The sequence below is a fragment of the Actinokineospora fastidiosa genome (assembly GCF_014648415.1).
Classification (GTDB): domain Bacteria; phylum Actinomycetota; class Actinomycetes; order Mycobacteriales; family Pseudonocardiaceae; genus Actinokineospora; species Actinokineospora fastidiosa.
On record NZ_BMRB01000001.1, the window covers coordinates 1,359,660 to 1,414,671 of the forward strand.

The 55,012-nt window shown below is 73.5% G+C and carries 59 protein-coding genes (2 of these 59 only partly in view); 33 read left to right on the forward strand and 26 right to left on the reverse strand.

Going from position 1 to position 55,012, the window contains the following annotated elements; all coding sequences use genetic code 11:
- Positions 1-1,363: the 5' portion of a hypothetical protein gene (locus tag IEY98_RS06460; RefSeq protein ID WP_189209312.1), read on the reverse strand. Its footprint begins 248 nt before the window's first position; 1,363 of the gene's 1,611 nt are visible here — the first part of the coding sequence; the start codon lies at positions 1,361-1,363; its stop codon lies beyond the left edge, outside the window.
- Positions 1,364-1,562: 199 nt separating this feature from the next.
- Here IEY98_RS06460 and IEY98_RS06465 point away from each other — a divergent pair, with 199 nt between their 5' ends.
- Positions 1,563-2,654 carry a right-handed parallel beta-helix repeat-containing protein gene (locus tag IEY98_RS06465; RefSeq protein ID WP_189209313.1) on the forward strand — a complete coding sequence of 364 codons (1,092 nt, stop codon included), beginning with the start codon at positions 1,563-1,565 and terminating at the stop codon, positions 2,652-2,654.
- Between the two features lie 54 nt (positions 2,655-2,708).
- Here IEY98_RS06465 and IEY98_RS06470 read toward each other — a convergent pair whose 3' ends face one another.
- The 3 genes from IEY98_RS06470 to IEY98_RS06480 form a co-directional block, all read right to left on the reverse strand.
- On the reverse strand, positions 2,709-3,119 hold the full coding sequence (locus tag IEY98_RS06470) for a hypothetical protein (RefSeq protein WP_189209314.1): 411 nt from the start codon (positions 3,117-3,119) through the stop codon (positions 2,709-2,711).
- Between the two features lie 76 nt (positions 3,120-3,195).
- Positions 3,196-4,164: a TolB family protein gene (locus tag IEY98_RS06475; protein WP_189209315.1), complete on the reverse strand. Its 969-nt coding sequence runs from the start codon at positions 4,162-4,164 to the stop codon at positions 3,196-3,198.
- On the reverse strand, positions 4,165-5,388 hold the full coding sequence (locus IEY98_RS06480; protein WP_373292333.1) for an MFS transporter: 1,224 nt from the start codon (positions 5,386-5,388) through the stop codon (positions 4,165-4,167).
- A 127-nt stretch (positions 5,389-5,515) separates the two neighbouring features.
- Here IEY98_RS06480 and IEY98_RS06485 point away from each other — a divergent pair, with 127 nt between their 5' ends.
- Both IEY98_RS06485 and IEY98_RS06490 read left to right on the forward strand, forming a co-directional pair.
- Entirely contained in the window at positions 5,516-6,877 is a 1,362-nt protein-coding gene (locus IEY98_RS06485; protein ID WP_189209317.1) for a glycosyltransferase family 4 protein, read from the forward strand.
- Between the two features lie 2 nt (positions 6,878-6,879).
- On the forward strand, positions 6,880-8,196 hold the full coding sequence (locus tag IEY98_RS06490; protein WP_189209318.1) for a UDP-glucose dehydrogenase family protein: 1,317 nt from the start codon (positions 6,880-6,882) through the stop codon (positions 8,194-8,196).
- Here the strand turns inward: IEY98_RS06490 and IEY98_RS06495 are convergent.
- Positions 8,193-8,885 (reverse strand): SDR family NAD(P)-dependent oxidoreductase, encoded by a 693-nt coding sequence (locus IEY98_RS06495; RefSeq protein ID WP_189209319.1) that lies wholly within the window; start codon positions 8,883-8,885, stop codon positions 8,193-8,195. The genes IEY98_RS06490 and IEY98_RS06495 overlap by 4 nt on opposite strands.
- 85 nt (positions 8,886-8,970) lie before the next feature.
- Between IEY98_RS06495 and IEY98_RS06500 the strand changes: the two genes are divergently transcribed.
- Positions 8,971-9,552, forward strand: a complete 582-nt coding sequence (locus IEY98_RS06500; protein ID WP_189209320.1) for a TetR/AcrR family transcriptional regulator — start codon at positions 8,971-8,973, stop codon at positions 9,550-9,552.
- On the opposite strand, the gene IEY98_RS06505 is transcribed toward IEY98_RS06500, so the two are convergent.
- Positions 9,519-10,265 carry a hypothetical protein gene (locus tag IEY98_RS06505; protein ID WP_189209321.1) on the reverse strand — a complete coding sequence of 249 codons (747 nt, stop codon included), beginning with the start codon at positions 10,263-10,265 and terminating at the stop codon, positions 9,519-9,521. The genes IEY98_RS06500 and IEY98_RS06505 overlap by 34 nt on opposite strands.
- A 67-nt stretch (positions 10,266-10,332) precedes the next feature.
- Between IEY98_RS06505 and IEY98_RS06510 the strand changes: the two genes are divergently transcribed.
- Both IEY98_RS06510 and IEY98_RS06515 read left to right on the forward strand, forming a co-directional pair.
- Positions 10,333-10,542: a helix-turn-helix domain-containing protein gene (locus IEY98_RS06510; RefSeq protein WP_189209322.1), complete on the forward strand. Its 210-nt coding sequence runs from the start codon at positions 10,333-10,335 to the stop codon at positions 10,540-10,542.
- Positions 10,542-11,066 (forward strand): Clp protease N-terminal domain-containing protein, encoded by a 525-nt coding sequence (locus IEY98_RS06515; RefSeq protein ID WP_229786637.1) that lies wholly within the window; start codon positions 10,542-10,544, stop codon positions 11,064-11,066. The genes IEY98_RS06510 and IEY98_RS06515 overlap by 1 nt, the downstream gene beginning before the upstream one ends.
- Here the strand turns inward: IEY98_RS06515 and IEY98_RS06520 are convergent.
- Positions 11,032-12,105, reverse strand: a complete 1,074-nt coding sequence (locus tag IEY98_RS06520; RefSeq protein ID WP_373292353.1) for a calcium:cation antiporter — start codon at positions 12,103-12,105, stop codon at positions 11,032-11,034. The genes IEY98_RS06515 and IEY98_RS06520 overlap by 35 nt on opposite strands.
- Positions 12,106-12,124: 19 nt before the next feature.
- Positions 12,125-12,766 (reverse strand): membrane protein YczE, encoded by a 642-nt coding sequence (yczE, locus tag IEY98_RS06525; protein WP_189209325.1) that lies wholly within the window; start codon positions 12,764-12,766, stop codon positions 12,125-12,127.
- A 79-nt stretch (positions 12,767-12,845) separates the two neighbouring features.
- On the opposite strand from yczE, the gene yczR reads away from it, so the two are divergent.
- On the forward strand, positions 12,846-14,252 hold the full coding sequence (gene yczR, locus IEY98_RS06530) for a MocR-like transcription factor YczR (protein WP_444541824.1): 1,407 nt from the start codon (positions 12,846-12,848) through the stop codon (positions 14,250-14,252).
- A gap of 422 nt (positions 14,253-14,674) precedes the next feature.
- Here the strand turns inward: yczR and IEY98_RS06535 are convergent, their stop codons facing one another.
- Both IEY98_RS06535 and IEY98_RS06540 read right to left on the reverse strand, forming a co-directional pair.
- The gene (locus IEY98_RS06535) at positions 14,675-15,466 is read right to left on the reverse strand and encodes a hypothetical protein (RefSeq protein WP_189209326.1); all 792 of its coding nucleotides are present in this window, start codon (positions 15,464-15,466) and stop codon (positions 14,675-14,677) included.
- A gap of 185 nt (positions 15,467-15,651) precedes the next feature.
- On the reverse strand, positions 15,652-16,818 hold the full coding sequence (locus tag IEY98_RS06540) for a pyridoxal phosphate-dependent aminotransferase (RefSeq protein WP_189209327.1): 1,167 nt from the start codon (positions 16,816-16,818) through the stop codon (positions 15,652-15,654).
- 96 nt (positions 16,819-16,914) lie between these two features.
- Here IEY98_RS06540 and IEY98_RS06545 point away from each other — a divergent pair, with 96 nt between their 5' ends.
- On the forward strand, positions 16,915-18,123 hold the full coding sequence (locus IEY98_RS06545) for a DUF445 domain-containing protein (RefSeq protein WP_229786763.1): 1,209 nt from the start codon (positions 16,915-16,917) through the stop codon (positions 18,121-18,123).
- 6 nt (positions 18,124-18,129) lie between these two features.
- On the opposite strand, the gene IEY98_RS06550 is transcribed toward IEY98_RS06545, so the two are convergent.
- The gene (locus IEY98_RS06550) at positions 18,130-18,597 is read right to left on the reverse strand and encodes a CGNR zinc finger domain-containing protein (protein WP_229786639.1); all 468 of its coding nucleotides are present in this window, start codon (positions 18,595-18,597) and stop codon (positions 18,130-18,132) included.
- Positions 18,598-18,681: 84 nt separating this feature from the next.
- On the opposite strand from IEY98_RS06550, the gene IEY98_RS06555 reads away from it, so the two are divergent.
- The 4 genes from IEY98_RS06555 (at position 18,682) to IEY98_RS06570 (ending at position 22,603) form a co-directional block, all read left to right on the forward strand.
- Positions 18,682-19,050 (forward strand): VOC family protein, encoded by a 369-nt coding sequence (locus IEY98_RS06555; protein ID WP_189209329.1) that lies wholly within the window; start codon positions 18,682-18,684, stop codon positions 19,048-19,050.
- A 63-nt stretch (positions 19,051-19,113) separates the two neighbouring features.
- On the forward strand, positions 19,114-19,638 hold the full coding sequence (locus IEY98_RS06560) for a PadR family transcriptional regulator (protein WP_189209330.1): 525 nt from the start codon (positions 19,114-19,116) through the stop codon (positions 19,636-19,638).
- The gene (locus tag IEY98_RS06565) at positions 19,635-20,312 is read left to right on the forward strand and encodes an ABC transporter ATP-binding protein (RefSeq protein ID WP_189209331.1); all 678 of its coding nucleotides are present in this window, start codon (positions 19,635-19,637) and stop codon (positions 20,310-20,312) included. The genes IEY98_RS06560 and IEY98_RS06565 overlap by 4 nt, the downstream gene beginning before the upstream one ends.
- The gene (locus IEY98_RS06570) at positions 20,309-22,603 is read left to right on the forward strand and encodes an ABC transporter permease (protein ID WP_189209332.1); all 2,295 of its coding nucleotides are present in this window, start codon (positions 20,309-20,311) and stop codon (positions 22,601-22,603) included. The genes IEY98_RS06565 and IEY98_RS06570 overlap by 4 nt, the downstream gene beginning before the upstream one ends.
- Before the next feature lies 1 nt (position 22,604).
- On the opposite strand, the gene IEY98_RS06575 is transcribed toward IEY98_RS06570, so the two are convergent.
- Positions 22,605-23,525 (reverse strand): extracellular catalytic domain type 1 short-chain-length polyhydroxyalkanoate depolymerase, encoded by a 921-nt coding sequence (locus IEY98_RS06575; protein ID WP_189209333.1) that lies wholly within the window; start codon positions 23,523-23,525, stop codon positions 22,605-22,607.
- Between the two features lie 145 nt (positions 23,526-23,670).
- Between IEY98_RS06575 and IEY98_RS06580 the strand changes: the two genes are divergently transcribed.
- Positions 23,671-24,981, forward strand: coding sequence for an alpha/beta hydrolase family protein (locus tag IEY98_RS06580; protein WP_189209334.1), 1,311 nt, complete (start codon positions 23,671-23,673; stop codon positions 24,979-24,981).
- Here the strand turns inward: IEY98_RS06580 and IEY98_RS06585 are convergent.
- The 3 genes from IEY98_RS06585 to IEY98_RS06595 are packed head-to-tail and all read right to left on the reverse strand — an operon-like array spanning position 24,971 to position 29,018.
- Complete coding sequence (locus tag IEY98_RS06585) at positions 24,971-26,839, reverse strand: helix-turn-helix domain-containing protein (protein WP_189209335.1); 1,869 nt, start codon at positions 26,837-26,839, stop codon at positions 24,971-24,973. The two genes, IEY98_RS06580 and IEY98_RS06585, sit on opposite strands and share 11 nt — an antisense overlap.
- Before the next feature lie 53 nt (positions 26,840-26,892).
- On the reverse strand, positions 26,893-28,230 hold the full coding sequence (locus IEY98_RS06590; RefSeq protein WP_189209336.1) for an MFS transporter: 1,338 nt from the start codon (positions 28,228-28,230) through the stop codon (positions 26,893-26,895).
- Between the two features lie 26 nt (positions 28,231-28,256).
- Positions 28,257-29,018 (reverse strand): 3-hydroxybutyrate dehydrogenase, encoded by a 762-nt coding sequence (locus tag IEY98_RS06595; protein ID WP_189209337.1) that lies wholly within the window; start codon positions 29,016-29,018, stop codon positions 28,257-28,259.
- 192 nt (positions 29,019-29,210) lie between these two features.
- Here IEY98_RS06595 and IEY98_RS06600 point away from each other — a divergent pair, with 192 nt between their 5' ends.
- Both IEY98_RS06600 and IEY98_RS06605 read left to right on the forward strand, forming a co-directional pair.
- Positions 29,211-29,576, forward strand: coding sequence for a TFIIB-type zinc ribbon-containing protein (locus IEY98_RS06600; RefSeq protein WP_258905166.1), 366 nt, complete (start codon positions 29,211-29,213; stop codon positions 29,574-29,576).
- 8 nt (positions 29,577-29,584) lie between these two features.
- Positions 29,585-30,214 carry a P-loop nucleotide/nucleoside kinase family protein gene (locus IEY98_RS06605; protein ID WP_189209338.1) on the forward strand — a complete coding sequence of 210 codons (630 nt, stop codon included), beginning with the start codon at positions 29,585-29,587 and terminating at the stop codon, positions 30,212-30,214.
- Here IEY98_RS06605 and IEY98_RS06610 read toward each other — a convergent pair.
- Both IEY98_RS06610 and IEY98_RS06615 read right to left on the reverse strand, forming a co-directional pair.
- Positions 30,193-30,522, reverse strand: a complete 330-nt coding sequence (locus IEY98_RS06610) for a fluoride efflux transporter FluC (RefSeq protein ID WP_189209339.1) — start codon at positions 30,520-30,522, stop codon at positions 30,193-30,195. The two genes, IEY98_RS06605 and IEY98_RS06610, sit on opposite strands and share 22 nt — an antisense overlap.
- A complete protein-coding gene (locus IEY98_RS06615; RefSeq protein ID WP_189210098.1) occupies positions 30,519-30,860 on the reverse strand; it encodes a fluoride efflux transporter FluC in 342 nt (113 codons plus the stop codon). Before IEY98_RS06615 ends, IEY98_RS06610 begins: the two co-directional genes overlap by 4 nt.
- 99 nt (positions 30,861-30,959) lie before the next feature.
- On the opposite strand from IEY98_RS06615, the gene IEY98_RS06620 reads away from it, so the two are divergent.
- The 3 genes from IEY98_RS06620 (at position 30,960) to IEY98_RS06630 (ending at position 32,385) form a co-directional block, all read left to right on the forward strand.
- Positions 30,960-31,388: a helix-turn-helix domain-containing protein gene (locus IEY98_RS06620; protein ID WP_189209340.1), complete on the forward strand. Its 429-nt coding sequence runs from the start codon at positions 30,960-30,962 to the stop codon at positions 31,386-31,388.
- Positions 31,375-32,016 carry a hypothetical protein gene (locus IEY98_RS06625; protein ID WP_189209341.1) on the forward strand — a complete coding sequence of 214 codons (642 nt, stop codon included), beginning with the start codon at positions 31,375-31,377 and terminating at the stop codon, positions 32,014-32,016. Before IEY98_RS06620 ends, IEY98_RS06625 begins: the two co-directional genes overlap by 14 nt.
- Before the next feature lie 81 nt (positions 32,017-32,097).
- A complete protein-coding gene (locus IEY98_RS06630) occupies positions 32,098-32,385 on the forward strand; it encodes a DUF2516 family protein (protein ID WP_373292354.1) in 288 nt (95 codons plus the stop codon).
- Here IEY98_RS06630 and IEY98_RS06635 read toward each other — a convergent pair.
- Positions 32,373-32,639, reverse strand: coding sequence for a hypothetical protein (locus IEY98_RS06635; RefSeq protein ID WP_189209343.1), 267 nt, complete (start codon positions 32,637-32,639; stop codon positions 32,373-32,375). The genes IEY98_RS06630 and IEY98_RS06635 overlap by 13 nt on opposite strands.
- Before the next feature lie 14 nt (positions 32,640-32,653).
- The gene (locus IEY98_RS06640; RefSeq protein ID WP_189209344.1) at positions 32,654-32,860 is read right to left on the reverse strand and encodes a PspC domain-containing protein; all 207 of its coding nucleotides are present in this window, start codon (positions 32,858-32,860) and stop codon (positions 32,654-32,656) included.
- Positions 32,861-32,956: 96 nt separating this feature from the next.
- Here IEY98_RS06640 and IEY98_RS06645 point away from each other — a divergent pair, with 96 nt between their 5' ends.
- The 9 genes from IEY98_RS06645 (at position 32,957) to IEY98_RS06685 (ending at position 44,844) form a co-directional block, all read left to right on the forward strand.
- The gene (locus IEY98_RS06645; protein ID WP_189210099.1) at positions 32,957-33,832 is read left to right on the forward strand and encodes an AAA family ATPase; all 876 of its coding nucleotides are present in this window, start codon (positions 32,957-32,959) and stop codon (positions 33,830-33,832) included.
- 115 nt (positions 33,833-33,947) lie between these two features.
- On the forward strand, positions 33,948-35,018 hold the full coding sequence (locus IEY98_RS06650) for a vWA domain-containing protein (protein ID WP_189209345.1): 1,071 nt from the start codon (positions 33,948-33,950) through the stop codon (positions 35,016-35,018).
- Positions 35,011-36,120 carry an XdhC family protein gene (locus IEY98_RS06655; protein WP_189209346.1) on the forward strand — a complete coding sequence of 370 codons (1,110 nt, stop codon included), beginning with the start codon at positions 35,011-35,013 and terminating at the stop codon, positions 36,118-36,120. Before IEY98_RS06650 ends, IEY98_RS06655 begins: the two co-directional genes overlap by 8 nt.
- Positions 36,121-36,242: 122 nt before the next feature.
- Positions 36,243-36,767 (forward strand): (2Fe-2S)-binding protein, encoded by a 525-nt coding sequence (locus tag IEY98_RS06660; RefSeq protein WP_189209347.1) that lies wholly within the window; start codon positions 36,243-36,245, stop codon positions 36,765-36,767.
- Positions 36,767-39,199 (forward strand): xanthine dehydrogenase family protein molybdopterin-binding subunit, encoded by a 2,433-nt coding sequence (locus IEY98_RS06665; protein ID WP_189209348.1) that lies wholly within the window; start codon positions 36,767-36,769, stop codon positions 39,197-39,199. Before IEY98_RS06660 ends, IEY98_RS06665 begins: the two co-directional genes overlap by 1 nt.
- Complete coding sequence (locus IEY98_RS06670; protein ID WP_189209349.1) at positions 39,196-40,050, forward strand: FAD binding domain-containing protein; 855 nt, start codon at positions 39,196-39,198, stop codon at positions 40,048-40,050. Before IEY98_RS06665 ends, IEY98_RS06670 begins: the two co-directional genes overlap by 4 nt.
- A gap of 1 nt (position 40,051) precedes the next feature.
- Positions 40,052-41,278 (forward strand): SRPBCC domain-containing protein, encoded by a 1,227-nt coding sequence (locus IEY98_RS33355; protein WP_189209350.1) that lies wholly within the window; start codon positions 40,052-40,054, stop codon positions 41,276-41,278.
- A 186-nt stretch (positions 41,279-41,464) separates the two neighbouring features.
- On the forward strand, positions 41,465-42,526 hold the full coding sequence (locus IEY98_RS06680) for a CapA family protein (RefSeq protein WP_229786641.1): 1,062 nt from the start codon (positions 41,465-41,467) through the stop codon (positions 42,524-42,526).
- Positions 42,527-42,573: 47 nt separating this feature from the next.
- Positions 42,574-44,844: a HelD family protein gene (locus tag IEY98_RS06685; RefSeq protein WP_189209351.1), complete on the forward strand. Its 2,271-nt coding sequence runs from the start codon at positions 42,574-42,576 to the stop codon at positions 44,842-44,844.
- Here IEY98_RS06685 and IEY98_RS06690 read toward each other — a convergent pair.
- A complete protein-coding gene (locus tag IEY98_RS06690; RefSeq protein ID WP_189210101.1) occupies positions 44,822-45,283 on the reverse strand; it encodes a carboxypeptidase regulatory-like domain-containing protein in 462 nt (153 codons plus the stop codon). The genes IEY98_RS06685 and IEY98_RS06690 overlap by 23 nt on opposite strands.
- Positions 45,284-45,291: 8 nt before the next feature.
- Positions 45,292-45,897, reverse strand: a complete 606-nt coding sequence (locus tag IEY98_RS06695) for an RNA polymerase sigma factor (protein ID WP_189209352.1) — start codon at positions 45,895-45,897, stop codon at positions 45,292-45,294.
- A gap of 329 nt (positions 45,898-46,226) precedes the next feature.
- Here IEY98_RS06695 and IEY98_RS06700 point away from each other — a divergent pair, with 329 nt between their 5' ends.
- The 4 genes from IEY98_RS06700 to IEY98_RS06715 all read left to right on the forward strand — a co-directional run bounded on the left by IEY98_RS06700 (position 46,227) and on the right by IEY98_RS06715 (position 50,010).
- Positions 46,227-46,793, forward strand: a complete 567-nt coding sequence (locus tag IEY98_RS06700) for a YbaK/EbsC family protein (protein WP_189209353.1) — start codon at positions 46,227-46,229, stop codon at positions 46,791-46,793.
- Between the two features lie 11 nt (positions 46,794-46,804).
- The gene (locus IEY98_RS06705; protein ID WP_229786643.1) at positions 46,805-47,533 is read left to right on the forward strand and encodes a maleylpyruvate isomerase family mycothiol-dependent enzyme; all 729 of its coding nucleotides are present in this window, start codon (positions 46,805-46,807) and stop codon (positions 47,531-47,533) included.
- Between the two features lie 25 nt (positions 47,534-47,558).
- Positions 47,559-48,431 (forward strand): formyltetrahydrofolate deformylase, encoded by an 873-nt coding sequence (purU, locus tag IEY98_RS06710; protein WP_189209354.1) that lies wholly within the window; start codon positions 47,559-47,561, stop codon positions 48,429-48,431.
- Positions 48,432-48,843: 412 nt separating this feature from the next.
- Entirely contained in the window at positions 48,844-50,010 is a 1,167-nt protein-coding gene (locus IEY98_RS06715) for an acyl-CoA dehydrogenase family protein (protein ID WP_189209355.1), read from the forward strand.
- Here IEY98_RS06715 and IEY98_RS06720 read toward each other — a convergent pair.
- Positions 49,959-50,402 (reverse strand): SRPBCC family protein, encoded by a 444-nt coding sequence (locus IEY98_RS06720; RefSeq protein ID WP_189209356.1) that lies wholly within the window; start codon positions 50,400-50,402, stop codon positions 49,959-49,961. The genes IEY98_RS06715 and IEY98_RS06720 overlap by 52 nt on opposite strands.
- A 40-nt stretch (positions 50,403-50,442) precedes the next feature.
- On the opposite strand from IEY98_RS06720, the gene IEY98_RS06725 reads away from it, so the two are divergent.
- Positions 50,443-51,561: an LOG family protein gene (locus tag IEY98_RS06725; RefSeq protein ID WP_229786644.1), complete on the forward strand. Its 1,119-nt coding sequence runs from the start codon at positions 50,443-50,445 to the stop codon at positions 51,559-51,561.
- On the opposite strand, the gene IEY98_RS06730 is transcribed toward IEY98_RS06725, so the two are convergent.
- Genes IEY98_RS06730 through IEY98_RS06740 form a run of 3 tightly spaced genes read right to left on the reverse strand, consistent with a single transcriptional unit; the run spans position 51,550 to position 53,598 of the window.
- Positions 51,550-52,254 (reverse strand): response regulator, encoded by a 705-nt coding sequence (locus IEY98_RS06730; RefSeq protein ID WP_229786645.1) that lies wholly within the window; start codon positions 52,252-52,254, stop codon positions 51,550-51,552. The genes IEY98_RS06725 and IEY98_RS06730 overlap by 12 nt on opposite strands.
- Positions 52,255-52,309: 55 nt before the next feature.
- Complete coding sequence (locus IEY98_RS06735; protein WP_189209357.1) at positions 52,310-53,110, reverse strand: class I SAM-dependent methyltransferase; 801 nt, start codon at positions 53,108-53,110, stop codon at positions 52,310-52,312.
- Positions 53,111-53,112: 2 nt separating this feature from the next.
- Positions 53,113-53,598 carry a DUF2505 domain-containing protein gene (locus IEY98_RS06740; RefSeq protein WP_189209358.1) on the reverse strand — a complete coding sequence of 162 codons (486 nt, stop codon included), beginning with the start codon at positions 53,596-53,598 and terminating at the stop codon, positions 53,113-53,115.
- A gap of 25 nt (positions 53,599-53,623) precedes the next feature.
- On the opposite strand from IEY98_RS06740, the gene IEY98_RS06745 reads away from it, so the two are divergent.
- Complete coding sequence (locus tag IEY98_RS06745) at positions 53,624-54,715, forward strand: UDP-N-acetylmuramate dehydrogenase (RefSeq protein WP_229786646.1); 1,092 nt, start codon at positions 53,624-53,626, stop codon at positions 54,713-54,715.
- Here IEY98_RS06745 and IEY98_RS06750 read toward each other — a convergent pair.
- On the reverse strand, positions 54,712-55,012 hold the 3' end of the coding sequence (locus IEY98_RS06750; protein ID WP_189209360.1) for an SDR family NAD(P)-dependent oxidoreductase. Its footprint extends 431 nt past the window's final position; only the last 301 of its 732 coding nucleotides appear in the window; the start codon falls outside the window, past its right edge; its stop codon occupies positions 54,712-54,714. The two genes, IEY98_RS06745 and IEY98_RS06750, sit on opposite strands and share 4 nt — an antisense overlap.

The window sequence follows — 55,012 nt, forward strand, 5'->3', positions numbered from 1 at the left end:
CGTCGAGGTATTCAGCGGAGTTGACCAGGCCCTCCAGGTGCACCAGCGGCCGGTGCAGGTGGTAGCCGACGCTGCCCGCCCTGTCGCCCATCGCGATGGGCGCGCCCAGCGGGAGCAGCGCGTCGATCTGCCGGGCCGCGGCCGGGCCCGCCTCGATGAAGGCCGACCGCTCCACGCCGCCGCTTGCCGCGCGGGCCGCGGTGATCCCCGCCGCCGCGACCGTCAGCACCGCGAGGACCCCGGTGGCCAGGCCGCGCAGGGGCAGCCGCTCGGTGCGGCCTGCGGCGACGGCGGGCCCGGCCAGGGCGACGGCGAGCGGGGCGGCCGAGAAGTACCAGGGCCACAGCTGCCACGACGAGGTCAGCGCGTAGTAGGCGACGGTGAGGACGCCGCCCCCGAGCACGACCGCGCCGAACTGCGCGGACCTGCCGAGGAGACCGGGCTGCCCGCGGAGCACGGCGGCGATGACGACGACGAGCGCCGCGACACCGAGCAGCGTCGGGACGCCGAAGACGACCGGGGAGACCAGGAACTGGCCGACCACGCCCGGGTTCAACCCGCCGCCGAGCGCCTTCGCCTGGCCGGACACCGGCAGCGGCGTGTCGAACACGGCGAGGTTGACCGCCAGGTACGTCGCCAGCGTGAGCGCCGGGACGGCGGCGACGGCCACGCCGAGGCGCGTCCAGGGCAAACCCTTGCGGCGCCAGGTGACCAGGGCGAGCACGCCCAGCAGCGCCATCGGGAAGACGGCGTCGAGTCGGGCCAGGACGGTCAGCGCCATCAGCGTGCCGGTGGCCACCGCGGCGCCGACGCCGAACCAGGGGGCGGTGAACCCGTCGGAGGCCAGCCACGTCGCGGCCAGCCAGAGCAGGCCCAGCAGGAGCAGGCCGGTCTCCATGCCGGAGAAGAAGAACGACGGGCCCGCCGTGCCGGTCACCAGCAGCGGCGTCGCCCATGCCAACGTGAGCACGGGACGGGCAGTGAGCGCGCCGATCCGATCGATCTGCCGGGCCGCGCCGATGAGCACCGCGAATGAGAGCAGGCTCACAGCGACGAGCGCGGTGTGACTGTCCGCTATCGAGAACACGGGGACGAGGGCGAGCAGCCACAGCGGGTGATAGCCGTTGGTCGGGTCGATGCCGTTGAACGTGGACCCGTCGCCCTCGGCGATGTGCCGGGCGACGCCGAAGTAGTAGAAGGCGTCGTCGTCGAACAGCCCGACCGCCTGCGGATACGGCGCGGCGGCCACCACCGCGACCCGGATGGCGCCGAGCACGCAGGCCAGCGCCGTCGCCGTCCGCCACCACGGGACGGTCGCGCGCGGCGCGGGACCGCGCAGTTCGGCGCGGGTGGCAGCGAGCATCGGCGGCGTCCTGTTCTCGGATGGGGCTCCCGGGTGAGGCATCGCTTCCCCGGTTGAATCGTTACCCAGCGTCGACTGGTGCCGGTGGGTCACTGTCGGTGACACCGAGGGTGGGTCCGTCGTGACCTCGTTGTGATCTGGCGGCGTCTGTGCATACAGTGCCGACGGCGTCGGGGGATTGCCGAATGGGAAGGACGTCATGGCCGCGGACTTATCCGCCCGCCTGCTCGCCGCGGTGGCGGCCGTGGTGCTGGTCGCCGCGTGCAAGCCGCTGGCCGGGAAACCCGCGCCCGACCTGCCCGTCCCGCCGCCGGACCCGGTGGTGATCCAGCCGGCGCCGACCACCGCGCCGCCGACGACGAGCCTGCTGCCGCCGACGTCGGTGACCTCCGCGCCGACGTCGGCCACGGCGACGATCAAGCCGACGACGTCCAAGACCGCCACGCCGCCGGGCGCTCTGGCCCCGGGCGCGGTCCCGGCTCCCGGCCAGGTCGGCTTCCGCGGGGACCGCCAGCGCCTCAAGGTCGTCGACGGCCCCGCGTCGGCCCCGCCGGGCACGGAGTGGAACGAGGGCGCCCTGCGCTTCGGGGGCGGCAACGTGACGCTGGAGGGCGTCTGGGTCAAGGGCGGCGTCGAGTACAGCGGCCACGGCACCCTGACGATCCGCGGCTCGGTGATCGAGGGCAACCACCGCAGCTGGTCCCCGCTGATGGCGATCAGCGGCCACGTCGACGTGCGCGACTCCACGATCACGTACAAGGACGACCAGATCCCGGGCCCGCAGTGGGGCAACGGCGTCATCCACGGCGACGCCCGGATGACCCTGATCCGCAACGACATCTCCGGCGCGCCGGACGGCATCCAGAACGGCCGCGGGGACAGCCTCATCGAGCAGAACCACATCCACGGAATGCGCGTCTTCGGCTCACCCCCGAACAACACCCACAACGACGGCATCCAGGCCTACGGCGGCCCGAACCTCAAGATCCGCAACAACCGCATCGACATCAGCGTCAACGGCCTCGCCTACGACGGCGCCCACCAGAACGGCGCGATCTTCATCATGCCGAGCGCGGAGAACCCGGCGAAGAACCTCGAAGTCACCGGCAACTACCTCTCCGGCGGCGGCTACATCCTCCGCCTGGGCACCCCGCTGAGCGGCGCGATCATCAAGAACAACCGCTTCGGCCCCACCAAGGGCGGCTGGGGCGAAGTCCTCCTAGACGGCGGCGGCATCGTCGAGTGGTCGGGAAACATCGACGCCACGGGGAAGGCGGTCCGACAGCCCTGAGCAGCAGGCGAGGACCGCACGAACCCCGTTGGCCGCACGGCCCTCGCCCTGTGGCTAGTTGCTCTTCTCGATGTGGTCGGTCAGCAGGGTTGTGATGTGCTCGATTCCGGCGGTGACCACGGCGAATTTGCGATCGACGTGAGCGAAGTTCTCGTTGACCTGATCGAAGTTCCGGTCGATCTGCTCGAACCTGAGATCGATTCGTTCGAAGCCACGGTCGACCTTCTCTTCGAGCCGTGTGAGGCGTTGGCCGTGCTCGATCTGTGTGTCCCGGAGCGCCTGGATCAGGGAGCGGTCAGCCTTCTGCTGCTCGCGGATCACCGCGAGGTCGCGATCGGTGCCCGCGGCCAGCGTGCGCGCAGCCTTGGCGTCGACGCGCGCATCCTCGGCGACCTCCCGGATGCTGGCCACCTCACGCTCCAACTCCGTGATCCGCTCCTCGACAGGGCGGGGGTTCTCGTTCACGTCTCCAGGGTAGCGCCGGAAAACTGGGCAAAACCCGATTGTCACCTACGGTAAACCGATATCCCCCGAACGGAGATCAGTCGCGTGGGGACGGGGAGGATGCGCCTGGGATGAGTTCGGTCGCGGTGCCTGAGCCGTCTGCTGGGGAGGTGTAGATGGTGGGTTTTCCGCCCCTGGGAACCTTGGCGTACGCGACCGTGTTCTGGTCCAGCCAGGCCGCCTGGTCGTCCACGCCGTCCGAGCCCGGTAGTTCGGTTTCCGTGCCGGACGCCAAATCCAACACGAACAACCGCCAGCCGCCCAGGCGGCCTGCGCGTTTCTTGTACGCGATCCGGGTCTCGTCCGGTGAAAGGGACGGGCACTCCGCGTCCTTGCGGACCGAGGTCACCGTGCGGTTGGTGAGGTTTCCCTTCACCAGCCACGTCTGGTCGCTGGAGCCCAATGTCGCATAGAACGTGTTGTCGTCGCCGGTGAAGGTCACGCCCCAGTAGTTCTCGTTGGCGCGCTTGTCGGGCTTTCCCTCGATCAGCACCGTCGGGAACTCCTCCAGCGACTCCACCAGCACCCCGGTGCTCAGGTTCAGGATTCCGGTCCTCGTCGAGAAGCCGCCGGGGGCCAGGTAGGAGTCTCCGGTGACGAAGACGGTCCAGGACACGATCTGGCCCGACGCCGACACCCGGGCGCGGCTCGGGGTTCCGGGCAGCGGGACCGTGCGGACCAGCGCCTCCCCGACGTACACCGCCGCCTCATACGCCCCCGGCAGCCCCATGCGCAGGCACACCGTCGTCCCATTCGCCGTATACACGCGCAGGCAGGACATCTCCGTCGACGTCCGCACTCCCGACGGGTCCACATCGGAGACCAGGTTGCGGCCGCCCCCGTTGTCCACGAACCGCAGGCCGGACGACACCGCCGCGCCCGGGGTCGACCCCGTCGCCCGCTCCGAGCGGACCGTGCTCACCACGTACACCAACGCCGCGATCACGACGATGACCATCGACGCCACACCGACGGCGACGCGGTGCCGCCCCAGCCACTCGACCACTCAGGACACCTCCGGGCGGATCACCAGCACGACAGCCACCAACACCGCGACCAGCGCCCCCGTGGCGACCAGCACCGCCGCGGTGAACGGCAGGGTGGTCAGCAGCACCCCGAACCCCACCGACGACGCGAAGCGCGCCAGCGCCTGCCCCGTCTGGACGATCGACAGCCCGCTGGCCCGCAGCCGCTCCGGCACCAGCGTCGCCCCGTGCGCCATCAGCACGCCGTCCGTGGCCGCGTAGAACACGCCGTGCAGCGCCACCGTCACGATCACGAGCGCCAGCCCGTCGAACGGTCCCAGCAGCAACAGGTACACGGCCAGCAGCACCACGTGCCCGGCGAAGAACACCCGCCAGCGCCCGACGCGGTCCGACAGCCTGCCCAGCGGCGTCGCCAGGACCAGGAACGTCAGCGCCGTCCCCACCGGCATCAACGCCAGCAGCGTCGGCGACACCCCGGACGCGCGCTGCAGGACGACGAACACGAACGCGTCGGAGATCGTCGCCAGCCCGAGCAGCCCGGCCGCCACCGTGGTGCGCCGCAACCCGCGGTGACGCAGCAACCCCAGCGCGTCGCGGAAGACGACCGCGGTGCGCGGTCCGGTGAAGCGGTGCTCGCGGACGAAGAACACCAGGACGATCACGCCCAGCAGCGCGAAGCAGAAGCTGATCATGAAGATCGGGCCGGGGCTGGTGGTCAGCCAGGTCAGCACCGCGAATGTCGCCAGCGGGCCGATCAGCGCGCCGACGGTGTCCATCATCCGGTGCACGCCGAACGCGGCGCCGAGCTGGTCGGCCGGGGTGGACAGCGAGATCAGCGCGTCCCTCGGCGCCGTGCGCAGGCCCTTGCCCGCGCGGTCGAGGGCGAGCACGCCGCCCAGCCCGCCCGCGGACGCCCCGACCAGCGGGAAGCCCAGCCTGGTCGCCGCGGACAGGCCGTACCCGGCGACGGCGACGGCCTTCGGTCGGCGGATCCGATCGGACACGTGCCCGCCAACCAGCCGCAGCACGGCGGTCGCGCCGGTGTAAATCCCGTCCAGTAGACCGAGCTGCAGATACGACATCTGCAGGTTGAAGATCACGTAGACGGGCAGGAAGGCGGTCACCATCTCCGAGGAGACGTCTGTGAGCAGACTCACCGTGCCCAGCAGGACGACGGTGGTCGGCACGCGGCTACCGGCGGATGGCGGCACAGAACCCCTGCCTCTGGTCGAGGCCACGTACACCCGAACACCTCCACCACCGGCGAGCCCTCGTCCTGCACATCGCCCGACGGCCACGGTGTGTAACAACAGCCCCGGCGCGGCCGAACTTGAGGTGTCGGCCCTGTCGCGAGGAATGAGGTCGGGCTGGATGGCCCCGCATGTGCTGATCATCGTGCAGAACCTGCCCGTCCCGCTGGACCGCAGGGTGTGGCTGGAGTGCCGCGCCCTGCGTGCCGCCGGGTACGAGGTCTCCGTCATCTGCCCCAAGGGCCCGGGCGACCCCGGCTACGCCGTGCTGGACGGCGTGCACCTCTACAAGTACGCCCCGCCGCGTCAGGCCGACGGCCTGCTCGGCTACGCGTGGGAGTTCCTCTACTGCTGGCTGCGCACGGCCGCGCTGACCCTCAAGGTCCGCCGCCGCGCCCGCTTCCACGTCATGCAGGCCTGCAACCCGCCGGACACGTACTGGGCGCTCGCGCTGCCCTGGAAGGCCGCCGGGGTCAAGTTCGTCTTCGACCACCACGACCTCAACCCCGAGGTCTTCCGCTCCCGCTTCGGCGAGCCGACCGGCCGCGCGGGCAAGCTGCAGCTGGCCGTCCTCAAGTGGCTCGAACGGCGCACCTTCCGCACCGCCGACCGGGTGATCTCGACCAACACGTCCTACCAGGACATCGCCGTGCGGCGGGGCGGCGTGCGGCGCGAGCACACCACCGTCGTGCGGTCCGGCCCGGACACCTCGGTCATGCGCCCGGCGTACGTGCCCGACCCGCCACTGCGCGGGGGCAAGCACCTGGTGGCCTACCTGGGGATCATGGGCCCGCAGGACGGCGTGGACGGGGTGCTGGAGGTCGCCGACCGGATCGTGCACTTCCACGGCCGCACGGACGTCCGCTTCGCGCTGCTCGGCTTCGGCGACTGCCTCGACGACCTCAAGCGCCAGTGCCGCGACCTGGGTCTGGACGACTACGTCGAGTTCACCGGCCGGGTCGGGCCCGACCAGATCTCCCGGTACCTGTCCTCGGCCTGCGTCGGCCTGTCGCCGGACCCCAAGAGCCCGCTCAACGACGTCTCGACGATGAACAAGACCATGGAGTACATGGCCTACGCGCTGCCCGTCGTGGCCTACCGGCTCACCGAGACGGTGGTGTCCGCGGGCAGCTGCGCGGTCTACGTCGAGCCCGGCGACACCGACGGCCTCGCCGACGCCGTGCTGCACCTCATCGACGACCCGGCCCGCCGCGCCGAACTGGGCGCGCAGGGTCGACGCCGCGCCGAGCGCGTGCTGGACTGGCGCCCGCAGGCCCAGGCCTACGTCGGCGTGTACGACGAGCTGCTGGGCTTCCGGTCGGCCGGGCCGTTCCCGGACGGCTGGCCCGCCGCCGAGCGCCGCACCGGACCCGGGGTGGCGCCCAAGGACCGCTGGGGCAACCAGCTGGTGGACCTGCGCGACCAGGACGCGCTGCGGACCTTCGCCGCGGCCCGCGTCGCCGAACGACTGCGAGAGGGGTAGCGGTGTTCGTACGACGGATCGCCGTGGTCGGAACCGGGTATGTCGGCCTCACCACGGGGGCCTGCCTGGCCTCGCTCGGCCACGAGGTGGTCTGCGCCGACGTCGACGCGGCCAAGCTGGCCCGGCTGGCCGCAGGCGAGGTCGACATCCTGGAGCCGGGGCTGGCCGAGCTGGTCGCCGAGGGCATCGCCGCCGGTCGGCTGAGCTTCGTGCTGGGCGCGGCCGCCGCGGTCGGGCACTTCCCGGACGGGCCCGAGGTGCTGTTCCTCTGCGTCCCGACGCCGATGGGCGTGGGCGGGGTGGCCGACCTCAGCATCGTCGAGTCGGTGGTCGAGGAGGTCCGCGAGCTGCTGCCCGACGGGTGCGTGGTCGTCAACAAGTCGACCGTGCCGGTGGGGACGGCGGAGCGCACGGCCGAGCTGCTGGGCCGCGACGACGTGGCGGTGGTGTCCAATCCGGAGTTCCTGCGCGAGGGCACCGCGGTCTACGACTTCCTCAACCCCGACCGGATCGTGGTCGGCGGCAACAAGCAGGACGCCGCCGAGCGGGTCGCCGCGCTCTACTCGCGACTGGGCGCGCCGACGGTGCTCACCGACGCGCCCAGCGCGGAGCTGGTCAAGTACGCCGCCAACTGCTTCCTGGCGATGAAGCTGTCCTACGTCAACGCCGTGGCCGAGCTGTGCGACCGGCTCGGCGCGAACATCACCGACGTGACCGAGGGCATGGGCTACGACAAGCGCATCGGCCAGGCGTTCCTGATGCCCGGCCCGGGCTGGGGCGGGTCGTGCCTGCCCAAGGACACCGCCGCGCTGCTGCAGCTGGCCGACGCCGCCGACTTCGAGTTCCGGCTGCTGCGGGCCACGATCGACACCAACACCCGCCAGCGCCAGCGGATGGTGGAGAAGGTGCGGGTCGCCGTCACCGGCAAGCGCACCGGGTCGCTGTCGCACCTGCGGCTGGCGCTGTTCGGCCTGACGTTCAAGGCGGGCACCGACGACCTGCGCGACTCCCCGGCCCTGGCCGTGGCCGCCCTGCTGCGGCAGGCGGGCGCGGAACTGGCCGGGTACGACCCGGCGCTGGGCTCCGACTGCGCGCACCCGGACGTCTCGTCGATCACCGTCGTGGACGACCCGTACCTGGCGGCCAAGGACGCCGAGGCCATCGTGGTGCTGACCGAGTGGCCGGAGTTCCGCTCGCTGGACTGGAACCGGCTGGCCGAGACCGTCCGCAGGCCCGTCGTCGTCGACACCCGCAACCTGCTCGACCCGGCCGTGGCCCGGCGGGCGGGCTTCGAGTGGATCGGGCTGGGCAAGGCCTAGAGGACGCTGAACACCTCTTCGGCCCGGTCGCGCCGGGTGAAGAGGTCCCACGCGGCGTCGGCGATGGCGTCGGGATCCAGCGTGGTCCCGGCGACATCGCCGAAGCGCTCGCCCATGAACCGGTGGATGTCGCCGCGGTCGATCAGCCCGCCGATGGTGAGGATGCCCGCGTACACGCCCTGGTCGGCCAGCGCGGCGTTGAGCGTCAGCGCGTAGGTGCGCAGCGCGGCCGAGGAGAGCGCCAGCGCGCCCAGCGGCGGCATCGGTCGCACGGCGCTGAGCCCGCCCGCGAACAGCAGCCCGCCCGAGCCGCGCTCGACCATGCCCGGCAGCACGCGCCGGACTGCGTCGACGGCCGGGTAGATCCCCGCCATCGCCGCGTCGACGGCCGCGCGGGTGGTCTCGGTGATGGGCGCGGGAAGGTTGTCGAGGTCCGCGGCGCCGGGGCCGAAGTAGAGCATGTCGACCGGGCCGACGTGGTCGAGGACGCTCAGCAGCGCCGGGGTGTCGCGGACGTCGGCGGCGTAGGCGGTCGCGGCGACGCCGTCCGCGCGCAGCGCCGCCAGGTAGTCGGGATGGCGGTCCGCGGAGCGGGAGACCAGGACGACGTCGAAGCCCTCCCGGCCGAAGCGCCGGGCGACGGACATGCCCAGCCCGGGGCCGACACCGAGGACGACAGCGGTCGGCATACGCCAACTCCTTAAGTCGAGGGTTGTCTCGACTTAGACGCTAGCAGAAAAACCGAGGGTTCCCTCGGGTTTGTAGACTGACTCGGTGGACAAGCCGCTGCGGGCCGACGCCGCGCGCAACCGCGGCCGCCTGCTGGACGCCGCCGCGGCCCTCTTCGCCGAGCGCGGCATGGACGTGCCGATGGAGCACATCGCCAAGCGGGCCGGGCTCAGCATCGGCACGCTCTACGCGCACTTCCCGACCCGGCAGGCGTTCTTCGACGCGATCTTCCCCGACCGGCTGGCCGAACTCGACCGGGTCGCCGAGCGGGCGCTGGCCGAGCCGGACCCGTGGGCGGGCTTCGTGGCGTTCCTCGAGGGGATCTTCGCCCTGCAGGCGGGCGACCGCGGCCTCAACGACGCCATCGCCCGCCGGTTCCCCACCGGGCCGGAGGTCGAGGCGAACTGCGTGCGCGGTGTCGGGCGCGCGGACGAGGTCATCGAGCGCGCCAAGGCGGGCGGGCGGCTGCGCCCGGACTTCTCCGTCGCCGACCTGACGACGCTGACCTGGGCGATGTCGCAGGTGATCCGCGAGTCTGGCCCGTGGCGGCGCCTGCTGGCCCTCGTCGTGGACGGCCTGCGCGCCGAGGGCGGTCAGCCGGAGAGGTCCACCCAGACCATGGCCTGATCGTCGTGCCGCTTCGACCGGGGCCAGCGCCGCGCGTCCGGGTCGGACTCCTCGGCCGAGCGGACCGCGTCGAGGACCGCGAACGGGCCCGCGGCGCGCACGGTGTCCAGGATGGACGGCCAGGTGAGCACGCCGTAGTCGTCCACCCCGCAGGAGACCCCGTCGCTGGCCATGATCAGGTCCGTCACCTCGGCGCGGTCCCACCGCGCCTGGACGGCCTCGCGCGCGGCGCCGGGCAGCGCCTCGGCCACCCAGAAGCCGCCCGGCCGGTTGCGCAGCCCGGCGACCTGCTCGGCGGTGACCGGCCGCAGGTCGCGCAGCCGGGTGTCGGCGACGACGGTGTGCCCGCCGTCCGGGTGGAACGCCACGACCGGGCTGTCGGCCAGCACCAGCGCCTCCACAGCGGACTCGTCCCAGCGGGCGAGCGCGACCGTGCTCGACGGGCTGTCGCCCGGGGTGAACCCGTGGTGGCGGGCCACGGCCCTGATCGCGCCCGCGAGGTGGTCGGCCAGCCCGACCTCCGGCGCCGCGGTCAGCCGACCGGCCAGCTGCGCGGCGAGCGCCACCGCGTACGGCCCGGCGGGATGGGTCGCCGAGGTCGCGCCGTCCAGCAGGATCACCGCCGACGGCAGCACCACGACGACGTCCTCGCTCGGCCGCGCCCGGCCGTCCGCGCCCAGCCCGGCCTGCTCGGCGACCCTGACCTCCGCCATGCGCCCGATCATCCCCATCGTCAACCGGGGTTGACAACCCGGGCCTCCGTCAACCAGAGTTGACGCCATGACCGAAGCGACCCGACTGGCCGACGCGGCGGGCGACGCGGACCCCCGGACCGGGCTCCGGGCCGTCGCCGCGCTGCGGAAGCTGCTGGAACGCCTGGAGGCCGTGCAGGTGCGCAGCGCGCGCGCCCACGGCTGGTCCTGGCAGGAGATCGCGGCCGAGCTTGGGGTCACCAAGCAGGCCGTGCACAAGAAGTACGGGAGGCAGTGATGTTCGAGCGGTTCACGGCGGCCGCGCGCGAGGTGGTGCGCGACGCCGTCGCCAAGGGGGACGCCGTCGTGACCCCCGAGCACCTGGTCCTGGCCCTGCTCGACCGCGAGCACACCACGGGCGCGGCGATCCTGGCGCACTTCGGCGTCGACCGGGAGCGGGTGGCCGAGACGCTGGCCGCCAAGCACCGCAGGGGCGGCCTCAGCGAGGCCGACGCCGAGGCGCTGGCCAAGCTGGGCATCGACCTCGACGCCGTGGTCGCGGCCGTCGAGCGCGAGCACGGGACGGGCGCGATGGCGCCGAAGCGGGGCAGGCGGCGATTTCACACCACGTTCACGGCCGAGGCCAAACGCGTGCTCGAACGGGCCCTGCGCGAGGCGCTGGACTGCCGCGACACCTTCATCGGCGACGAGCACGTGCTCCTCGCCCTGCTCGCCCTCGGCGCCGAGGCCGACCTAGGGCTGCGCTACACCGACGTCCGGGGCTGGATCACGGCGTCACGGCGAGGAACAGGAACGCGCTGAACACCATCAGGTGAACCGCGCCCTGCAGCACCGTCGCCCGGCCGGACACCAGGGTCAGCGTGCCCACCGCGCCGGTGAGCGCCAGCAGCACCAGTTCCTTGCCGCCCAGCCCGAGCACCAGCGGCCCGGTCAGCCAGATCGAGGCGATCGCGATCACCGGGATGGTCAGGCCGATGCTGGCCAGCGCCGAGCCCAGCGCGAGGTTGAGGCTGACCTGCAGCCGGTTGCGCAGCGCCGCCCGCACGGCGGCGACGGTCTCGGGCATCAGCACCAGCAGCGCGATCAGCACGCCGACCAGCGACAGCGGCGCGCCCGCGGCGGCCACGGCGGACTCCAGGGTGGGGGAGACCGTCTTGGCCAGCCCGACGACGGCGATCAGGCAGACCAGCAGCAGTCCGAGGCTGGTCAGCGCGGTCCTGGTCGACGGGGCCTCGGCGTGGTCGTCCGGAGTGGTGTCCACTTTGGGCAGGAAGTAGTCGCGGTGGCGCAGGGTCTGGACGAACACGAAGACCGCGTACATCACCAGCGACGCCACCCCGGCGAAGGCCAGCTGCGCGCCGGAGAACGTCGGGCCCTGGCTGCTGGTGGTGAACGTCGGCAGCACCAGGCTCAGCGTGACCAGGGCGAGCACGACCGCGAACGCGCCGCCGGAGGCGTGCGCGCGGAACTCCTGCACGCGGTGGCGCAGCGAGCCGACCAGCAGCGCGAGGCCGACGATCCCGTTGCAGGTGATCATGATCGCGGCGAACACCGTGTCCCTGGCCAGGGTCGCGGCCTTGTCGCCGCCGGAGGTCATCAGGGTCACGATGAGCGCGACCTCGATGACGGTGACCGCGATCGCCAGGATCAGCGTGCCGAACGGCTCGCCGACGCGGTGCGCCACGACCTCGGCGTGGTGCACCGCGGCGACGACCGCCGCGCCCAAACCCAGGCACACCAACGGCAGCAGGACGGGACCGAGTTCGGCGCGCCCCCACCCGAAGGCCAGGATCAGCACGCTCAGCGGCGGGACGGCGAGGCTCCAGCGGGGCAAGGCGATGGCGGTCACGCCCCCGACTCTAATGTCCGATCTGTGCCGAAGCGCGCGGCTGCCAGGCGACGTAGGGCAGGAACGCCTGCGCCAGCGGGCCGATGAGCAGGGCGTACGCCGCCGTGCCCAGGCCCACCGTGCCGCCGAGCAGCCACCCGGTGACGAGCACCACGACCTCGATGGCCGTGCGCACCACCCGCAGCGAGAAGCGGGACCGGGCGGCCAGGCCGGTCATCAGCCCGTCGCGGGGGCCGGGGCCGAGCCGGACGCCGATGTAGGCGGCCGTCGCCAGTCCATTGAGGACGATCCCGGCGACGAGCATGGCCGCGCGCACCGCCAGGTGCTCCGGCGTCGGCAGCAGGTACAGCGTCAGGTCGACCGCCACCGAGATGATGACGATGTTGGCCACCGTGCCCACCCCCGGCCGCTGCCGGATCGGGATCCAGCACAGCAGCACCGCGACGCTGACCAGCGCGGTCACCGTCCCGTAGCTCAGCCCCGTCAGCTTGTGCAGCGCCTCGTGCAGCACGTCCCACGGGGCCAGGCCCAGCGCCGCCTCGATCTGCAGGCCCATGCTCGCGCCGTAGAGGGCCAGACCCCCGACGAGTTGGGGCAGGCGGCGGCCGGGGCGGACCCGGACCGGGACAGGGCTGAGGTCGAGAGCGGTCATGGGAGCAATCCTCACTGAGATTGGCCTGTGCACCGATAGCCAATCGGCATAAATTGGCCTGGTGCATCCCGTGGGACGAATCTCCGGAGCCCGATTGGCCCGCCTGCTGGGCGGCTGGCAGACCGGCGGCAGGCCGGGCTCGGCCGCGCTCGCCGGCGCCCTGCGCCTGCTCGTGCTCGACGGCAGGCTGCCGCCCGGCACCGCGCTGCCCGCCGAGCGCGAGGTCGCCGCCGCCCTCGGCGTCAGCCGGACCCTGGTCGCCGCGGCCTGGGACGTCCTGCGCGCCGAGGACCTGGTCCGCACCCGTCGCGGCGCAGGCACCTGGACGGCGCTGCCCGGACCCGGCCGCGGCCCCGACGACGCGGGCGAGCAGCCGCTCGACCTGGCCCGCGCCGCGCCCGCCGCGCCGCCCGCCGTCGCCCACGCCCTCGACGCCGTGCGCGGCGTCTTCGCCGCCGAACTGGCGGGCCACGGCTACCACGACTACGGGCTCGACGTCCTGCGCGAGCGCCTGGCCGCCCGCTACACCGCCCGCGGCCTGCCCACCTCGGCGGACCAGATCCTGGTCACCAACGGCGCCCACCACGCGCTGGCCCTGGTGCTGCGCGCGTTCACCGGTCCCGGCGACCGCGTGCTCGTCGAGCAGCCGACCTACCCCAACGCCATCGACGCCATCACCGCGGCGCACGCCATCCCGGTCGCCGTCCCGCTGCTCGACGACGGGTGGGACCTCGACGGCATCGCCGCGGCGCTGCGCCAGGCGGGCCCGCGGCTGGCCTACGCGATCGTCGACTTCCACAACCCGACCGGGCACCTGCTCGACGCCGACGGCCGCGACCGGCTGGCCCGGCTGGCCGCGCGCGCCCGCACGCCGCTGGTCGTCGACGAGACGCTCGCCGAACTCGACCTGCGCGCGCCCGCGCGCCCGCCCGCCCCGCTGTCGGGGCCCGGCACGGTGATCACCATCGGGTCGGCGGGCAAGTCGCACTGGGGCGGCCTGCGGCTGGGCTGGGTGCGCGCCGACGCCGAGGTCGTGCGCAGGCTCGCCGCCGCCCGGCACGCCTTCGACCTGGGATCCCCGGTGCTGGAGCAGCTGGTGCTGGCCGAGCTCTACGCCGACCCGGAGCCCGCGCTGGCGCACCGCCGCGCCGAGCTGGCCGCCCAGCGGGACGTGCTGGCGGCCGCCGTGCGCGAACACTGCCCGGACTGGGCGTTCCGAGTGCCCGACGGCGGGCTGAGCCTGTGGTGCGAGCTGCCCGGGCCGATCGGGTCGCGGCTGGCCGTGGCCGCGCGGGCGGTCGGGGTGCGGGTGGCGCCGGGGTCGCGGTTCAGCGCCCACGGCGGGCTGGAGCGGTGGCTGCGGCTGCCGTTCACCCTGCCGGGGGACCGGCTCGGCGAGGCCGTGCGCAGACTGTCGCTGGTCGCCGCGTCCGTCACCGGATCGCCTGGTTCGGAGGGAACCGACGGGCTCATCCCGGTCGCCTGAGTGGTGGCCGTGCGGGAGAGCCGAGTAAGAACCGACAAGGCGGTGCGCTGGATGGCGCTCTCCACGCCATCCAGCGCACCGCGTTCCCCGGCCTGCCCGCCGAGGTCATCCCCGGCACGGCCCCACGTCGTGCCGGGGCGGCGGGCGGCCAAGGCGCCTCGACCACCGCGGGGGCATCGCGGTGTCGAGGCGGGGAGCCGATCCGTCCTGGCGCGGTAGGCGGATCGGCGGGTCTGGGGGTGTGCCCCGACGCCGCGGGGGCATCGCGGCGTCGGGGCGATGACCCCCGCTCGCGCCCGGGCGCGGTCGGGCACGAACGGGTTGGTCGCGAGGCGATCGGTCATGGGTCGATCGGTCACGGGTCGATCGGTCATCGGAAGGATCAGCCCGGAAAAGGGCACACGTGTCCCGCGGGAACGGGGTCAGTCAGGTCGGCACGTCGGGGAGCCCGCGGCCTCGACCGCGGCGCCGAGCACCTGGGGGTAGACGATCGGCCAACCGCCGGACGGCGTGGCTGCGTGATCGCGGGTGGCCAGCACGCCGAGCGCGCCGCGGGCCTGGCCGCCGCCGTCGTGCGCCGACCCGGCCGAGGACCCGGAGGCGGGCGTGCTCGGCGCGGGCGGGGCGGGCGGCTCCGCGGGCCGCTCGGCGGGCGCGGTGCGCTCGCCGTCGTCCGACGGCTCGGCCGCGACGGCCGCCGCGACGGGCGCGGCCGGGGCCCGGTGGACCTCGACGGCGCGGGTGGCGGGGGCGGGCGCGGGCTTGACGGACGCGGGCGCCCTGGCGGGCGGGGCGGCCTTCTGCGGGGCGGGCACGACGGCGACCGGCACGGGGTCCGCCACCGAGGCGGTGGTGACCTCGCGCGGGCCGGGTCCGTAGTCCACGCCGCCGTAGGTGGTCGTGTTCTCGACCTCGACGCCGCGGGTCGAGCTGGCCGACCCCTGCGCGGAGCTGGTCTGCTCGGGCTCCGGCTCCTCGGCGGCGTACTCCTGCCGCTGCGGCTGGGGGTCGACGACCTCGAACGCGGAGTGGATGAGGGTGGAGATGTCCTCGCCCGCCGCGGCCCGGTCTATCAGCTCATCGGTCAGATCGGACAGTCCGGAGTCGGCGGTCGCCGCGGTGGCGCCGATGAGCCAGCCGCAGAACAGGAATCCGGCGACCACCGCCAGCCTGCGCAACCAGAGCAGCGAGGCGCGGGCGCGTGTGGTGTCCACGGCCTCACCCCACTTCCGTCCCGGCGGTTCCCGATGCCGCTACGACGACCCAGCCACTATCCAGCACCGAGTCGCGTCACCGCACCCTAACCGGGCGGGTTCCACCCGGAAAGACGGATACCTCCGCCCGAACCACGGGTGGCGCAGTCACAGACGGTGGAATTCAGCCGATCGGGTGACGGGGGTCAGCGGAGTTTGCGCAGTCGTGCCAAAGCCTCGTCGATCACTTCGTCCTTTTTGCAGAAGGCGAACCGCACCAGGTGGCGCCAGCGGTCGGGGTTGTCGGTGAACACCTGCACGGGAACGCCTGCCACGCCTGCCTTCTCCGGCAGCTCGCGGCACAGTTGTAGGCCGTCGGTGAAACCCAGCGGGCGCACGTCGGCGCACACGAAGTAGGTGCCCTCGGTCCGCCGCACCGCGAAGCCCGCGTCGGCCAGGCCAGCGGACAGCCGCTCGCGCTTGTCCGACAGCGACTCGCGCAGCGCGGCCACCCAGGCGTCCTCATGGGACAGCGCGTGCGCCACGGCGGGCTGGAACGGCGCGCCGCCGACGAAGGTCATGAACTGCTTGGCCGCGCGCACCGCGCCCACCAGCGGCGCGGGCCCGCACACCCAGCCGATCTTCCAGCCCGTGCAGTTGTAGCTCTTGCCCGCGCTGGAGATGGTCAGCGTGCGCTCGGCCATGCCCGGGAACGCGCCCAGCGGCAGGTGGGCGTGCCCGTCGAAGACCAGGTCCTCGTACACCTCGTCGCAGATGGCGATCAGGTCGTGCTCGGCGCAGACCGCCGCGATCCCGGCCAGCTCATCGCGGGTGAACACCGTGCCGGTCGGGTTGTGCGGGCTGTTGACGAGGACCGCGCGCGTGCGCGGGGTCACCGCGGCGCGCAGCGCGTCGACGTCGACGCCGAAGCGGCCGGACTCCTGCTCGGCCAGCGACACCGTCACCCGGGTCGCGCCCGCCATGGCGACCGACGCGGCGTAGGAGTCGTAGTAGGGCTCGAACACGATCACCTCGTCGCCGGGCTCGACCAGCGAGAGCAGCGACGCCGCGATGGCCTCGGTAGCGCCCACGGTGACCAGCACCTCGGTGTCGGGGTCGAACTCCTGGCCGAAGCGGGCCCGCCGGGCGGCGATCGCGGCCCGCAGCTCGGGCATGCCCGGCCCCGGCGGGTACTGGTTGACGCCCTCGCCGATGGCCCGCTGCGCGCGCTCCAGCATCGCCTCGGGGCCGTCGGTGTCCGGGAAGCCCTGGCCGAGGTTCACCGCTCCGGTCCGCACGGCCAGTGCGGTCATCTCGGCGAAGATGGTCGAGGTGAACGGCCGCAGTCGCGGCACCAGCGGGGTCTCCGACATGGGGCCACCTTCTCACGGACAATGGCGGCTGTGGACCACCCGAGCGCCCTGGCCCCCGTGCCCGCCGAGCTGGAGAAGCGCCGCGCCCTGCGCCGGATGAAGGGCGTCGCGCTGGCCTTCCTCGGCGGCGCGACCCTGATCTTCCTGGCCATGACCCTGTGGCAGTCGGCGGGCGCGCCGCCGTGGGTGGGCTACGTCAAGGCCGCCGCCGAGGCGGGCATGGTCGGCGCGCTGGCCGACTGGTTCGCCGTGACCGCGCTGTTCCGCCGCCCGCTCGGCCTGCCGATCCCGCACACGGCGATCATCCCGACGAAGAAGGACCAGCTCGGGCAGAGCCTGGGCGACTTCGTGGGGTCGAACTTCCTGTCCGAGGACGTCGTGCGCGAGCGGCTGCGGCGCGTCGGCGTCGCGGCGAAGCTCGGCGCGTGGCTGGCGCGGCGGGAGAACGCCGACCGGGTCACCGCCGAGCTGTCCACCGCTGCGGGCGGGCTGGTGACCGTGCTGCGCGACGACGACGTGCAGGCGGTGGTCGAGCAGGCCGTCGTCAAGCGGATCATGGACGCGCCGTGGGGGCCGCCGCTGGGCAAGGTGCTGGAGCGGGTGTTCGCCGACGGCTCGCACCACAAGCTCGTCGACCTGCTCTGCGACCAGGCCTACGAGTGGGTGCAGGGCAACCACGACCAGATCGTCACCGTCGTCTCCGGCCGCTCGCCCACGTGGTCGCCGAAGTTCGTCGACGCCCTGGTGGCCGACAAGGTCTACAACGAGGCGTTATCGTTCGCCTGGAACGTCAAGACCGACGTCAACCACCCGATGCGGCTGGCGCTGGACCGCTTCCTCGGCGAGTTCGCCCACGACCTGCAGCACGACCCGAAGGTCATGGGCAAGGCCGAGGCGCTCAAGCAGCAGGTCGTCGACCACCCCGAGGTGCAGAAGCTCATCGGCTCCATCTGGGCGACGGCCAAGCGCCTGCTGCTCGACGCCGCGGGCGACCCGTCCAGCGAGCTGCGGACCCGGGTCCGCGCGGGCCTGGTGACCCTGGGCGAGCGCCTGGAGTCCGACGACGCGCTGCGCGCCAAGGCCGACGGCTGGGTCGAGGGCGCCGCGGCGCACGTCGTGCTCAACTACCGCGACGAGATCACGACGCTGATCACCGACACGGTCCGCCGCTGGGACGGCGAGGAGACCGCGCGCAAGGTCGAGCTGCAGGTCGGCAGGGACCTGCAGTTCATCAGGATCAACGGCACGGTGGTCGGCGCGCTGGCCGGGCTGGCGATCTACACCGTCGCCCAGCTCATCGGCTGACGGCGCCTAGAGGCTGAGCTTGGCGCGCTCGCGCCAGGCCCGCGCCTTCTCCCGGTTGCCGCAGACGCGCATCGAGCACCAGGTCCGGCTGCGGTTGCGCGAGCGGTCGAAGAAGGCCCACTGGCAGTCGTCGGCCGGGCAGATCTTGAACCGTTCCCACTCGTCGAGCACCGCGAGCCTGCTCGCCGCGGCGAGCACCGCGCCGGTGACATCAACCGCGGCGAACCTGGGTATGCCCGCCACGAGCTCGACCCGCACCTCGACCGGCGGGGGCGGGGGCGCGGGCGGTCCGCCGACGGCGGCCCGCAGTCCGGCCCGCACGGCCCGCACCCGCGCCAGCGGCCCGCCGGTCAGTCCCCGGTCGGCCAGCCAGGCCTGCCAGGCCAGCGGATCGGCCAGGACGTCGGTGCCGCGGTCGAGGTCGACCGTGTTGAGGAAATCGAGAACCAGCTCCACGTCGTGGTCGGTGGTCACGACACCACTGTAGGCCCGATACCGGTTGCAGCGATCGGAGATAACCCCCATACTCAAGATCACCGGTTACGAATGGAGGATGACATGGCTGACTCCCGGCCCACCCGGCTCACCGTCGTGCTGGACTGCCCCGATCCCGCCGCCCTCGCCGACTTCTACCGGCGCGTGCTGGAGTGGCCCGATGAGCCGGAGGTCGACGACGACGGCGGCTGGGTGAACCTCGACGGCCCGCTCGGCCGGATCGCGTTCCAGCGCATCCCCGACTACGTCGCCCCGACCTGGCCCGGCGGGGAGCACCCGCAGATGCTGCACCTGGACCTGCGGGTCGACGACCTCGACGCGGGCCACGAGCGCGTCACGGCCCTGGGCGCGAAGCTCCTCGACGAGACCTACGCCAAGTCCTTCCGGGTCTACGCCGACCCGGCGGGCCACCCGTTCTGCCTGACCGTCTGATCGGATCTTCCCAGCTAGACCGCCTATTCACGGGGTGTATACGCGTGTTGTAGAGTCGCCGGCATGTCAATCGGACACGCCCTGCTCGGCCTGCTGGAAACAGGGCCGCGGCACGGATACGACCTCAAGCGCGTCTACGACGAGCACTTCGGGCAGGACCGCCCCCTGGCCTACGGGCAGGTCTACGCCACGCTCTCGCGGCTGCTGAAGAACGGACTGGTGGAGGAGCGCGGCGTCGAGGCCGGGGGCGGTCCCGAGCGCAAGCGCTACGCGATCACCGACGCCGGGGTCACCGACCTCGGCGCCTGGCTGGTGACCCCGGAGAACCCGCAGGTGTACCTGCAGAGCGCGCTCTACACGAAGGTCGTGCTCGCCCTCATGTCCGGCCGCAGCGCCGAGGAGGTGCTCGACGTCCAGCGGGCGGCGCACCTGCGGACCATGCGGGAGCTGACCAGGCGCAAGCAGGGCGGCGACCTGGCCGACCAGCTCATCTGCGACCACGCGCTGTTCCACCTGGAAGCCGACCTGCGCTGGCTGGAGCTGACCGCCGCGCGGCTGACCGAGCTGGCCAAGGCGGTGGCGGAATGACCCCGATCCTGAGCGCGACGGACCTGCGCAAGACCTTCGGCAGCACCCCGGCCCTCGACGGCGCGGGCATGAGCGTGGCGGCGGGCGAGGTCGTCGCCGTCATGGGCCCATCCGGCTCGGGCAAGTCGACGCTGCTGCACTGCCTGGCCGGGATCGTCGCGCCGGACTCCGGCTCGGTGGTCTACGCGGGCCGCGAGCTCTCGGCCATGACGGACAAGGAGCGCAGCGCGCTGCGCCGCGGCGCGTTCGGGTTCGTGTTCCAGTTCGGCCAGCTCGTGCCCGAGCTGTCCTGCCTGGAGAACGTGGCGCTGCCGATGCGGCTGGGCGGCACCAAGCGCCGCGTCGCCGAGGCGCGGGCCCGGGAGTGGCTGGACCGGCTGGAGGTCGGCGAGGTCGGTGCGAAGCGGCCCGGCGAGGTCTCCGGCGGGCAGGGCCAGCGCGTGGCCGTCGCGCGGGCGCTGGTCACCGCGCCCAAGGTCGTCTTCGCCGACGAGCCCACCGGCGCGCTGGACTCGCTCAACGGCGAGCAGGTCATGCGCCTGCTGGTCGAGACGGCGCGGGAGACGGGCGCGGCGATCGTGCTCGTCACCCACGAGGCCAGGGTGGCCGCGTACTCCGACCGCGAGGTCATCGTGCGCGACGGCCGGACGCGCTCGCCGGAGCTGGTTCCGTGAGCGGGTGGCGTTCTGACCTGGCGATCGGGGTCCGGCTGGCCGTCGGGGGCGGCCGGACCTCCGTCGCCCGGTTCGTGTTGAGCACCATCGGCGTCGGCATCGCCGTCCTGGTGCTGCTGATGGCCGCCTCGGTCGGGACGATCGCGGGCAACCGCGACGACCGCACGATGGCGCAGTCGCCCGACTCCACGCCGATCGAGGGCGTCGCCCCGACGGAGATGGTCTGGGACGGCACGTCCTTCCGCGGCCAGCGGATCGGCGTCAAGCGCCTGCGCGGCACCGGGCCGGACTCGCCGCTGCCCGTGGGCGTGCCGCGCATGCCCGCCGCGGACGAGATGTACGTGTCCGCGGCGCTCAAGGAGCTGCTGGACAGCCCGGAGTCCGAGCTGCTGCGCCCGAGGTTCCCGCAGCGGGTCGTCGGCGTGCTCCCGCCCGAGGCGGTCGCCGACCCCTACGACCTGGAGGCCTACACCGGGCTGCGCCAGGACTACGCCGAGGGCGACGTCACCGCCGTCTACAAGTTCGGGGTGACCTACGACCGGGACCTGCAGCCGGAGTTCCTGCTGCTCCTGCTGCTCGGCGTGGTGGCGCTGCTGGTCCCGGTGTTCATCTTCGTCGCGTCCAGCACCCGCATCGCGGGCGCCGAACGCGACCGCAGGCTCGCCGCGCTGCGCCTGGTCGGCGGGGACAGCCGCCAGGTCAGGCGGATCGCGGCGGCCGAGACGCTGGTCAGCGCGCTCGCCGGGCTGGTGGTGGGCGCGGTGGCGTTCCTGCTGCTGCGGCCGGTGGCCGCGAGCGTGCGGCTGATGGGCGTGGGCGTCTACCCCTCCGACGTCGTGCCGTCGTGGTGGCTGGTCGGCGTGATCGTCGTCGCCGTGCCCGCGCTGGCCGTCCTCACCGCGCAGGCCGCGCTGCGCCGGACGATCATCGAGCCGCTGGGGGTGGTCCGATTCAGTCGGCCGGTCCGCAGGCGGGTGGTGTGGCGGCTGCTCCTGGTCGCCGCGGGCGCCGCGCTGCTGCTGGTGGAGCTGGGCGACGAGAACAGCGACATCTGGGCGGTCCGCATCGCCATGGGCACGACGCTGATGCTGGTCGGCGTGCCGGTGCTGCTGCCGGTCGTGGTCGAGCGCGTGGTCTCCCGGCTGCGCGGCGGCCCGCCGTCGTGGCAGCTCGCGGTGCGCAGGCTCCAGCTGGACAGCGGCACGTCGGCGCGGGTGATCGGCGGCATCGCGGTCGTGCTGGCGGGCGCGATCGCCCTGCAGGCGCTGCTGTTCTCCCAGGCATCGGCCGTCGGGCTGGGCCAGACCGACCAGCCGGGGCGGACCGGCGCGGTGACCGAGCCGATGGCCCGCGGCTGGGTCGGGGCCGACGGCGCGGACGAGATCGCCGAGCTGCTCTCGGGCGTCGAGGGCGTCGAGTGGGTGGCCCGGTTCACCACCGCGGACCTCAGCGCGGACATGAACGAGAACAACGTCCTGGGCGTGGCCATCGCCTCGTGCGCGGACATCGAGCGGGTCTACCGCGTCGCGGACTGCGCCGACGGCGACGTCTTCACCTGGCCGAACGCGCTCGCCGACCAGGGCTACGCCCCCGGGCAGCGGCTGACGTCGATCGAGTGGACGGAGAACGGCATGGCCGCGCTCGGGGAGTGGACGCTGCCGACCGAGGTGCGCGAGATCGCCGTGGAGGACAGCATGGGCCGCTCGGAGAACCTGCTCGTGACCCCGGCCGCCGCCCCGCCCGGCGCCGACGACCGCGGGGTCGGCCTGCGGATCATGATGGACCCGTCCAACCCGGACACCATCGAACACCTCCGCAACGCCACGTTCGACCTCGTGGGCACCGACTTCTACTTCGACGGCAACATGGGCGCCAACGTCACCGAGGAGCAGGAGACGTTCCTGACCATCCAGCGCGGCCTGCTGATCGGCTCGCTGTTCACGCTGATGCTGGCCGGGGTGAGCCTGCTGGTGCTGGCCGTCGAGCACATCAGGGAGCGCCGCCGCCCGCTGGCCGTGCTGGCCGCGAGCGGGGTGCCCACCGGGTCGATCGCCCGGTCCCTGCTGTGGCAGATCGGCGTGCCGATCGGGCTCGGCGTCGTCGTCGCGGTGGCGACCGGGGTCGGCCTGGCCGCGCTGGTCAACCGGATGACCAACGACCCGCTGCTGGTCGACTGGGCGGGCGTGGGCGTGATGACCGGCGCGGCCGCGGTCCTCGGCGTGCTGGTGTGCCTGGTGACGCTGCCGTTCCTGCGCAGCGCCACCCGGGTGGAGTCGCTGCGCACGGAGTGACTCACCCGGCGATGCCCCACGCGGCGGCCATGTGCCATGCGGCGCAGACGCCGACGTCGAGCACGTACGCCGCGGCGCGGCCGCACTGGCCCGCCGCGGCGCCCGGGTCCACGGGCTGCCCGTGGCCCATGCCGGTGATCGTGTAGGTCTCCACCGCGCTCCCGTACCGGGCGTGCGGGTAGCCGTTCACGGTGTCGGTGCTGGTCGGCGTGGCGGGCACGCCGTGGACGTTCGTCCACTGCTCGACGATCTCGCGCAGGTTCGCCGGGGCGACCGTCGTGTCCGCGGTGCCGTGCCAGACGCCGACGACGGGCCACGGCCCGGTGTGCCCGCTCGCCGCCCGGACCTTGGCGCCCCACTGGGCGGGCGTGAGGTTCTTGCCGGGGTTCATGCAGGAGAACGCCTCGTACAGGGCGACCGCGCAGCCGTACGGGATGCCCGCGACGATGCCGCCCGCGGCGAACAGCTCCGGATAGGCGGCGAGCATCGCCGAGGTCATCCCGCCGCCCGCCGACAGGCCGGTGACGTGGGCGCGGCGGGTTCCGGCGTCGGACAGCGCCTTGCGGGTCATCTGGGCGATGGACTCGGCCTCGCCCCACCCCCGCGTGGTGTCGGCGGACTGGAACCAGTTGAAGCAGCGGTTGCCGTTGTTGATCGCCTGCTGCTGCGGCATCACGACGGTGAAACCCCAGCGCTGGGCCAATTCCGTCCATCCCGAGTTCGTCCCGTACGAGGCGTCCTGCGTGCACCCGTGCAGCGCGACGACCACCGGCCTGCCCGAGGGCAGACCCGATGGCGTGTAGCGGAACATCTTGAGGTTCCCCGGATTCGTGCCGAACCAGGGCACCTCCGTCGCCGCCCGGGCGGGCGCGCCGACCAGGAGCGCCGCCAGGGTCAGGACCACCACTGCCATCGCGCGCATCCCCACCGCCTCCTTGTGATGCCGATCACTCGACGTTAGGCGCGGGGGTCGCGGTGATCCACGGTGCCGGGCACCACATCGGAGCGCCCGGATGTGTGGACGGCGCTCATGGTCCGCCCGCCTCGGCCTGCCTACGGTCTGCGCCATGCTCCCTCGTGCCGCGTTGACCGCTGGAGGACTGACTGTCGGACTGCTGGCGTCGCTGACCGTTCCCGCCGCCGCGGCGAGCGGGTGCGCCGCGCCCCGGGTGCCGGGGGCGGCGGCGCAGAAGGCGGCCTGCCTGGACGACCTCACCACGACGGGCACCGTCGCGTCCGGACACACCGTCCCCGCGGACTGGGCCGGGCTGACGCCCGCGGCGCTGCCCCGACAGGCCGCGGTGCCGGGGGTGCAGGTGGACGGGTACTTCCCGGACACCTCGACCACCAACACCCACCACGGCTGGGACCACGACGCGCAGTTCGTCATCCGGCTGCCCGAGCGGTGGAACGGCGGACTGGTGGTGTCGGGCGCGCCCGGCGTGCGGCGGCAGTACGCCAACGACCGGGCCATCGCCGACCACGTCCTCGCCCAGGGCTACGCGTTCGCCGCCACCGACAAGGGCAACACCGGCGCCGCCTTCCACCGCGACGGCAGGCGGCCGGGCGACGCGCTGGTCGAGTGGAACGCCCGCGTCACCCAACTCGCCGTCGCCGCACGGCTCGCCGCCGCCCGCCACTACGGCCGTCCCGTCGAGCGGACGCTGATGGCGGGCATCTCCAACGGCGGCTACCTCGTGCGCTGGCAGCTGGAGAACGCGCCCTGGCTCTACGACGGCGGCATCGACTGGGAAGGGACACTGTGGACGGCCGAGGGGCCGAACCTGTTCACCACCCTGCCGCCCGCGCTGCGCGCGTATCCCGCGGGCGAGCCCACCGGCTTCCCCTCGGGCACGGAGTTCCTCTGGGACTACCACTACCGCGTCTACTGGGACCTGACCCAGCGCATCTACCGCGAGGAGTTCGACCCGGCCTACGACGGCGACCTGGAGGCCGGGATCCCGTTCTGCGCGAGCGGGACGCCCTCCTGCGACGCCGACTACGACTACGCCTCCCGCCCGCGCTCGGTCCACAAGGCGGTGTCCCGCGTCGCGCTGACCGGCCGCCTCGGCAAGCCGATGATCACCCTGCACGGCGACCTCGACACGCTGCTGCCCATCGGCGACTCCGACACCTACGCCGCGATGATCGCCGACGCGGGCCGGGGCCACCTGCACCGCTACCTCCGGATCGAGGGCGGCACCCACGTCGACGGCCTCTACGACGCCTACCCCGACCGGCTGCGCCCGATCGCCCCCTGCTTCCTGAGCGCGTTCGACGCCATGGAGGCGTGGCTGGACCACGGCGCGGCCCCGCGCTCGGGCACGGTCCCGTTCGACCGGCCCGACCCGGCGACGGGCTGCGCGCTCACCGGCTGAGCCGGTGCACCCGCAGCGCGAGGTGGATCTCCAGGGCGCGCGCGGGCTCCTGCCAGTCGGGCCCGAGCAGCGCCCCGATCCGCTCCAGCCGCTGCACCACCGTGTTGACGTGCACGTGCAGGACCTCCTTCGCGCGCGTGAGGTTGGTCCCGCAGGAGAAGTACGCCTCCAGCGTCCGCACCAGGTCCGTTCCCCTGCGGGCGTCGTAGTCCAGCACGGGGCCGAGGGTGTCGCGCACATACGTCGACAGGTCCGCGCCGTCGCCGAGCAGCAGGCCGACGAAGCCCAGGTCCGCAGCCGAGCCGCCCTCGCCCGCGCGGCCCAGCGCGATCAGCGACCGCGCGCACCGCGCCGCCGCCGCGTACGCCTCCGCCAGGCCCGCCGGTCCGCTCGCCGGACCGGCGGCGCCGACCGTCACCGGGCCGTCGGCGCCCAGCTCCCGCGCCATCCGGGCGGCCAGCGCGCCCGGCGCCGCGTCCCTAGCCAGCACGACGACCTGCTCGGCGTGCACGCCCGCCAGGACTCCGTAGCGCGCCGCCGCCATCGCCAGCCTGCGGCGGGGGACGTGGTCGGCCGTGGCCACCAGGACCGCGTACGACGCCGTGAGGTCGACCCCGACCCGCCTGCCCCGGTCCACCAGCGCGGCCGGGTTGCGGTCGGGGGCGGTCAGCAGGTCGGTCAGCAACTCGCCGCGCACCTCGTCCTCGGCAGCGGCGACCGACCGGCGCAGCATCAGCAGCAGCGCGGTCACCACGCCCGCGCGCTCGAACAGCCGCCGGTCCGCGTCGTCCAGCACCGGACGTCCGGACAGCACCAGGCTGCCCAGCGGTTCCGGGCCCGCGAGCACCGCGCACACCCAGGAGTCCCCTGTGGACACCGCGCGCCCGGTCCGGCGCGAGGCGGCCACCGCGTCCGCCGACGGGCCCGCGCACTCGCCGACCGCCGCCAGCACCGACCCCGAGGCGTCGTACACCGCGATCCCGCCGTGCAGCACGTCGGCCACGGCCGCGGCGACCGACGAGAGGTCGCCGCCGCGCAGCACCAGGTCCATCAGCCGGTCGTGGGCGTCCTCGGCGCGGCGCATCGCCGCGTTGTGCGCGCTGATCGTCTCGTGGGCCCGGTTGAGGTCGGCCAGCGCCAGCCGGGTCTCGTCCAGCAGGTGGGCGTTGTCGATGGCGATCGCGGCGTGGTCGGCCAGCGAGCTGAGCAGCGCCACCTCCTCGGCGGCGAAGTCGCGCGGCGTGCGGTCGGCGGCGTAGAGCACGCCGATCACCTTCGACCCCAGCGCCAGCGGCACGCCCAGGATCGCCCGCAGGCCCTCGTCCTTCACCGACGAGTCGATCGGGGAGGTGTGCTTGAAGCGGCTGTCGGCGAAGTAGTCGCGGGTGGCGTACGGGCGGGCCGTCTGCGCGACCAGCCCGCCCAGCCCTTCGCCCATGCCCAGGGTGACCTGCTGGAACAGCGCCGACGCCGAGCCGTCGGTCACCCGCATGTAGGTGATGCCGCTGCGCTCGTCGTTCATGCTCAGGTACGACACGTCGACGCCCAGCAGCATCCGCGCGCGGTGCACGATCGACCGCAGCACGGCGTCGGTGTCGCGCAGCTGGGCCAGGTCGCTCGCGGTGTCGAACAGCGCGGCCAGCTCGGCCTCGCGCCGCTGGTGCGCGGCCACCGTCGCGCGCACGCGCAGCGCGTCCTCGGTCGCCCGCTCCAGGGCGGCCAGCTCAGCGCCGTCGACGCCCGCGGCCCGCGCGGCGATCACGACCTGCGCGAGCCGGTCCCCGCCCGCGCCGTCGGCCAGCAGCGCCAGCAGCCCGGCCACCGCGCTCTCCACCGCCGCGTCCTCCACGCGTGCCATCGTCGCACCCGCGGCGGCGGGCCCCGGGGAATCCCGGGGCCCGCGACGGCCGGTCACACCACCGGCGCGGTCTGCCTCGGCGCGGCGGGCACGGTGTCGTGCAGCGACGCGCCGCGGGTCTCCCGCGCCGACAGCACCGCGACCGCGGTGATCGCCGACATCGCCACCACGTACAGCGCCACCGGCAGCGTGCTGTCGAAGCGCTGGTACAGCGCCGTCGCGATCAGCGGGGCGACCGCGCCCGCCGCGATCGACGACAGCTGCCCGCCGATGGACAGCCCGGTGTAGCGGTACCGCGTCGGGAACTGCTCGCTGAAGAACGCCGCCTGCGGCCCGTACATCGCCCCGTGCAGCACCAGGCCCACGGTCGCGGCGACGATCGCCAGCCCGGCCGAGCGGGTGTCCAGCAGCGCGAAGAACGCGAACGACCACACCGCGACCCCGACCGCGCCGATCAGGTACACCGCGCGCCGCCCGATCCGGTCCGACAGCGCGCCCCACACCGGGATCGTCAGGAAGTGCACGGCCGAACCGATCAGCACCGCGTTGAGGCCGACAGTGCGGTCCATGTCGAGCCCGGTGGTGACGTAGACGAGGATGAACGCGGTGATCACGTAGTACGAGACGTTCTCCGCCATCCGCGCGCCGATGGTGATCAGCACCCGCCGCCAGCCGTGGCGGAAGACCTCGACCACCGGCACGTGCTTCTCGGTGGCGTCCGCCTTGGCCTGGGCGGCGACGAAGACCGGCGACTCGGTGACCGTCAGCCGGATCCACAGCCCGATGACGACCAGCACGCCGGAGAGCAGGAACGGCACCCGCCAGCCCCAGGACAGGAACGCCTCGTCGGACTGGGTCGACGACAGGACCGCCAGCACCGCGGTGGCCAGCAGGTTCCCGCCCGGCGCCCCGCACTGCGGCCAGGACGCCCAGAACCCGCGCCTGCGGTCGTCGCCGTGCTCGGAGACGATCAGCACCGCGCCGCCCCACTCGCCGCCGAGCGCGAAGCCCTGCACCAGCCGCAGCAGGGTCAGCAGGATCGGCGCCGCCGCGCCGATCGCGGCGTACGTCGGCAGCAGGCCCATCGCGAAGGTCGCCCCGCCCATCAGCAGCAGGCTTAACACCAACAGCTTCTTGCGGCCGACCTTGTCGCCGAAGTGGCCGAACACCAGGCCGCCGATGGGCCGGGCGAGGAAGCCGATGGCGTAGGTGGTGAACGCCAGCAGCGTGCCGGTCAGCGGGTCGGCGGTCGGGAAGAACAGCTTGTTGAACACCAGCGCCGCCGCTGAGGTGTAAAGAAAGAAGTCGTACCACTCGATCGTGGTGCCGATCAGGCTGGCGCCGACGATCCGCACGAACGACTTGGGCTTCGCTGCCGGGGTCGCTGACATGGTGTCACCGTTCTCCTGTTGGGGGTTCATGTTGCGGTCCAGCCGCCGTCGACCGGGATGGATGCCCCGGTCAGGTGCGCCGCGTGCGGCCCGCACAGCCACACGACCAGCGCGGCGACGTCCCCGGCGTCGATGAGCTTCTTCATCGGCGCCCGGTCGAGCAGCACCCGCTCGACGACGTCGGCCGGGTCGATGCCGTGCTCGCGGGACTGGGCGGCGATCTGGGCGTCGACCAGCGGGGTGCCGACGTAGCCGGGGCTGACGCACACGCTGGTCACCCCGTGCGGGGCGCCCTCGATCGCGGTCACCTTCGACAGGCCCTCCAGCGCGTGCTTGGCCGCGACGTAGGCGGCCTTGAACGCGCTGGCCCGCAGGCCGTGCACGCTGGAGACGTTGACCACCCGGCCCCACCCCCGGGCGTACATGTGCGGCAGCGCCGCGCGGATCAGCAGGAACGGCGCGGTCACCATGACCTGCTGGATCAGCGCGAACCGCTCCGGCGGGAACTCGTGCAGGGCGGCGACGTGCTGGAGCCCGGCGTTGTTCACCAGGACGTCGACCTCGGCGGGCAGGGCGGCGATCGCGTCGGGGTCGGCGAGGTCGACGACGTGCGCCCACCCGCCCACCTCCGCGGCCACCGCCTCGGCGCCGGGGCCGTCGCGGTCGACCACGTGCACCTTGGCGCCCGCGGCGGCGAGCGCCCTGGCGCACGCCCTGCCGATGCCCCCGGCCCCGCCGGTCACCAACGCGGTGCGTCCGTCGAGCGTGTGATGCGGACCACTGGTCATGGCCGGAAACGGTAGGCTGGGCGGGTCCGACCAACCATGTGTCGGCCACCCACACCTGACGGCGTGGCAGTGGTGATCGCGACCATGTCGGGAACCGCGTGCGGGTGCCGTGGCGTTGAACGGCTGAGTGATCTGCCCGACCTAAGATCGGTCGGGTCGGGCCGGGAGTGCCCAGAGACGGAGCGTGTGACTTTGATTTGTCCCAAGTGCCAGAGCGCGATGCGCACGGTCGACCGGCAGGGCATCCACATCGACCAGTGCGACAGCTGCAAGGGGATCTTCCTCGACCGCGGTGAGCTGGAGCAGATCCTGACCGCGGAGCAGCGCTACAACGCCGCGCCCCCGCCGCCGTACCAGCCCGCCCCGGGCGGGTACCCGGCCCAGCCCGCGGCGGCCCCGGCCCCGTACCCGCCCGCGCCGCAGCCGGGCTACGGCCAGCCGGTGTACCGCGACTCGCCCCCCGGCTACCGCGACTCGCCCCCCGGGTACGGCCACTACGGCCACGGCGGGCACTACAAGAAGCGCCGCAAGAGCTTCCTCGAGGAGCTGTTCGACTGACGAACCCCATGATCTGCGCGGCCTGCGGCGAGTGGGCCGACGCGCCTTCGGTCGACGGGGCCGTCCTGGTCTGCCTGCGGTGCGGGCACCGGGAGCCGTTCCACCGGCTCCCGGTGTTCGCCCTGACCGGGCCGAGCGGGACGGGCAAGTCGACGGTGTGCAGGCGGCTCGGCGCCCTGCTCGGGGACGAGGTCGTCGTGCTGGAGCAGGACGTGCTGTGGATCGGCGCGCTGCGCGACCCGGCCGACGACTTCGGCGCGTTCCGGCAGACCTGGCTGCGGATGATCGCCATGCTCAACCAGAGCGGGCGGCCCTCGGTGCTCTGCGGCACGGTCGCGCCGCCGCAGTTCGAGACGCGTCCCGAGCGCCTGCTGTTCTCCGACATCCACTACCTGGCCCTGGTCGCCGACGACGACGTCTTGCGCAAGCGCTTGCTCGCGCGTCCGGCCTGGCGCGGCTGGCAGGACGAGGAGCGCGTGGCCGACATGCTCCGCTTCAACGCGTGGGTGAAGGACAACGCCGCCTACACCGACCCGCCCATGGACCTGCTCGACACCTCTGACGTGCCGGTCGAGGAGACCGCCCGCGCGGTGGCCGACTGGGTGCGCGCGCGGCTTCAGAGCGACATGCCGAGGTAGGCCGCGCCGAATCCGAGGCCGAGGTTCGCGGCCAGGTTCACCGCCGCGAGCCCGATCGCGCGCCGCTCGACCAGCCACAGCGTCTGGTATCCGAACGACGAATAGGTCGTCAGCGCGCCGCAGAACCCCGCGCCGAGCCCGGTGGTGAGCGCGCCGCCGGGCAGCGTGGTCAGGTAGCCCAGCACCAGCGACCCGACGACGTTCACCAGCAGCGTCCCGAACGGGAAGCGGGCGCCGAACGCGCGGTCGGCCAGGTACCGCAGGGGCGCGCCCACCGCCGCGCCGATGGCGACCAGCAGCACGCTCACCGCAGGACCGCCTTGGTCGCCCACAACCCGGCCGCGGTCGCCGTCAGCGCCACCGCGGCCGTGCCGACCAGCAGGAGCGCGGCGACGGCGGGGCGACCCTCCCGGACGAGGGTGGTCACGTCCACCATCGCGGTGGAGAACGTGGTGAACCCGCCGAGCACGCCGACCCCGAGGAACGGCCGCTGCCAGGGGCGGCGCGCGGGCACGGCCATGAGCGCGCCGATGAGCAGGCACCCCACCACGTTGACCGCGAAGGTCGTGACGGCGCCGGGGAACGCGCTCGCCAGGCCGTACCGGGCCAGCGAGCCGAGCACGCCGCCGGCGGCCACCGCCACCATGACCACGCGCCGACCCTATGTGATCGACGGCGCAAGCGCTCCGCTTGCAGCAGCTAGCACCTCGGCGTACCGTCGGACGGGTCACGAGGAGGAGAGCGCATGGACGAGTCCAAGGCCTTCGACAAGGTCGCCGACCTCGGCCGTGACATCGGCGAGTACATCCGGCAGCAGCGCGCGAACGCCAAGATCTCGCTGCGCCAGCTGTCGAAGCTCGCGGGCGTGTCCAACCCCTACCTCAGCCAGATCGAGCGCGGGTTGCGCAAACCGAGCGCGGAGATCCTGCAGCAGATCGCCAAGGGCCTGCGGATCTCCGCGGAGGCGCTTTATGTGCAGGCCGGGATCCTGGACGTGCCCGCGGGCGGCCCCGTGGTCGACGCCGTGCGCGCCGCCGCCGAACTGACCGAGCGCCAGAAGCAGATCCTGCTGGACATCTACGCGTCCTTCCGGCGGGAGAACGAGAAGTCCACAGTGGAGGGCTCCGGTGTGGACGACGAACCCGAAGGAGTGAGCCCAGATGAGCAAGGCTGACGACGTCCGCAAGGCGGGCGAGCAGGCCGCGGCCGCGGTGAGCGCCGCGCTCGAGCAGGTCCGCACCCCGCTGCTGGCCGCGCTCGGCGCGGGCGACCTCGCCGCCAAGGCTGTCGCCGACGCGGTGAACCGGGCCAAGGAGCGCGCCGAGTCCACCCGCACGGCGGTCAACGAGATCCCCAACCGGGTCGACGCCACCGAGCTGCGCAGGCTGGTCGACGAGTACACCGAGGCCGCGCTGAAGCTCTACCAGAAGCTGGCCGACCACGGTGAGGACGCGCTGGGCAAGCTGAAGACCCAGCCGCAGGTCAAGCGGGCCATCGAGCAGCTGGAGGAGGCCATCACGACCGCCCAGGCGCGGGCGGGCGACGTCGCTGGCGACGCCCGGGCGGTGGCCGAGGACGTGCTGGCGAAGGTGACCCGCAAGACCCGGTCGGTCGGCGAGAAGACCGCGATCTCCGCGGAGCGGATGGCCGCCGAGGTGGCCGAGGCCGTCCAGGAGGCGGGCGAGGACGTGGCCCACGAGGTGCGCAGCACCAGCCGCAGGGTGGCCAACAAGACCGCCCCGGCGCGCAAGCCGGCCGCCCCGAGGGCCCCGCGCAAGACCACCACGAAAACCGAAAAGTAGGACCTCTGGACCCCGGGCCCCGGCCCGGGGTCCGGCTGTATGGTGATCGCGGTTTCGGCAACGTAGTCTGGTGGCGTGCCGATGGCAGCTATCTGGATTCTGGACGTGATCTCCTGGGCGGCGATCCCGGTGGGAGCGTTCGCCTTCATCCACGCCCTGCTCCAGCGCCCCGACGCGTACTCGGCGGCCGACCGGATGTCCAAGCCCGCGTGGCTGGGCATCACCGCGGGCGCGCTCGCCGCCCTGCTGATCTTCCGCTTCTCCGGGACCGGCTGGATCTTCTGGATGGCGGGCCTGGTGGCCGCGCTGGTCTACATCGTCGACGTGCGCCCGAAGCTGATCGAGGTCCAGCGCGGTCAGCGCTGGTAGACGAGGGCGAGCAGCGCCCCGGCCGCGACCAGCGCGCCGACCAGCAGCACCGAGCATCCCCACAGCGCCCTGGCGCCCCGCACGGCCATGACGACCGCGATGGCCGCGGCCGCCACCACGACCGAGGTGAACACGACCGTCCCGGCCACCGGCCGCCCGCCCAGCGCGGGGCCGAACACCAGGACCACGAAGCTCACCAGGCCGGACGCGGCCAGGAGCACGGCCGCGGCGGCCAGGACCATCGCACGGGACACCCGGCGACCCTAGATCACTCCTCGGGCATGATCAGCCAACACGCCAGGTAGATCACCGCCCCGGTGCCGAACCCGAGCAGCGTCGCGCCGACGAGCAGGATGCGGACCAGGGCGGCGTCCATGCCGAGCAGCCTGGCCACGCCCCCGCACACGCCCGCGACCATCCGGTCGGACCTGCTGCGGCGGAGCTTGCGGACCTTCGTTGCGGTGTACTCGTCCATGTCCCCAGCATCGCCGCCCGCGCCGCGGCTGCCATCGGGGATCGACCCGGATTCCCAGGTCAGGGTGATCCCGGTCCCGGGTCCGGATACCGTGGCCTGGTGCACAGCCCGGAGGACGTCGCCGCCGCCCTCGACCGCGTCGGCTACCTGGCCGACCCCGGCTTGGCCACGGCCGCGTACCTGGGCGTCGCGCTGGGCAGGCCGCTGTTCTGCGAGGGCGAGCCGGGCACCGGCAAGACCGCGCTGGCGGCCGCCATGGCCAGGGCGCTGGACGTCCCGCTGATCCGCCTGCAGTGCCACGAGGGCATCGACGCCACCCAGGCCCTCTACGACTGGGACTTCCCCCGCCAGCTGCTGCACCTGCGCGCCCTCGAGGCCGCGGCGCCCGGCGCGCTGGACGCCGACGAGGCCGAGAAGTCGTTGTACACCAGGCGGTTCCTGCTGGCCCGGCCGCTGCTGCGGGCGCTGGAGGAGGCGCCGTGCGTGCTCCTGGTCGACGAGATCGACCGCGCCGACGACGAGTTCGAGGCGTTCCTGCTGGAGGTGCTGGGCGAGTACGCGGTCACCATCCCCGAACTGGGCGAGGTCCGCGCGGCCGTGCCGCCGCTGGTCGTGCTGACGTCCAACCGCACCCGCGAGGTCCACGACGCGCTCAAGCGGCGCTGCCTGTACCACTGGCTGGAGCACCCCGACCTGCCCAGGGAGATCGCCATCCTCCGGCGCACCCTGCCCGAGGTCACCGAGGCCCTGGCCGCGCAGGTCGCCGCCGCCGTGCGCAGGCTGCGCGCCGCCGACCTCCTCAAGCCGCCGGGCGTGGCGGAGACGATCGACTGGACCCGGGCCCTGCTGGCCCTGGGCCGCGACGAACTCGACGCCGAGGCCGCGGCCGCGACGCTGGGCGCGGTGCTCAAGTACCGCGAGGACGCCGACCGGGTCGTCCGGGCGGGCATGGCCGCCCTCCTCGGCGGCTGACCGGGGAAATTCGGTCGCTTCTCGAACGTGTGGTCACGCATGATTCCGCGGGGAGCCGGACGGCCCTGGCGAGTGGCGGCGCCGGTGGAGTCCGGCTCCCTTGCACAATGGCGGGATGGACCCGCTGCCCGGGCTGGTGGGATTCGCCGCTGCGCTGCGCGCGGCCGGGGTGGCGTGCGGTCCCGACCGGGTCCGCGCCTTCCTGGCAGCGGCCGCCGCGCTCGGGCTGCCGCGGCTCTACTGGGCGGGTCGTCTCACGTTGTGCGCCGAGCCCGACGACCTCCCGCGCTACGACGCCGCCTTCCGCGCCTGGTTCGGCGGCGAGGTCCCGCGCCCCCCTGCCCGCCCGGTGGCGCCCCGGCCGCGCCGGTCCACCCTTGCGGCGCTGACCGGGGCCGCGGGCTCCGGCGCCGACGACGCGCCGCATCCCGGGGCCAGCGACGTGGAGGTCCTGCGGCGCCGCGACGTCTCCGGGCTGACCGCCGCCGAGCGCGCCCACCTGCGTGAACTGATCGAGCGGCTGCGGGCTGAGCCGCCCAAGCGGCCCGCGTTCCGCCGCCGTCCGGACCGCCGCGGGACCCTCGACGCCGACCGCGTGCTGCGCGCCATGCGCGCCACCGGCGAGCCCGTCCGCCTTCCCCGCGAGCGGGCGGGCGTGCGGCCCCGCCGCGTGGTGCTGCTGGTCGACGTGTCCGGGTCCATGCGCCCGTACGCCGACACCCTGCTGCGCTTCGCCCACATCGTCGCCCGGCGGATGCCCACCGAGGTGTTCACCCTCGGCACCCGGCTGACCCGGCTGACCCGCCACCTGCGCCAGCGCGACCCCGAACTGGCGCTGGCCGCCGCCGCCCGCGCCGTCCCGGACTTCGCAGGCGGCACCCGGCTCGGCGAGACGCTGCGCGCGTTCCTGGACCGGTGGGGTCAGCGCGGGATCGCCCGGGGCGCTGTCGTCGTGCTGTTCTCCGACGGCTGGGAGCGCGGCGACCCGGCGCTGCTCGGCGAGCAGGCGGCCCGGCTGTCCCGGCTCGCCCACCGGGTGCTGTGGGCCAACCCGCACGCCGGGAGCGCGGACTACGCGCCCGTGCAGTCCGGGATCGCCGCGGCGCTGCCGCACATCGACCGCCTGCTGGCCGGGCACAGCCTGGCCGCACTCGACGAACTCCTGCGAGAGGTGCGCCGTGCGTGACGTCCTTGACGAGGTCTTGGCCCGCTGGACGGCCGGGGAGGCGGTCGCCGTCGGCACCGTCGTGGCCACCTTCTCCTCCGCGCCGCGCTCGCCGGGCGCGGCGATGATGGTCGCCGAGGACGGCACGGTGTCCGGCAGCGTGTCCGGCGGCTGCGTCGAGGGCGCGGTCTACGAGCTGGGGCGCGCGGCGCTGGCGGACGGCAGGCCGGTGCTGCAGCGGTACGGCGTCAGCGACGACGACGCGTTCGCGGTCGGCCTGACCTGCGGCGGGATCATCGACGTCTTCGTGGAGAAGGTCGACCGCGCAGGCTTCCCCGAACTGGCCGAGCTGGCCGAGTCGGTGCGCGCGGAGGTGCCGGTCGCGGTGGCGACGGTGATCGCGCACCCCGGCGACCTGGTCGGCCGCCGGATCGTCGTGTGGCCGGACCGGGTCGCGGGCACCACCGGGTCAGCCCGGGTCGACGCGGCGATCACCGACGACGCGCGCGGCCTGCTGGCGGGCGGGCGGACCGGCGCGCTGTCGTACGGACCGGACGGGGAACGGCGCGGCGAGGGCCTGCGCGTGTTCGTCAACTCCTACGAGCCGCCCCCGCGCCTGCTGGTCTTCGGCGCGATCGACTTCGCGGCGGCCATGGCGGGCATGGGCGCGTTCCTCGGCTACCGGGTGACGGTGTGCGACGCGCGCCCGGTGTTCGCCACGACGTCGCGGTTCCCCGGCGCGCACGAGGTCGTCGTCGACTGGCCGCACCGGTATCTGACCGCGGAACTCGCGGCGGGCCGGGTGGACGAGCGCACCGCCGTCTGCGTGCTCACCCACGACCCGAAGTTCGACGTGCCGGTGCTGGAGGTCGCGCTGCGCGCCAAGCTCGGCTACGTCGGGGCGATGGGGTCGCGGCGCACGCACGCCGACCGGGTGGAGCGGCTGCGCGCCGCCGGGCTGACCGAGGCCGAGCTGGGCCGCCTCGCCTCGCCGATCGGGCTGGACCTCGGCGCGCGCACGCCGGAGGAGACGGCGGTGTCGATCGCCGCGGAGATCATCTCGCTGCGGTGGGGCGGAAGCGGCGCGCGGTTGGCGCAGGGTACCGAGCGCATCCACAAGTAGGCGGGAAGTTGTCCACAGGCGGGTAGTTGTCCACAGCCGGTGGGTCCTGGGGTTGCCGGGGCGGGCGTCGCGGGAGCAGAGTCGCGTGTGAGCCCGGTCACCCGTCCATCCCAGGAGGCACGATGCGCATCACGGTCAGTGTCGACGGCACGGCCTACACCGACGACGTGGAGCCACGTCTGCTGCTGGTGCACTACCTGCGCGACAAGCTCGGCAAGGTGGGCACCGTCGTCGGCTGCGACACGAGCAACTGCGGCGCCTGCACCGTCCACGTGGACGGCCACAGCGTCAAGTCGTGCTCGATGCTGGCCGTGCAGGCCGACGGCCGCGAGGTCACCACCATCGAGGGCCTGGCCAGGGACGGGAAACTGCACCCGGTCCAGCAGGCATTCCACGACAACCACGCCCTGCAGTGCGGGTTCTGCACCCCCGGGATGATCATGCAGGCGATCGACCTGCTGGCTGACCATCCCGATCCGGACGAGGAGACCGTGCGCTCGGGCATGGAGGGCAACCTCTGCCGCTGCACGGGTTACCAGAACATCGTGCGCGCCGTCCGGGACGCGGCGGGCCGGATGCGGCCGGGCGCCGGGCCCGAGGCCGAGCGGGTCGAGCAGCGCTCCGCCCAGCTGTCGGGGGGCGAGTGATGACCGCGACCGCCGAGCCCGAGGTCGGCAAGGCCCGGCTGCGCAAGGAGGACGCGCGGCTGATCACCGGCCGCACCCGGTGGACCGACAACATCACCCTGCCCGGCCTGCTGCACCTGGCGTTCCTGCGCAGCCCGGTCGCGCACGCGCGGATCACTGCCATCGATGTGTCGGCCGCCCGGTCGATGCCCGGCGTGATCGCGGTGTTCACCGGGCGCGACCTCGCCGACGAGCAGGGCAGCCTGCCGTGCGCGTGGCCGATCACCGAGGACATGAAGGCCCCCAACGCGCCCTCGCTGGCCGTCGACGAGGTCAACTTCGCGGGCGAGGCCGTGGCCGTCGTGGTCGCCCGCGGGCCGTACGAGGCCGCCGACGCGCTGTCGGCTATCGACGTCGACTACGAGGAACTTCCCGTCGTGCTGGACATGGCCGCCGCGCTCGCCGACGGCGCCGACCTGGTGCACCCGGAGCTGGGCACCAACAAGTCGGCGCTGTGGGTGTTCGACTCGGCGCAGGCGGGCACCGGCGGCGACGTCGACCTGGCCATCGCCGAGGCCGAGGTGCTGATCGAGCGGACCTACCGGCAGCAGCGGCTGATCCCGGCGTTCATGGAGCCGCGCTCGGTCGTGGTCGACCCGACGGGCGAGCAGTACACGATGTGGTCGGCCACGCAGATCCCGCACATCCTGCGGCTGATGGTCGCGCTGACGACCGGCATACCCGAGCACAAGGTGCGGGTGATCGCGCCGGACGTCGGCGGCGGGTTCGGCGGGAAGCTGCAGGTCACCCCCGAGGAGGTCGTCAGCCTGCTGGTGGCAAGGCGGCTGGGCAAACCGGTGAAGTGGACCGAGACGCGCTCGGAGTCGCTGCTGTCGGCCCACCACGGCCGCGACCAGGTCCAGAAGCTGACCCTGGCCGCGCGCCGCGACGGCACGGTGACCGGGCTCAAGGTCGAGCTGCTGGCCGACATGGGCGCGTACCTGCGGCTGGTGACCCCGGGCGTGCCGATCCTGGGCGCGTTCATGTTCAACGCGATCTACAAGTTCCCCGCCTACCACTTCGCGTGCACCACCGTGTTCACCAACAAGACCCCGACCGACGCCTACCGAGGGGCCGGGCGGCCGGAGGCGACCTACGCCATCGAGCGGCTGATGGACGAGCTGGCCGCCGAGGTCGGCATGGACCCGCTCGCCGTGCGCGAGCTGAACTGGATCAAGCACGAGGAGTTCCCGTTCACCACGGTGGCCGGGCTGGAGTACGACTCGGGCGACTACGAGGCCGCCACGGCCAAGGCCAAGGAGCTGTTCGACTACGACGGGCTGCGCGCCGAGCAGGCCGAGCGCCGCGCCCGGGGCGACGTGGTGCAGCTGGGCATCGGCATCTCGACGTTCACCGAGATGTGCGGCCTGGCGCCGTCGCGGGTGCTGGGCGCGCTGTCGTACGCGGCGGGCGGCTGGGAGCACGCGGCGGTGCGGATGCTGCCCAGCGGCAAGGTCGAGGTGGTCACCGGGTCCTCGGCGCACGGGCAGGGGCACGAGACGGCGTGGAGCCAGATCGTCGCCGACCAGCTCGGCGTCCCGTTCGAGGACGTGGAGATCCTGCACGGCGACACCCAGACCTCCCCGCGCGGCCTCGACACCTACGGCTCGCGGTCGCTGACCGTGGGCGCGATAGCGGTGGTGAAGGCCGCCGAGAAGGTGGTCGCCAAGGCCCGCCGGATCGCCGCGCACCTGCTGGAGTGCGCCGAGGACGACGTCGAGTTCAGCGCGGGCGCGTTCAGCGTGCGCGGGACAGACAAATTGGTGGCCATGTCCGACATCGCCTTCGCCGTGTTCTCCGCCCACGACCTGCCCGAGGGCATGGAGCCCTCGCTCGACGCCGAGGCGACGTTCGACCCGGAGAACTTCTCCTTCCCGCACGGCACCCACCTGTGCGCGGCCGAGGTCGACACCGAGACCGGCGCGGTGCGGCTGCGCAAATACGTCTGCGTCGACGACATCGGCAAGGTCGTCAACCCGCTGATCGTGGAGGGCCAGGTGCACGGCGGGCTCGCCCAGGGCATCGCCCAGGCGCTCTACGAGGAGGCCGTGCACGACGAGGCCGGGACGCTGGTGACGGGCACCTTCGCCGACTACCTGCTGCCCTCGGCGGCCGACCTGCCCGCGTTCGTCACCGACCGCACGGAGACGCCGTCGTCGACGAACCCGCTGGGCGTCAAGGGCGTCGGCGAGGCGGGCACGATCGCGTCCACCCCGGCGGTGGTCAACGCGGTCGTCGACGCCGTGCGCCATCTCGGCGTGAACGACATCGCGATGCCGTGCACCCCGATGCGGGTGTGGACGGCGATCCAAACCGGCCGTCCGGACGCGGGCGGCCCAGGCTCGACGGAGGCGGGCGGCGGCCTCGGCTCCCTGTCCGGAGGTGCCCAGTGATCCCGGCCCCGTTCGACTACGTCGCACCGACCACTGTGGACGACGCCGTCCGCGCGCTCGCCGACGCCGGCGAGGACGCCAAGGTCATCGCGGGCGGGCAGAGCCTGCTGCCCGTGCTGCGCATGCGCCTGGCCGCGCCGACCAAGCTGATCGACCTCGGCCGGGTCGCCGAGCTGCGCGGCATCCGCGAGGAGGGCGGCCACGTCGTCATCGGCGCGATGACGACCCACTACGAGATCCAGCGCGACCCGGTGGTCGACACCCACCTGCGGCTGCTGCGGCTGGCCACCGACACCGTCGCCGACCCGCAGGTCCGCCACCGGGGCACCCTCGGCGGCGCCCTCGCGCACGCCGACCCCGCGGGCGACCTGGCCGCGCCGGTGCTGGCGATGGACGCGGAGTTCGTGCTGTGCGGCATGGACGGCAGGCGCACGGTGCCCGCGGCGGAGTTCTTCGTCGATTACTTCACCACGGCCCTGCGCCCGGACGAGATCGTCGTCGAGGTCCGCCTGCCGAAGCTGACCGGCTGGCACGCGCACTACGAGAAGTTCAACCGCGTCGCCCAGGCGTGGTCGATCGTCGGTGTGGCCGCCTGCCTGCGCGTGGACGGCGGCGTCATCGCCGAGGCCAGGGTGGGCCTGACCAACATGGGCTCGGTCCCGCTGCGCGCCACCGAGGTCGAGGCCGCCCTGGTCGGCCACCCGGCCACGGCCGCCACCGTCCGCGCCGCCGCGGCCCACGCCGCCGAGGGCACCTCACCCGCCGCCGACGGCAACGCCGACCGCGAGTACCGCCAACACCTGGCCCGCGTCCTCACCGACCGAGCCCTCACCGCGGCGGCGGGAGTCTGACGTGCGCCTGGACCACCACTTCCGCGTCCCGGCCCCCCTCCCGGAGGTATGGACCGCCCTCCAGGACCCCGAACGGGTAGCCCCCTGCATGCCCGGTGCCACCCTCACGGGGGTGGACGGCAACACCTTCACCGGCGACGTCCGCGTGAAACTGGGTCCCATCTCCCTCACCTACAAGGGAAAGGGCGAATTCCTCACCCGCGACCCCGACGCCCACCGCCTGGTCATCCGAGCGTCCGGAAAGGACTCCCGAGGCAACGGCACCGCCGCCGCCACCGTCACCGTCACCCTCACCCCCGAGGGCGAGGACACCGCAGGTCACGTCGAAACAGACCTCTCGATCACCGGCAAACCCGCCCAATTCGGCCGAGGCCTGATCGCCGAGGTAGGCGCCAAGCTCCTCACCACCTTCGCCGCTTGCCTAGCCCAAACCCTGACCACCCAACCCCCACAAACCGCCACCACAAGCCCCGGAACCCAATCAGCCCTGGAACCTGGGCCGGTCGCGGAAATCCAGCCTGCTCTGGAAACCCGATCTGCCCGGGGAACCGGGCCGACGGTGGACCCTCGGCCCGCCCTGGAGCCCCAGCCCGCCCTGGAGCCTCAGCCCACCCCCGGAAGCTCATCCGCCCCGGCGGGCCAGCCCTGGGAAGGCGAATCCGGGCCCACTCCTCGGCCTGATCCCACAGCCCACCCTGGCGCCCCGCAGCAACCGGATCTCACCGGGCAGCCTGCTCCCTCGTCCCAGTCCATCTCGGCCGCCCAAACCGAAGGCCAGGCCGGGGATCACGGCCCGCCCACCACTAACGGGGTCTCCCCACCCGCGAACGGGAGCGGGCCTCCCTCCAACGGCCACTCGGCTGGTCCAACCGAGACCTCCAGTAAGGCCGGGCTGTCTCCCCAGGCCGAGGAGCCGACCCAGCAGGTGCCCTCCATGCGCGAGCCGCCAACCATGTACCCGCAGTCGACGGAACAGGCCCCCGCTGCCGACGACATCTGGAGCACCTCTGCCGCCGACCGGGAACTAGCGCGAGGTCGCCTGTCCGCCACGCCGCAGGCCGAGGCACGAGACCGTCAGGCAAGGGAACCCGCTCCCGCCGATCCCGCCGAGCCCATCGACCTGATGGCGATTGCCGGGCGTTCGGTAGTCAAGCGGGCCGTGCCTGCTGGGCTGGTGCTCGCCGTCGTCGCGGCAGTGGTCGCCGTCGTCCTGCGGAAGCGGGGCTGAGTTCGGGCGGCCGGCGCGTCAGCCACTCGCGTCGGCCGCCCGGCCATCGCTCGACCGGGTGGGGTGCTCGGGCGGGTGGGCCGGGCGCGTGATCGGGGTGGGTAGGGTGCGCGGGTGCGTCGGTCTCTGGGGATTGCTGTTGTCGCTGTCGTCGTGGGTGGGTGTGCCGCGACGACGACACCGGGGGTGCCGACCGGGGTCGGGGCGACCACGCCGCCTGCCGCCCCGCCGCCGACCACCACCCAGCAGGCCCCCGACGGGTTCACCATCGTCGCGGGCGGGGACGTGCTCATCCACCCCGCGCTCACCGAGCAGGCCGAGGCCGACGGGAACGGGACGCGGGACTACGGACCGCTCTTCGCGGGGATCGCGCCCGTGGTGAGCGCGGCGGACCTCGCCGTCTGCCACCTCGAGGTGCCGCTCGCCGGGCCGGACGGGCCGTTCCAGGGGTACCCGCGGTTCAACGCGCCGCCCGAGGTGGCCGATGGGCTGGCGCAGACCGGGTACGACGTCTGCACCACGGCCTCCAACCACACCATGGACCACGGGGCCGAAGGCGCCGTCAGCACCCTCGACGTGCTCGATGACGCCGGCATCAAGCACACCGGGTCCGCGCGGTCGGCCGAGGAGGCGGGCACGCCCCTCATCCTCGACGTGCCCGGGGCCAAGGTCGGCTGGCTGTCCTACACCTTCGCCTTCAACAGCGGCACCGAGGTCCCCGCGGACTCCCCCTGGATGGCGAACGTGCTCGACGCCGACACCGTCATCGCCGACGCCGAGGCCGCGCGCGAGGCCGGGGCCGACGTCGTCGTCGCCAGCCTGCACTGGGGCGTCGAGGGCAAGCACGACCCCACCGCCGAGCAGCGCCGCCTCGCCGAGGAGATCCTCGGCGACCCCGCCGTCGACCTGATCATCGGGCACCACGCGCACGTCGTGCAGCCGTTCGAGGCGTTCGACGGCAAGTGGGTGGCCTACGGGCTGGGCAACCAGGTCGCCCGGCACGCGGAGCCCAAGGGGACGACGGAGGAGGGCGCGCTCGCCCGCTTCCGGTTCACCAAGGGCCCGGACGGCTGGGCCGTCAGCACCGCCGAGTACATCCCGACGCTGGTCGACCTCGGTCCGCCCATCCGCCTGCTCGACCTCACCGGCGCCGAGGGCGCGCGCGCCGAGCAGGCGATCGGCCGCACCGAGGAGATCGTCACCCGGCTCGGCGCGGACGCCGACGGGCTCACCCGACCTGGCGCGTGAGGAATTCCGCACGTATATTCGCTAGGTCATAGAAAAAGGCCGCAACAATGGCGGCCGAATGGCGTCATTATATCGTCGTTGGAGGGCGGTTGTCAAACGAGATCGACGCCGAGCAGGAATACCTCACCCTGCTCTACGCGCACCTCGACCACCTTCGGACCGAGACCGACACCCGCCTCGCCGCCGCGTTGCGCGAGGTCAGCAGCCTGCCGCAGGCCATGTCGCTGCGGGATGCCACCATCGCGCAGCTCAGTTCCCAGCGCGCCCAGTACGACGCCGTCGAGAACGGGTTGTGTTTCGGCAGGATCGATTTCACCGACGACACCACGACCTACATCGGCCGAATCGGGCTTTTCGACAGCGACGACGACTACGAGCCGCTGCAACTGGATTGGCGCGCGCCCGCCGCCCGCCCGTTCTACCTCGCCACGGCCGCCGCGCCGCAGGGCGTGCGCAGGCGCCGCCACATCCGCACGAGCATGCGCAAGGTCACCGCCGTCGACGACGAGCACCTCGACCTGCGCGACCCCGGGCACGGCGACACGGTCACCGGCGAGACCGCGCTGCTGGCCGCGCTCAACGAGACCCGCCACGGCGTCATGCGCGACATCGTCGAGACGATCCAGGCCGAGCAGGACGAGATCATCCGCGCGGGCCTCAACGGCGTGCTCGTCGTCCAGGGCGGGCCGGGCACCGGCAAGACCGCCGTGGCCCTGCACCGCGCCGCCTACCTGCTCTACACCCACCGCGAGCTGCTGGCCCGGCGCGGCGTGCTGATCGTCGGCCCGAACGCGACCTTCCTCAAGTACATCGGCCAGGTCCTGCCCTCCCTCGGCGAGACCGGCGTGCTGCTGCGGACCGTCGGCGACCTGTTCCCCGGCGTCCGGGCCACCCGCGCGGAGAGCCAGGCGGCCGCCGAGGTCAAGGGCCGCCTCAGCATGGTCGACGTGCTGCGCCGCGCGGTCGCCGACCGGCAGGTCGTCCCCGACGAGCCGATCACGCTGGTGGTCGAACGCGTCGAGATGACCCTGCGCCCGCGCGAGGTCGCCGAGGCCCGCGCCCGCGCCCGCCGGTCAGGGCGGCTGCACAACCACGCCCGGGAGGTCTTCGCCCGCGAGATCGTCGACGCGCTCGCCAGGCAGGAGGCGGACCGCCTCGGCGCGGAGTTCCTCGACGCCGCCGACCTCGCCGACATCCGCCGCGAGCTGGCCGCCGACGACGAGGTCGTGGCCACCATCGACGACCTGTGGCCGGAACTCACCCCGCAGCGGCTCCTGGAGGACCTCTACGCCGACGAGGACCGCCTGGCCACCGCCATGCCCGAGCACCCGGACGCCGAGCGCGCGCTGCTGCGCCGCGACCCCGGCGGCTGGACGCCCGCCGACGCCCCGCTGCTCGACGAGGCCGCCGAACTCCTCGGCGTCGACGACCGCGAGGAGCGCGCCCGCGAGGCGCAGCGCAGGCGCGACGCCGAGCACTACGCCCAGGGCGTGCTCGACATCCTGCAGCTGGAGGACGAGGCCGACCCGGACATCCTGCTGGCCTACGACCTCATCGACGCCCGCGAGCTCGCCGAGCGCCAGGAGGACGCCGATCACCGCACCGCGGCCGAGCGCGCCGCGGCCGACCGCGACTGGACGTTCGGCCACGTGATCGTCGACGAGGCCCAGGAGCTGTCCGCGATGGCGTGGCGGGTGCTCATGCGCCGCTGCCCGTCGCGCTCGATGACCCTGGTCGGCGACGTCGCCCAGACCGGCGCGCTCGCGGGCGCGGACTCCTGGGCCGACGTGCTCGCGCCGTACGTGGAGGACCGGTGGCGGCGCACCGAGCTGACCGTCAACTACCGCACCCCGGCCGAGATCATGGCCGTGGCCGCCGACGTGCTGGCCGAGCTGGGGGCGCCGGTGGAGCCGCCGGAGTCGGTGCGCGAGACCGGCCACGCCCCCTGGGCGCGACGCACGTCGGACCTGGCCGGGGCCGCTGCCGCCGAGGCCGCGCGCGACGCGCCCGGCTCACTGGCGCTGCTGGTGCCCGAGGAGCGGGTCGCCGAGATCGGCGCCGCGGTGCTGGCCGAGGTGCCCGACGCCGCCGTCGGCGAGCGGCCGGACCTGGAGAGCCGCGTGGTCGTGCTGACCGTGCGGCAGGCGAAGGGCCTGGAGTTCGACTCGGTGCTGCTGGTCGAGCCCGCCGAGATCGTCGCGGAGTCCCCGCGCGGGCTCAACGACCTCTACGTGGCGCTGACCAGGGCGACCCAGCGCCTGGGCGTGCTGCACAGCGCGGACCTGCCGCCCGCGCTCACAGCACTACGGTCGGCGTGACCACCGTGCGGGGGCGGCCGCCGTTCATCCTGATCAGGATCTGCGTGGTGCCGCGCGGCACCTCGGTCAGGACGAAGCGCCCGCCCTCGTCCGCGGTCGTCGAGGACGTCTCGTGGTCGGCCACGCGGACCTCCACGCCGTGCTCGCCGGCCGGGACCAGCCAGCCGTCGATGCGGTGGCACTCGCCGGTGCGGGTGACGTTGACCATGACCGTCAGGTCGCCCACGAAGAAGGTGATCGTGCCGGGGCCGCCGCCGCGGACGCCGACCAGCGACCGCTGGTCGAGCCACAGCGCCGCCTCCAGCTCCACCTCGGCATCGATGTCCTCGATGGCGACGGCGAACTGCGCGCGCTCCACCAGCCCGGCGGGCACCGGGTCGAGCTCGTCGACGAGGTAGGCGACCTGGTCGAGCCAGTACTGCTGCTCGGCGGGATCCATGTCGTGTCTCACCTGGCACCATCCCCATCCTCGTACAAGCCCCGCAGCGACTTCAGGCACCGGCCTCGGGTGGGGCCGATGCTGCCGTGCGGCATCCCCAGAGCCGCGGCGACTTCCCGGTATTCGGCGCGGCCCGCCAGCACGGTGAGCCGCAGCAGCATCTGGCAGCGCTCGGGCAGCTTGCGGAACGCGGCCCACAGCTTGTCGTCGCGCTCCCCGCGCAGCATGAGCGTCTCGGGGAGGGGGTCGCCGCTGGGCAGCTGCTCGGCGTACTCGGGCAGCAGCTCGGTCTGCGCGGCCATCCGCTGCCGGACCCGGTTGGCCTCCCTGCGGGTGGTGGTGATCAGCCAGCCCGCCAGCGCGCGGGGCTCGCTCAGCCGCTCCAGGTGGCGCAGCAGCGCCAGCCACACCGACTGCACCACGTCCTCGGCGGTGCCGTGGTCGAGGCCGGTCCCGCGCGCCACGTGCCACACCAGCGGCGTCAGCTCGGCGATGAGCACGTCGAGGGCGCGTTTGTCCCCGTCCCGCGCGGCGATCATGCACGCGGCGTAGCGCTCCGATCCGGCCAGCCCCTCCCAGGGCGGATTCGTCCCTACCGTGTGGAGCTCGGTCACCGCTCCCACCCCTGCTTCCGTGATCCGGGGCCCAGTTCCGTGGTGGCTCTGGCTACATCGCCGCGGGCCGTGGCGGCGCGTCCACGCCACCGCGTGCTCACCCGGACGGATGATGCCGTAGGCCGCCTGTCCCCGTCCGGGACGGTGACGATCACGCGCCCGGCGGCGCGGTCGGCCGACCGCGGCTCGGGGGTCGTGGCACATCGTCGCCTCCACCGTGACGGTACTGTCGCGCTCCGGACAACTCAAAGAGCCGCCACGGGCCGGCTGGATACCTTTGTCGGCGGGCAACTTTGCGTGACCGCCGTCGTGACGACCTGGAGGGCGCCGTGACCTGGACAATCGCGGGCACCTTGACCGTGCTGCCCGCCGCGGACCACCCCGAGCTGCTCGCCGAGCCGGTGGCCAAGGCGCTGACCGCGCTGCCTGCCGACCGGATCGGCGTCGCCGCGATCGACCCCGACCTGGCCGACACCGCGCAGTTCTGCGCCGCCTACGGCTCGCCGCTCGCGGCCTCGGCGAACTGCGTGGTCGTGGCGGGCAGGCGCGGTGGCGAGGAGCGGCTGGCGGCCTGCCTGGTGCTGGCGACCACCCGCGCCGACGTCAACGGGGTCGTCCGGCGCAGGCTGGACGTGCGCAAGGCGTCGTTCGCGCCCATGGACCACGCCGTGGAGCTGACCGGCATGGCCTACGGCGGCATCACCCCGGTCGGGCTGCCGCCGGACTGGCCGCTGCTGGTCGACGCCGCCGTGGCCGCCGCGCCCGAGCTGGTCGTGGGCAGCGGGATCCGGGGCAGCAAGCTGCTCGTCCCCGGCGACGTGCTCGCCGCCCTGCCCGGCGCCGAGGTCGTCGAGGGCCTGGGGAAGCCCGCTGTGGACCGTGATCGGGCCCACTAGGGTCTTCTTCCGTGGACCACGCCGCGTACATAGACCAGATCAGACTGCACTGCGCCGCCATGCGGGCCGCGGCCGAGAAGGCGGGCCCGGACGCACCCGTCCCCACCTGCCCCGACTGGACCGTTCGGGACCTGATCGCCCACGTCGCCGGGCTGCAGGCCTGGCTGGAGGTCTCGCTGCCGCTGCCGCCGGAAGGGCCCGCGCCCGACGAGCCGCGCGTGCCGTCGGACTGGGCCGAGCTGCTGGACTGGTGGGACGAGCGCGTGCGCAACGTCACCGCCGGACTGGCCGCGACGGCCCCGACGACCCGCACCTGGTCGTTCGTCCCCGGCTTCGGCGCCGACGCCGGCTGGTTCGCCCGCAGGCAGGCGCACGAGACGGCGATCCACCGGCTCGACGCCGAGCACGCGGCGGCCGAGACCGTGCCGTCGCTGCTGTTCGACCCCGAGTTCGCTGCCGACGGCATCGCCGAGCTGTTCGAGCTGCTCCCGCCCGCGCCCGCCGACCGGTCCGGCACGATCCTGCTGCACGCCGCCGACGCGGGCCGCGCCTGGCTGGTGACGCTGTCGGAGACCGAGCCGCTGCGGGTCGACGACACCCCGGCCGAGCCCGACGCGCTCTACGCCGACGCGCGGGTCGTCGGCACGGCCGACGCGGTGTACCGGGCGGTGTGGGGACGGCCGGGGCACGCCGTGGTCAGCGGCGACTCCGCGCTGGTCACTACGCTCAAGTCGTTCTGACCGCGAGAGCTGGGAGAGTCCGCCGGTGTCGACCAACGAGCGCCGCTACGTGATCCGCCTCGGCTGCCCCGACCGCACGGGGATCGTGGCCGAGATCGCGGGGTTCCTCAGCGCGGCGGGCGGCTGGATCGTCGAGGCGGACTACCACTCCGACCCGGACACCAACTGGTTCTTCACCCGCCAGGTGGTGCGCGCGGACTCCCTGCCCTTCGGCGCCGAGGAGCTGCGCGCCCGCTTCGTCGACGTCGCCCGGCGCCTCGGCGGCCGGGTCGAGTGGGACATCACCGACACCGGGCAGCCGCAGCGGGTGGTCATCCTGGTGACCCGGGAGGGCCACTGCCTCTACGACCTGCTGGGCCGGGTGCACAGCGGCGAGCTGGAGGTCGAGGTCAAGGCGGTCATCGGCAACCACGCCGACCTCGCCTCGATCACCCGCGCGCACGGCATCCCGTTCCACCACGTGCCCTTCCCCATCGACGAGGAGGGCAAGGCGGCCGCGTTCGCCCAGCTGCGCCAGCTGGTCGACGCCGCGCACCCGGACGCCATCGTGCTGGCCCGGTTCATGCAGGTGCTGCCCGCCGAGCTGTGCGCGGAGTGGGCGGGCCGGGCGCTCAACATCCACCACAGCTTCCTGCCGTCGTTCGTGGGCGCGCGGCCGTACCACCAGGCGCACAAGCGCGGGGTGAAGCTGATCGGCGCGACCTGCCACTACGTCACCGCGGAGCTGGACGCGGGCCCGATCGTGGAGCAGGACGTGATCCGGGTCGACCACACCGACTCGGTGGCCGACATGGTGCGCAAGGGCCGCGACATCGAGAAGGTCGTGCTCGCCCGCGGCCTGCGCTGGCACCTGGAGCGGCGCGTGCTCGTGCACGGGAACAAGACCGTCGTCTTTTAATTCGATTGCCCGGGAAAGGCATTCCCGGGCATCCTCATGCCCGTGAGAAACACCGACCCCCGCACTTCGACAATGCAGGCCGTCGCGCCCGCCCGCCCGGCGCGGGAGGACCGCGAGTGGTCATGCGCGCAGGCCAACACGGTCAGCGCGGGGTGATCCGGTCCGCCGGGTCCCGATCGACTCGTTGCCGTCAAGGCAATTGATTTCTCCTTCACGACCACCAATCCCGGTAATTCCCGGGTCTGCCCGGCCGGTCCGGTCGCCGCCTGTGTCGCGGTGGCCGGATCGGCCATTTCCGCATTTCCTCCGCACCGGTCGTTTCGGGTGAACTGTGTCCACGGTCACCCCGCGTCGGAGCGCGCTGTGGCAGGGTCGACACGAAGTGTGAATTGCGGCGGGAGGAGTTCACGCGATGGAGGCGACGCTGGAGCGCGCGGAGCTGGTCGACCGCGCCGCCGAGCTGGTGCCGCTGCTGAGGGCCAACGCGCCGAGGGCCGCGCACGAGCGCAGGCCGCCCCGGGAGAACCTGGAGGCGCTGCGCGACGCCGGGCTGCTGCACCTGCTGCGCCCGGCGCGGTTCGGCGGCCACGAGGCGGACATGCGCACCAAGGACGCGGTCGTCGCCGAGATCGCCAGGGGCTGCGGGTCCACGGCGTGGGTGGCGCTGATCTACAACGACGCCGACTACCTGCTGGCCCGCTTCCCCGACGAACTGCAGGAGCTGGTGTTCGCCGACCCCGACACCCGGGCGACCGCGACCCTGATCCCCAAGGGGCGCGCCGAGCGCCGCGGCGACGGGTACGTCGTCAGCGGCCGGTGGCCGTTCAACACCGGCTGCATGGACGCCGAGTGGGTCATGCAGCCCACCTTCTGCGACGGCGTGCCGGTCCAGGTGCTCCTGCCGTACTCCGACGTCGTCATCGAGGACGACTGGATGGTCAGCGGGATGAGCGGCACGGCGAGCAACACCGTGCGCGCCGACGAGGTGTTCGTGCCCGAGGACCGGGTCGTCCGGCAGGTCGACGTCGTCGGCGAGACCCACCTCAGCGACCGCAACGCGGACACCCCGCTCTACCGGATCCCGCTGATCCTCGAACTGCTCACCGGCGGCCCCGCGCCCTTCACCGGCATGTCCGCGACCGCCGTCGAGTTGTCCCTGGCGCAGTTAGCCGAGGAGCGGCCGATCGCCTACACCGGCTACGCCGCCCGGCGCGACGCCGCCATCACCCACCACCAGATGGCCGAGGCGAGCCTGCTGATCGAGTCGGCGGGCCACCACGCCGCGTCGGCAGCGGGGCTGGTCGACGCCAGGATCGCCGACGGCGAGCCGTTCCGGCCGGAGGACAAGGCGCGGGTGTGGGGGCTGGTGTCGTACGCGACCAAGCTGCACGCGCAGGCCGCCGAGATCCTGCGCGCCGCCGCGGGCGCTGGCTGCATCCGCGTGGACTCGCCGCTGAACCTGGTCCTGCGCGACATCCAGGCGCTGGCCGCGCACGCGGCGATGATGCCCGCCACCGGCATCGAGCACTACGGGCGGTCGCTGTGCGGGCTGCCGCCCGCCACGCCGCTGCTGGCCTGAGCCAGGTTCGCCAGGAGGTCGGCGAGGACGAGCCGCAGCCGGGCCGGGGCGGTGACCCGCTGGAGCAGCCCGAGCGGGCCGTTGGCGCCGTCGCGGGCGAGGGAGAGGCGCACGCTGGTGGTGTCGCCCGTGCCGTCGACGGTCCAGGTGAACACCAGACTGGAGTGCCGGTCCGCCTCGACGACGGTGTCCGCGCGCGGCGTGCTGACCTCGAACTCGCACCGCTGTCCCTGGAACACGCACGCCACCGTCGGGCCGGGACGCACCTCGTAGTCGGCGAAGTCGGGGGTGAGGATGCGGCGGCGCACGCCCGCGTAGTCGGTCACCGCGGCCCGCACGCGCGCGACCGGCAGCGGGATCAGGCGTTCTGCGAAGGCGTGGATCTGGTTCATCGGCGCTTCCCGGTCGGCTCGGCGGCCTAGGCTACCCGCCGTGCGTGCCGAATATGCCGATCTCGATGCCCTGCGGACCCAGCGCGACCGGGGCGGCGACCTGCGCGGCGCCGTGCTCATCGGCCTCGACCTGACCGACCCCGATGACGACCGCCTGCTGCGCACGGCCCTGGACGGGGCGCTGCTGCTGGGCTGCGCGCTCACCCCGGAGACCACCCGGCGGGCGCAGGCGGGCGGCGCGCTGATCTTCCCCGTCGTGCCCGATCTGCCGTACGAGGTCTACCGCGCCCGGCTCTACACCCCCGCCGAGCTGTTCGCGGGCTTCGACCCCGCCCGCCCGGAGTCCTATGCGGACACCCCGGACGCGCGGATCTACCGGCACACCAGGGAACAGGCGCTCGACCCGCTGCACGCGCTCGCCGAACGCCTGCACGACCACAGCATCACCACGGCGCTGGCCGACGTGCTCACCGGCCACCCGGTCGCGGTCATGGGCGGGCACGCCCTGGTCCGCGACACCCCCGGCTACCGCGAGGCGGTGGAGCTGGGGCGCGCGCTCGGCCGGGCCGGGTTCACCGTGCTGACCGGCGGCGGGCCGGGCGCGATGGAGGCCGTCCCGCTGGGCGTGCGGCTGGCCGAGGCCGACCCGGGGCCCGCGCTCGCGGCGCTCTCGGCCGCGCCGCGGTTCGCGGGCGGCGCGGGCACGGCCGGGGACACCTCCGTCGAGATCGGACAGTGGCTGGCCGCCGGGCTCGCCGTCGAGCTGCCGGTCGCGGACACCCCGCGCACGATCGGCATCCCGACTTGGTTCTACGGGCACGAGCCGCCGAACCCGTTCTGCGAGCTGCACGCCAAGTACTTCGCCAACTCCGTGCGCGAGGACGGCCTGCTGACCGTGGCCACCGGCGGCATCGTCTACACCCCGGGCAGCGCGGGCACGGTCCAGGAGGTCTTCCAGGACTACACCCAGAACCACTACGGCGTGCCCGCCCCGATGATCTTCCTCGGCAGCCGGTTCTGGACGCGGGACGTGCCCGCCGCGCCGCTGGTGCGCGGCCTGGCCGAGGGCCGGGCCGCCGAGAAGTGGATCACCGTCACCGACGACGTCGACGAGGTCGTGGCGGTCCTGACCGCCTACGCCGACTCGCTAGTCGAGTAGCCCGGCGCGCTGGGCCAGGACGGCGGCGGTGACCCGGTTCGCGCAGCCGGTCGCGGCCAGGATCTCCGAGACGTACCCGCGCACGGTCGACTCCGACAGCCGCAGGTCCTCGGCGATCTCGGCGTTGCTGCGCCCCGCGCCGATCAGCCGCAGCACGTCCCGCAGCCGGTTGGACAGCCGGGCGACCTCGGCCGCTGCGCCCATCCGGTCGAGGTGGTGCGTGGCGAGGTGGCCCATCAGCTCGCGGGTGAGCGAGGGGTCCAGCACCGAGCCGCCCCGGCTGGCGACCCGCACGGCGCGGACGAGTTCGTCGGGATCGGTGTGCTTGAGCAGGAACCCGGTCGCGCCCAGGTTGAGCGCGGTGGCCACCGCCTCGTCGGCGTGGAAGGTGGTCAGCACGACGACGGCGGGCGGGTGCGGCGATCGGCGCAGTTCGCGCAGGGTGTCGATGCCGTCCATGCCGGGCATGCGCAGGTCCAGCAGCAGGACGTTGAGCGACTGCGTGCGCACGAGTTCGAGAGCGCCAGCGCCGTCGGCCGCCTCGGCGACGACCTCGATGTCCGGGGCGCTGGCGAGGATGCGGGACACGAACGCCCGGGCCATGGGCTCGTCGTCGACGACGCCCACCCGGACCGTGGCCACCGGCGGCGCGGTGTCGTCCCCGGCAGGCTCCCTGTCGGTTTGCGTACTCACGGGCCCAATCCGACCGGACCGAACGGCGCAGGACAACCCTCCGAACGTAGGGCGGTCAGACCTCCCAACGTCCGACCTCTGCGGGCGCGACGGTCTCCCACGGCACCGTCAGCTCGCCGAGCCGCCAGCGCTTCCTGGTGTCGAGCACCGGCCAGGACCCGGCGAACTCGGCGACCGCCTCGACCCAGCGAGCGCGCGGCCCGAAGGGCGCGAACGGGGCCGCGTTGTCCCAGCAGGAGTCCAGAGTGGACAACATCGCGTGGACGCGCTCGCCGGGGACGTTGCGGTGGATGAGCGCCTTGGGCAGGCGCTCGGCGAGGTCCGACGGGCGGTCGATGTCGGCGGGCAGGCAGGAGAGGGTGAACGTGCGCGGCCCCTCCTCGGTGAGGCCCACCCAGCAGCAGCGGCGGCCGATCTCGTCGCAGGTGCCCTCCACCAGCAGCCCGCCGGGGGCCAGGCGGCCGACGATCGTCCGCCACGCGTCCAGCGCCTCGGCCTCGGTGTACTGGCGCAGGACGTTGAACGCGCGGACGAGGTCGGGGCGCAGCCCGGCCAGCTCGAACCCGCCTCTGCGGAAGTCCAGTCGGGGCGGGTCGGCGGCGGGCTTGGCCGCGGCGACCCGCTCCGGGTCGATCTCCAGGCCGACGACACGCGCGGACGGGAGCCGGTGGGCCAGTTCCACGGTGGTGACCGGGGTGGCGCCGTACCCGAGGTCGACCACCAGCGCGTCCGACCGCAGCGGCAGCGTCGCCAGCCAGCGGTCGACGCGGCGCAGGCGGTTGGGGTTGGTGGTGCCTCGGGTCGGGCAGCCCAGCGCGCGGGCCCGGCCCGCGGCCAGCCGGGGGGTGCGGGCCATAGTCAGCGCGTGGCCAGCCAGTCGGCGGTGAACGCCGTCTCCGCGGCCAGCAGCCTGCCGACCTGCTCGGCGATCACCTTCTCGATCTTGCCGCCGACCAGCGGGATCTTGACCTGCACCCGGCCGTCGGTGCGCCAGGTGCAGCCGGATGCGGTGTCGGTCAGCGTGTAGGCGGCGGTGATCTCGCCGGGGACGCCGGTCACCCGCGCCGTCGTCGTGCCCGCCGCGTCGTCCCAGGTCTCCGTGCGCTCGACCACGAGATCGCCGCGGAAGACCGACTTGGTGAACGAGGGCAGCCGGTCGGCGGGGACCGTCTGCCGCAGCCGGTAGGTGACGGTCCCGCCGCGGACGCCGTGGTCGACCAGCTCCGCCCCCGGCCCGCCGATCTCGGCGAGCCGGTCGCGCAGGTACTCGGTGCTCACCAGCGCGGCGCGCACCCGGGACGCGGGCGCGGCGAGGTCGGCGCGGTGCTCGATGCGGCTGGCCATGTGCGGGAGGTTACCGTTGGTGCCCGTGACCAGCCTTCCCCTCAGGCCCGAGCCGCGCACCGGCGTGCCGCTCAGCGGGTACACGACCCTCCGGCTCGGCGGCCCGGCCGCCGCGTTCGTCGCCGCGGCCACGGCCGACGACGTGGTCGACGCCGTGCGCGCGGTCGACGCGGCGGGCGGCCCGCTGCTGGTCCTCGGCGGCGGCTCCAACCTGGTCGTCGGCGACCTCGGCTTCGCGGGCACGGTGGTGCGCCTGGAACACCGCGGCAGCAAGATCGACACCGCCGAGCCCGGCCGCGTCCGGCTGACCGTCGAGGCGGGCGAGGACTGGGACACCGTCGTGGCGGGCACCGTCGAGGCGGGTCTCGGCGGCCTGGAGTGCCTCTCCGGCATCCCCGGACTCGTCGGCGCGACCCCGGTGCAGAACGTCGGCGCCTACGGCGTCGAGGTGGCGCAGGTCCTGGAGTCGGTGGACGTCTACGACCGCGACTCCGGCGAGATCCGCACCTACGGCGTGGACGACCTCGGCCTCGGCTACCGGACCAGCGTGCTCAAGGGCAGCGACCGCGCGATCGTGCTGCGCGTCCGCTTCCTGCTCACCGACGACGGGCAGTCCGCCCCGATCCGCTACACCGAACTGGCCAGGGCGCTCGGCGTGCGCCAGGACCAGCGGGTGCCGGTGGCCGCCGCCCGCGCTGCGGTGCTGGAGCTGCGCCGGGGCAAGGGGATGGTCCTGGACGCCGCCGACCACGACACCTGGTCGGCGGGCTCGTTCTTCACCAACCCCATCGTGCCCTCCGCCGACATCGACTCCGTGCTGGCGCGCATCGCCGAGCGGGTCGGGCCGGACGTCACGGTCCCGTGCTACCCGGCGGGCCCGGACGCGGCCAAGCTGTCGGCGGCGTGGCTGATCGAGCGGGCCGGGTTCGCCCGCGGCTACCCGGGCCCGGGCAACCGGGTCGGGCTGTCGTCCAAGCACACCCTGGCGCTGACCAACCGGGGCGGCGCCACGACGGCGGACCTGCTGGCGCTGGCCGCGGAGGTCAGGACCGGGGTGCTGGACGCGTTCGGCGTCGAGCTGCACGCCGAGCCCGTGCTGGTGAACTGCTCGATCTAGGCGCGGTGCGCGCGTGTCGCCGACGCCTGGGCGCGCGGCTTCATCACGATCTGGTCCAGGTTCACGTGCGCGGGGCGGGTCACCGCGAAGGCGATGACGTCGGCCACATCGTCGGCCGTCAACGGGTCCAGGCCCTGGTACACCGCCTCGGCCCGCGCGGCGTCGCCGTCGAACCGGTTGATCGAGAAGTCGGTCTCGACCATGCCCGGCAGCACCTCGGTGAAGCGCACCGGCTGACCGAGGTACTCCCCGCGCAGCGTGCGGTGCAGCGCGGACTGCGCGTGCTTTGCCGCTGTG

Excerpts from the sequence above, each read along its gene's own strand:
- IEY98_RS06485 (WP_189209317.1), top strand. The coding sequence starts at position 5,516 with ATGGCCCCGCATGTGCTGATCATCGTGCAGAACCTGCCCGTCCCGCTG.
- IEY98_RS06590 (WP_189209336.1), bottom strand. The coding sequence starts at position 28,230 with ATGTCAGCGACCCCGGCAGCGAAGCCCAAGTCGTTCGTGCGGATCGTC.
- IEY98_RS06495 (WP_189209319.1), bottom strand. The coding sequence starts at position 8,885 with ATGCCGACCGCTGTCGTCCTCGGTGTCGGCCCCGGGCTGGGCATGTCC.
- IEY98_RS06620 (WP_189209340.1), top strand. The coding sequence starts at position 30,960 with ATGGACGAGTCCAAGGCCTTCGACAAGGTCGCCGACCTCGGCCGTGAC.
- IEY98_RS06615 (WP_189210098.1), bottom strand. The coding sequence starts at position 30,860 with ATGGTGGCGGTGGCCGCCGGCGGCGTGCTCGGCTCGCTGGCCCGGTAC.
- yczE (WP_189209325.1), bottom strand. The coding sequence starts at position 12,766 with ATGACCGCTCTCGACCTCAGCCCTGTCCCGGTCCGGGTCCGCCCCGGC.
- IEY98_RS06605 (WP_189209338.1), top strand. The coding sequence starts at position 29,585 with ATGATCTGCGCGGCCTGCGGCGAGTGGGCCGACGCGCCTTCGGTCGAC.
- IEY98_RS06515 (WP_229786637.1), top strand. The coding sequence starts at position 10,542 with ATGTTCGAGCGGTTCACGGCGGCCGCGCGCGAGGTGGTGCGCGACGCC.
- IEY98_RS06465 (WP_189209313.1), top strand. The coding sequence starts at position 1,563 with ATGGCCGCGGACTTATCCGCCCGCCTGCTCGCCGCGGTGGCGGCCGTG.
- IEY98_RS06640 (WP_189209344.1), bottom strand. The coding sequence starts at position 32,860 with ATGGACGAGTACACCGCAACGAAGGTCCGCAAGCTCCGCCGCAGCAGG.
- IEY98_RS06580 (WP_189209334.1), top strand. The coding sequence starts at position 23,671 with ATGCTCCCTCGTGCCGCGTTGACCGCTGGAGGACTGACTGTCGGACTG.
- IEY98_RS06665 (WP_189209348.1), top strand. The coding sequence starts at position 36,767 with ATGACCGCGACCGCCGAGCCCGAGGTCGGCAAGGCCCGGCTGCGCAAG.
- IEY98_RS06740 (WP_189209358.1), bottom strand. The coding sequence starts at position 53,598 with ATGGCCAGCCGCATCGAGCACCGCGCCGACCTCGCCGCGCCCGCGTCC.
- IEY98_RS06660 (WP_189209347.1), top strand. The coding sequence starts at position 36,243 with ATGCGCATCACGGTCAGTGTCGACGGCACGGCCTACACCGACGACGTG.
- IEY98_RS06735 (WP_189209357.1), bottom strand. The coding sequence starts at position 53,110 with ATGGCCCGCACCCCCCGGCTGGCCGCGGGCCGGGCCCGCGCGCTGGGC.
- IEY98_RS06685 (WP_189209351.1), top strand. The coding sequence starts at position 42,574 with ATGGCGGCCGAATGGCGTCATTATATCGTCGTTGGAGGGCGGTTGTCA.
- IEY98_RS06625 (WP_189209341.1), top strand. The coding sequence starts at position 31,375 with ATGAGCAAGGCTGACGACGTCCGCAAGGCGGGCGAGCAGGCCGCGGCC.
- IEY98_RS06565 (WP_189209331.1), top strand. The coding sequence starts at position 19,635 with ATGACCCCGATCCTGAGCGCGACGGACCTGCGCAAGACCTTCGGCAGC.
- IEY98_RS06505 (WP_189209321.1), bottom strand. The coding sequence starts at position 10,265 with ATGGCGGAGGTCAGGGTCGCCGAGCAGGCCGGGCTGGGCGCGGACGGC.
- IEY98_RS06690 (WP_189210101.1), bottom strand. The coding sequence starts at position 45,283 with ATGGATCCCGCCGAGCAGCAGTACTGGCTCGACCAGGTCGCCTACCTC.
- IEY98_RS06595 (WP_189209337.1), bottom strand. The coding sequence starts at position 29,018 with ATGACCAGTGGTCCGCATCACACGCTCGACGGACGCACCGCGTTGGTG.
- IEY98_RS06540 (WP_189209327.1), bottom strand. The coding sequence starts at position 16,818 with ATGTCGGAGACCCCGCTGGTGCCGCGACTGCGGCCGTTCACCTCGACC.
- IEY98_RS06555 (WP_189209329.1), top strand. The coding sequence starts at position 18,682 with ATGGCTGACTCCCGGCCCACCCGGCTCACCGTCGTGCTGGACTGCCCC.
- IEY98_RS06545 (WP_229786763.1), top strand. The coding sequence starts at position 16,915 with ATGAAGGGCGTCGCGCTGGCCTTCCTCGGCGGCGCGACCCTGATCTTC.
- IEY98_RS06715 (WP_189209355.1), top strand. The coding sequence starts at position 48,844 with ATGGAGGCGACGCTGGAGCGCGCGGAGCTGGTCGACCGCGCCGCCGAG.
- IEY98_RS06630 (WP_373292354.1), top strand. The coding sequence starts at position 32,098 with ATGGCAGCTATCTGGATTCTGGACGTGATCTCCTGGGCGGCGATCCCG.
- IEY98_RS06720 (WP_189209356.1), bottom strand. The coding sequence starts at position 50,402 with ATGAACCAGATCCACGCCTTCGCAGAACGCCTGATCCCGCTGCCGGTC.
- IEY98_RS06510 (WP_189209322.1), top strand. The coding sequence starts at position 10,333 with ATGACCGAAGCGACCCGACTGGCCGACGCGGCGGGCGACGCGGACCCC.
- IEY98_RS06560 (WP_189209330.1), top strand. The coding sequence starts at position 19,114 with ATGTCAATCGGACACGCCCTGCTCGGCCTGCTGGAAACAGGGCCGCGG.
- IEY98_RS06575 (WP_189209333.1), bottom strand. The coding sequence starts at position 23,525 with ATGCGCGCGATGGCAGTGGTGGTCCTGACCCTGGCGGCGCTCCTGGTC.
- IEY98_RS06585 (WP_189209335.1), bottom strand. The coding sequence starts at position 26,839 with ATGGCACGCGTGGAGGACGCGGCGGTGGAGAGCGCGGTGGCCGGGCTG.
- IEY98_RS06650 (WP_189209345.1), top strand. The coding sequence starts at position 33,948 with ATGGACCCGCTGCCCGGGCTGGTGGGATTCGCCGCTGCGCTGCGCGCG.